Annotated in this window: 42 protein-coding genes and 4 pseudogenes (1 of these 46 running past the window's edge); 28 read left to right on the forward strand and 18 right to left on the reverse strand. The window is 75.7% G+C overall.

What is annotated here, in order from left to right:
* Positions 1-610, forward strand: a pseudogene (locus IF37_RS39510) (hypothetical protein); the annotation flags it as partial.
* A gap of 12 nt (positions 611-622) precedes the next feature.
* On the opposite strand, the gene IF37_RS0119175 reads toward IF37_RS39510, so the two are convergent.
* The 3 genes from IF37_RS0119175 to IF37_RS0119185 form a co-directional block, all read right to left on the reverse strand.
* Positions 623-1,669, reverse strand: coding sequence for an aromatic acid exporter family protein (locus IF37_RS0119175; protein WP_106981805.1), 1,047 nt, complete (start codon positions 1,667-1,669; stop codon positions 623-625).
* A 245-nt stretch (positions 1,670-1,914) separates the two neighbouring features.
* A complete protein-coding gene (locus IF37_RS0119180) occupies positions 1,915-3,000 on the reverse strand; it encodes an AI-2E family transporter (protein ID WP_253915803.1) in 1,086 nt (361 codons plus the stop codon).
* A 302-nt stretch (positions 3,001-3,302) separates the two neighbouring features.
* Complete coding sequence (locus IF37_RS0119185; protein ID WP_030743896.1) at positions 3,303-3,737, reverse strand: DUF2267 domain-containing protein; 435 nt, start codon at positions 3,735-3,737, stop codon at positions 3,303-3,305.
* A gap of 174 nt (positions 3,738-3,911) precedes the next feature.
* On the opposite strand from IF37_RS0119185, the gene IF37_RS39515 reads away from it, so the two are divergent.
* Positions 3,912-4,175 (forward strand): hypothetical protein, encoded by a 264-nt coding sequence (locus IF37_RS39515; RefSeq protein ID WP_052845242.1) that lies wholly within the window; start codon positions 3,912-3,914, stop codon positions 4,173-4,175.
* A 90-nt stretch (positions 4,176-4,265) separates the two neighbouring features.
* Here IF37_RS39515 and IF37_RS0119195 read toward each other — a convergent pair whose 3' ends face one another.
* The gene (locus tag IF37_RS0119195; RefSeq protein WP_030743901.1) at positions 4,266-4,757 is read right to left on the reverse strand and encodes a DUF1360 domain-containing protein; all 492 of its coding nucleotides are present in this window, start codon (positions 4,755-4,757) and stop codon (positions 4,266-4,268) included.
* 290 nt (positions 4,758-5,047) lie between these two features.
* Between IF37_RS0119195 and IF37_RS0119200 the strand changes: the two genes are divergently transcribed.
* The 12 genes from IF37_RS0119200 to hypE all read left to right on the forward strand — a co-directional run bounded on the left by IF37_RS0119200 (position 5,048) and on the right by hypE (position 19,518).
* Positions 5,048-6,304: an FAD-dependent oxidoreductase gene (locus IF37_RS0119200; RefSeq protein WP_030743904.1), complete on the forward strand. Its 1,257-nt coding sequence runs from the start codon at positions 5,048-5,050 to the stop codon at positions 6,302-6,304.
* A gap of 217 nt (positions 6,305-6,521) precedes the next feature.
* Complete coding sequence (locus IF37_RS0119205) at positions 6,522-8,690, forward strand: ATP-binding protein (RefSeq protein WP_030743906.1); 2,169 nt, start codon at positions 6,522-6,524, stop codon at positions 8,688-8,690.
* Between the two features lie 4 nt (positions 8,691-8,694).
* Positions 8,695-10,308 (forward strand): hypothetical protein, encoded by a 1,614-nt coding sequence (locus IF37_RS0119210; protein ID WP_037856758.1) that lies wholly within the window; start codon positions 8,695-8,697, stop codon positions 10,306-10,308.
* A 188-nt stretch (positions 10,309-10,496) separates the two neighbouring features.
* Complete coding sequence (locus IF37_RS0119215; RefSeq protein ID WP_030743910.1) at positions 10,497-11,024, forward strand: hypothetical protein; 528 nt, start codon at positions 10,497-10,499, stop codon at positions 11,022-11,024.
* Between the two features lie 132 nt (positions 11,025-11,156).
* Entirely contained in the window at positions 11,157-11,525 is a 369-nt protein-coding gene (locus IF37_RS0119220; protein ID WP_030743913.1) for a hypothetical protein, read from the forward strand.
* A gap of 66 nt (positions 11,526-11,591) precedes the next feature.
* A complete protein-coding gene (locus tag IF37_RS0119225; RefSeq protein WP_030743916.1) occupies positions 11,592-13,301 on the forward strand; it encodes a hydrogenase maturation protein in 1,710 nt (569 codons plus the stop codon).
* A complete protein-coding gene (locus tag IF37_RS0119230) occupies positions 13,298-13,876 on the forward strand; it encodes a hydrogenase maturation protease (RefSeq protein WP_030743919.1) in 579 nt (192 codons plus the stop codon). The genes IF37_RS0119225 and IF37_RS0119230 overlap by 4 nt, the downstream gene beginning before the upstream one ends.
* Before the next feature lie 60 nt (positions 13,877-13,936).
* The gene (gene hypB / locus IF37_RS0119235) at positions 13,937-14,662 is read left to right on the forward strand and encodes a hydrogenase nickel incorporation protein HypB (RefSeq protein WP_030743922.1); all 726 of its coding nucleotides are present in this window, start codon (positions 13,937-13,939) and stop codon (positions 14,660-14,662) included.
* Positions 14,659-17,013, forward strand: coding sequence for a carbamoyltransferase HypF (hypF, locus tag IF37_RS0119240; protein ID WP_030743925.1), 2,355 nt, complete (start codon positions 14,659-14,661; stop codon positions 17,011-17,013). Before hypB ends, hypF begins: the two co-directional genes overlap by 4 nt.
* Positions 17,014-17,016: 3 nt before the next feature.
* The gene (locus IF37_RS0119245) at positions 17,017-17,307 is read left to right on the forward strand and encodes a HypC/HybG/HupF family hydrogenase formation chaperone (RefSeq protein ID WP_030743928.1); all 291 of its coding nucleotides are present in this window, start codon (positions 17,017-17,019) and stop codon (positions 17,305-17,307) included.
* Positions 17,304-18,446, forward strand: coding sequence for a hydrogenase formation protein HypD (gene hypD / locus IF37_RS0119250; RefSeq protein ID WP_030743930.1), 1,143 nt, complete (start codon positions 17,304-17,306; stop codon positions 18,444-18,446). The genes IF37_RS0119245 and hypD overlap by 4 nt, the downstream gene beginning before the upstream one ends.
* The gene (hypE, locus tag IF37_RS0119255; RefSeq protein ID WP_030743933.1) at positions 18,439-19,518 is read left to right on the forward strand and encodes a hydrogenase expression/formation protein HypE; all 1,080 of its coding nucleotides are present in this window, start codon (positions 18,439-18,441) and stop codon (positions 19,516-19,518) included. Before hypD ends, hypE begins: the two co-directional genes overlap by 8 nt.
* 19 nt (positions 19,519-19,537) lie before the next feature.
* Here hypE and hypA read toward each other — a convergent pair whose 3' ends face one another.
* The 9 genes from hypA to IF37_RS0119305 all read right to left on the reverse strand — a co-directional run bounded on the left by hypA (position 19,538) and on the right by IF37_RS0119305 (position 27,040).
* Complete coding sequence (hypA, locus tag IF37_RS0119260; protein WP_030743935.1) at positions 19,538-19,888, reverse strand: hydrogenase maturation nickel metallochaperone HypA; 351 nt, start codon at positions 19,886-19,888, stop codon at positions 19,538-19,540.
* 7 nt (positions 19,889-19,895) lie between these two features.
* Entirely contained in the window at positions 19,896-20,087 is a 192-nt protein-coding gene (locus IF37_RS39520) for a hypothetical protein (RefSeq protein ID WP_052845249.1), read from the reverse strand.
* Between the two features lie 29 nt (positions 20,088-20,116).
* A complete protein-coding gene (locus IF37_RS0119270) occupies positions 20,117-20,323 on the reverse strand; it encodes a hypothetical protein (protein ID WP_030743938.1) in 207 nt (68 codons plus the stop codon).
* 25 nt (positions 20,324-20,348) lie between these two features.
* On the reverse strand, positions 20,349-20,945 hold the full coding sequence (locus IF37_RS0119275; protein ID WP_030743941.1) for a DUF5947 family protein: 597 nt from the start codon (positions 20,943-20,945) through the stop codon (positions 20,349-20,351).
* Positions 20,942-21,502, reverse strand: coding sequence for a NifU family protein (locus tag IF37_RS0119280; RefSeq protein ID WP_030743944.1), 561 nt, complete (start codon positions 21,500-21,502; stop codon positions 20,942-20,944). The genes IF37_RS0119275 and IF37_RS0119280 overlap by 4 nt, the downstream gene beginning before the upstream one ends.
* Complete coding sequence (locus IF37_RS0119285) at positions 21,495-23,288, reverse strand: nickel-dependent hydrogenase large subunit (protein ID WP_030743946.1); 1,794 nt, start codon at positions 23,286-23,288, stop codon at positions 21,495-21,497. Before IF37_RS0119285 ends, IF37_RS0119280 begins: the two co-directional genes overlap by 8 nt.
* A gap of 57 nt (positions 23,289-23,345) precedes the next feature.
* On the reverse strand, positions 23,346-24,434 hold the full coding sequence (locus tag IF37_RS0119290; RefSeq protein WP_030743948.1) for a hydrogenase expression protein HypE: 1,089 nt from the start codon (positions 24,432-24,434) through the stop codon (positions 23,346-23,348).
* A gap of 126 nt (positions 24,435-24,560) precedes the next feature.
* The gene (locus IF37_RS0119295; protein WP_030743950.1) at positions 24,561-26,057 is read right to left on the reverse strand and encodes a hypothetical protein; all 1,497 of its coding nucleotides are present in this window, start codon (positions 26,055-26,057) and stop codon (positions 24,561-24,563) included.
* Between the two features lie 404 nt (positions 26,058-26,461).
* Complete coding sequence (locus IF37_RS0119305; protein ID WP_030743954.1) at positions 26,462-27,040, reverse strand: hypothetical protein; 579 nt, start codon at positions 27,038-27,040, stop codon at positions 26,462-26,464.
* 218 nt (positions 27,041-27,258) lie between these two features.
* On the opposite strand from IF37_RS0119305, the pseudogene IF37_RS0119310 reads away from it, so the two are divergent.
* Positions 27,259-27,777 (forward strand): annotated as a pseudogene (locus IF37_RS0119310) (hypothetical protein); the annotation flags it as partial.
* A gap of 167 nt (positions 27,778-27,944) precedes the next feature.
* On the opposite strand, the gene IF37_RS0119315 reads toward IF37_RS0119310, so the two are convergent.
* Positions 27,945-28,358, reverse strand: coding sequence for an SRPBCC family protein (locus IF37_RS0119315; protein ID WP_030743959.1), 414 nt, complete (start codon positions 28,356-28,358; stop codon positions 27,945-27,947).
* Positions 28,359-28,499: 141 nt separating this feature from the next.
* On the reverse strand, positions 28,500-29,357 hold the full coding sequence (locus tag IF37_RS0119320) for a serine hydrolase (RefSeq protein ID WP_052845244.1): 858 nt from the start codon (positions 29,355-29,357) through the stop codon (positions 28,500-28,502).
* A gap of 233 nt (positions 29,358-29,590) precedes the next feature.
* Here IF37_RS0119320 and IF37_RS0119325 point away from each other — a divergent pair, with 233 nt between their 5' ends.
* The 4 genes from IF37_RS0119325 (at position 29,591) to IF37_RS0119340 (ending at position 33,457) form a co-directional block, all read left to right on the forward strand.
* Positions 29,591-30,628, forward strand: coding sequence for a permease (locus IF37_RS0119325; RefSeq protein WP_253915805.1), 1,038 nt, complete (start codon positions 29,591-29,593; stop codon positions 30,626-30,628).
* Complete coding sequence (locus IF37_RS0119330) at positions 30,625-31,395, forward strand: TIGR03943 family protein (protein ID WP_030743965.1); 771 nt, start codon at positions 30,625-30,627, stop codon at positions 31,393-31,395. Before IF37_RS0119325 ends, IF37_RS0119330 begins: the two co-directional genes overlap by 4 nt.
* A 216-nt stretch (positions 31,396-31,611) precedes the next feature.
* Positions 31,612-32,217, forward strand: coding sequence for a hypothetical protein (locus IF37_RS0119335; protein ID WP_030743967.1), 606 nt, complete (start codon positions 31,612-31,614; stop codon positions 32,215-32,217).
* A gap of 175 nt (positions 32,218-32,392) precedes the next feature.
* Complete coding sequence (locus IF37_RS0119340; RefSeq protein ID WP_030743969.1) at positions 32,393-33,457, forward strand: YihY/virulence factor BrkB family protein; 1,065 nt, start codon at positions 32,393-32,395, stop codon at positions 33,455-33,457.
* 325 nt (positions 33,458-33,782) lie between these two features.
* Here the strand turns inward: IF37_RS0119340 and IF37_RS46645 are convergent.
* Positions 33,783-34,142 (reverse strand): annotated as a pseudogene (locus IF37_RS46645) (hypothetical protein); the annotation flags it as partial.
* 61 nt (positions 34,143-34,203) lie between these two features.
* On the opposite strand from IF37_RS46645, the gene IF37_RS0119345 reads away from it, so the two are divergent.
* On the forward strand, positions 34,204-35,100 hold the full coding sequence (locus IF37_RS0119345) for an NAD(P)-dependent oxidoreductase (protein WP_030743971.1): 897 nt from the start codon (positions 34,204-34,206) through the stop codon (positions 35,098-35,100).
* 228 nt (positions 35,101-35,328) lie between these two features.
* Positions 35,329-36,081, forward strand: a complete 753-nt coding sequence (locus IF37_RS0119350) for an FG-GAP-like repeat-containing protein (RefSeq protein ID WP_030743973.1) — start codon at positions 35,329-35,331, stop codon at positions 36,079-36,081.
* A gap of 53 nt (positions 36,082-36,134) precedes the next feature.
* Here the strand turns inward: IF37_RS0119350 and IF37_RS45860 are convergent.
* A pseudogene (locus IF37_RS45860) lies at positions 36,135-36,278 on the reverse strand (maleylpyruvate isomerase); the annotation flags it as partial.
* Positions 36,279-36,428: 150 nt separating this feature from the next.
* On the opposite strand from IF37_RS45860, the gene IF37_RS0119360 reads away from it, so the two are divergent.
* Positions 36,429-37,682 carry a glycoside hydrolase family 88 protein gene (locus tag IF37_RS0119360; protein WP_030743976.1) on the forward strand — a complete coding sequence of 418 codons (1,254 nt, stop codon included), beginning with the start codon at positions 36,429-36,431 and terminating at the stop codon, positions 37,680-37,682.
* 181 nt (positions 37,683-37,863) lie between these two features.
* Positions 37,864-38,472: a pyridoxamine 5'-phosphate oxidase family protein gene (locus IF37_RS0119365; RefSeq protein ID WP_367647095.1), complete on the forward strand. Its 609-nt coding sequence runs from the start codon at positions 37,864-37,866 to the stop codon at positions 38,470-38,472.
* 135 nt (positions 38,473-38,607) lie between these two features.
* Here the strand turns inward: IF37_RS0119365 and IF37_RS0119370 are convergent, their stop codons facing one another.
* Entirely contained in the window at positions 38,608-39,561 is a 954-nt protein-coding gene (locus IF37_RS0119370) for a DMT family transporter (RefSeq protein WP_052845246.1), read from the reverse strand.
* A 71-nt stretch (positions 39,562-39,632) separates the two neighbouring features.
* On the opposite strand from IF37_RS0119370, the gene IF37_RS0119375 reads away from it, so the two are divergent.
* The 5 genes from IF37_RS0119375 to IF37_RS0119395 all read left to right on the forward strand — a co-directional run.
* Complete coding sequence (locus IF37_RS0119375) at positions 39,633-40,568, forward strand: LysR family transcriptional regulator (protein WP_030743982.1); 936 nt, start codon at positions 39,633-39,635, stop codon at positions 40,566-40,568.
* A gap of 87 nt (positions 40,569-40,655) precedes the next feature.
* Complete coding sequence (locus IF37_RS0119380; protein ID WP_052845248.1) at positions 40,656-41,060, forward strand: 5-carboxymethyl-2-hydroxymuconate Delta-isomerase; 405 nt, start codon at positions 40,656-40,658, stop codon at positions 41,058-41,060.
* A 453-nt stretch (positions 41,061-41,513) separates the two neighbouring features.
* Entirely contained in the window at positions 41,514-46,919 is a 5,406-nt protein-coding gene (locus tag IF37_RS0119385; protein WP_030743986.1) for a type I polyketide synthase, read from the forward strand.
* Positions 46,919-51,679, forward strand: a complete 4,761-nt coding sequence (locus tag IF37_RS0119390; protein WP_030743988.1) for a type I polyketide synthase — start codon at positions 46,919-46,921, stop codon at positions 51,677-51,679. The genes IF37_RS0119385 and IF37_RS0119390 overlap by 1 nt, the downstream gene beginning before the upstream one ends.
* Before the next feature lie 67 nt (positions 51,680-51,746).
* The coding region annotated (locus IF37_RS0119395; protein ID WP_037856761.1) for a type I polyketide synthase crosses the window boundary (this coding region is incomplete at its 3' end): on the forward strand, positions 51,747-57,671 show 5,925 of its 6,108 nt. The annotated region continues 183 nt past the right edge of the window.

Here is a 57,671-nt window from a genome sequence, read left to right on the forward strand (position 1 = left end):
GCCCGCGCCGGCCCGGTCCCGGTTCCGGTGGCGGCCGACGGCCGGGCTCGTGGCACTGCTGCTCGTCGCGGCGGGCACGGCAGCGGCCGTCCGGTGGGGCCACGGCGGCGGCGACGGCGATCCGCTCGCCGGCCGGCCCCGGGTCACCGACGGCCGGGCCGGCCTCTCCTACGGCGTCCCGGACGGCTGGCGGCACGACACGGCCGAGGACGGGCAGCTGATCGGCGCGTTCTCCTCGCGGATCAGCGAGGTCACCGCCGGGTCCGCCGAGACCGGCGGCACCGTGCTCGCGGGGCGCGCCGGACAGACCGTGCCCCGGGCCGGACTGGGCCGGGCGACGGAGTCCGCGGCCCGGTCCAACGCCGAGTTCTTCTTCCCGGACCGGCCCGCCACCCTGGCGGAGTCGCACGCCACCGTCCTGGACGGCCGGCCGGCGCACACGGCCGTCCTGCGGATCGACGGTGCCGACGGCCCCGCGCGGCTGCGGATGACGGTGGTGACGGTCGACGGCGAGCGCACCTCGTTCCTCCTCGGCATCACCACCGGCACGGCCGGCCCGGCGGCCGCCGGGGACGTCGAGGCGGTCCTCGACGGCGCCACGGTCGACTGACCCGGAGCGCCCTCAGGCCCCCGAGGCGAGCAACTGGTCGGAGAGCCGGTGCGCCTGCGCCAGCAGCGCGCCGTAGGTGGCGACCTCGTCGGGGTCGTCCGTCGTGGAGCGGACCAGGTCGCGGCGGAGCTCGGCGAGGGTGCCGCGCAGCTCCGCCACGGCCTCGCGCAGCTCGTCCTCGCACGCGTCGCCGAACCGGCTGTGGCTGTAGAGCCGCAGCGCGCGGGCGGTCCGGCACAGGAACTCCGCGTACCGCCGGGCGAGCCCGGGGTGCGGCCGGGCCGCCGGGCGGTCCTCGGCGGCGGCCTCCAGCACCGTCCGGGTCACCCCCGCGGTGTGCACGGCCGCGTAGTCCAGGACCACGAGCGCGTCGTCGTACTCCTTGCCGGGCGGCGCGACGACACCGGGACGGCGGCGGCGCAGATTGACGCGCAGGCTCTCCCGGCTCCACTCCACCGCCGAGCGGGCCTGCTCCACCAGCCGGCGCAGCCGCAGGGCGCGGTCGTGCCAGGCGGCGGCCTCCTCGGCGTCCCAGCGGTCCGAGGTCAGCCCGTCCGCCACGGCCCGCAGGATGTCGTGCGCCTCCTCGGTCGCGTCCCGCAGCACGGACCGGGTGTCGCGCAGATACAGCGGCGGCCGGACCAGCGCGTTGACCCCGATGCCGACCACCGCCCCGAACAGGGCCTCGGTGAGCCGGGCGGTGGAGGTGGCGACGCTGACCGGCCCGCCCGTCAGGACGAACAGGGCGCCCGTGGCCGCGTAGATGCCCTGGCTGCCCAGGCGCCGCCACTGGCCCAGCAGTATCGCCAGCGGCAGCACGATCGCCATCGCGGCCTCCGGACTGTCCAGCAGCAGCCCGACCGCGGTGGCCACGACCGTGCCGGCCGCGATCGCGCCGAGCTGCTGGAGGCCGCGCGTGATGGACCGGTAGACGGTCGACTCGACCAGCACCACCGCGACCCACGGCGCGACGAACGCCACCGGCGCCCGCAGCCACCAGCCCGCCACCGCCCAGGCCAGCCACGCGGCCAGCGCCGCCTTGCCCGCCTGCACGGCCATGTCCCGCTCCCGGCCGGGCCCCGTCCAGGCCCGCCGCGCCGCGCGCCCCGCGGCCGACAGGTCATGCCGTACCTTCTGCGCCTTCTGCCAGGTCAGTCGTATCCCACGCACGCCGACCCGGGTGCCACCTCCGGCGCCGGCCCATGCCCGCCTCCTTCGGTCAGTCAGGGCTCATGGAGCCGGGGCGCGGTGCCGCCGCGCCGCGCCGAGCGGTACGACGCCGGGGCGGGCGCGCGTCCGGCCGCTCACGGCGGCACCGCGCGGAGCGCTTTCAGCACCCCCCACACCACCGACACCAGGGGCACCGCCACGACGGCGCCGATCACCCCCGCGACGATGCTGCCCGCGATCACCGACACGGCCACGACCAGCGGGTGCAGCCGCACCGCCCAGCTCATCACCAGCGGGTGCAGCACATGCCCCTCCAACTGGCCGATCACCACGATCAGCACCAGCACCCCCGCCGCCGTCAGCGGCCCGCGCCCGGCGAGCGCGACGATGGTGGCGACCCCGAGCGCCACCGGTGAACCCACCAGCGGCACGAACGCCGCGAAGAACTCCAGCAGCGTCAGCGGCAGCGCGAGCGGCACCCGCAGCGCGAACAGGCCCACGCCCACGAGTGCGGCGTTGGCGGCGGCCACGATGATGATGCCGCGCGTGTACCCGGCGAAGGTCCGCCAGGCCGCCCGGCCCGCCCGGTCCCACGCGGACCGGGCACCGCTCGGCAGCAGCTGGTCCCGCGCCCAGCCCCACAGCCGCTCGCCCGAGTGCAGGAAGAAGACGGAGGCGAACAGCGCCAGCGCGCCGCCGGTGACCAGCTCCACCACCCGGCCCAGCTCGTCGACCGCGCTGCTGAGCAACGCCGCCCGGTGCGCCGAGAGGTAGTGCGTCACCTGCCCCTGCAAGCCGGAGAGGGCGCCCGGGCCGAGCCGGAACGGGGGCCGGCGCAGCCACTCCTCGATCCGGTGCACACCGCCGCGGAACTCGTCCCCCAGCCGGGCCGACTCACCCGCCACCGAGGTGCCCACCAGCGCGAGCAGGGCCAGCAGCGACAGCAGGCTGCCCACCAGCGCCACGGCCACGCTGAGCGGCCTCGGCAGAAACCGGGCGAGCAGATCGGTCAGCGGACGCAGCACGGACGTCACGACCAGTGCGAGGAACAGCGCGACGGCGATGAGCTGGAAGCTGCCGAGGACGCTGAACACGCCGTAGACGACGGCACCGACGAGGAGCAGCCGCCAGGAGTAGGCCGCGGCCACCCGCAGCCAGGGCACCGTCCGCTCGGCCGGCGGCGCGGGCGGTTCCGGGCGGGGCGGGACCGGAAGCCGCACGGCGTGCGCCGGGCGACTGCCCAGCACCGTGCTTCCCGACCGGCGCGGGCCGGGCCGGGAGCCCGTCCGCCGGCGCGCATCGCCCTCCACCGCTCCCGCCTCCTTCCCGGCCGGCCCGGGTGACGGCCGGTCACCTCCACAGCACGGTAAGCACACGGCGCCGTGGCGGCGCGTCCAACGCGCCCGCGCGCGGCCCCGGCGGAGCAGCGGGACGGCCTGCCGGTCCGGCGAAGCCGCGCGGTACCGGGACCGGCCGTGGCGACGGCACGGGACCCGGGGCCCGTGCGAGCGGCGGGTGCCCGTCAGCCGGGCCGGCCGGTGTCCGGTTCCGCGCGGCCCACCGGCAGCAGTTCCCGGATGTCCGCGGGCAGCGCCCCGGCCACCCGGTCGGTCAGCTCCGGGGCGAGGGCGGCGTCCAGCACCTCCAGCACCGCGGCGGCGTCCCGCAGGGCCGTGTCCTCGTCGGTGCCGGCCCGGGCGGCGACCCGCCCCACGAAGGCGGTCAGCCCGAACCGCTCGCCCGCGGTGCCCGGGTCCGTCCCGGCGGACGGCCCGGCCGCCTCCACCATGGCCGCCGCCATGTCCGGCGGGAGCTGCGCGGCCACGTGCCGGGCCAGCCCGGACGGCAGCCGTTCCGCCAGTGTGCTGACGACCGCGTGCGCGGCGCGCTCGGCCGTTTTCCGGTCGGGCAGCCGGGCCAGCGCCTGCACCTTCCCGATCATCTCGTCGTGCCGCATGAGACCGTCCCCTTCCGGACGATGTGCTCACGGCGCGCCCGTCCCGCGGGCGTCGCGCCGGTGGCCGGGTACCCCGCGTCCGCCCGCGGCTCACGACGGCACGGCTCCCGGCCCGGCCGCGTCGGGCCGCCCGTCACGGGGTACGTGTCCGCAGCGGGACATCGGCCGAGCGACGTGCGAGGTGCGCATGGCGGACGCGCGCGGCTGACCCACCGGACCGGGACCGCGCTGCTGCCGCGTCCGATGCAGACCCGCACCCGGCGCGGTTTCCGGATCGCGCAGGTCAAGGTGGAACGGCTGCCCGGCCGCGCCGACGACGCCGCGCGGGTGCTGTTGCAGTTGGAGGGGACCGCGGACCCGCACGCGCCGGCGTCGGAGCTGTTCCGGCACGACCGCGTGCCGGCCGTGGAGCTGACCAGCGCGTCGGACGACGAGTGACGGACGACGACCCCGTACGGCCGAGGGGACCCTACGGCCGAGGGGACGCCCGGTGACGGCGGAGGGCCCCCGACGGCGGCGGCCCTCCGCTCAGCCCTCGACCGTCCGCTGGGTGGACGTCCAGGCGTACTGGAGCCAGTCCGCCACGGTCAGCGCGCCGAGGCCGCCGCACAGCAGCCGGGTGAACCGGGGCGCCGCCGCGTACGAGCACACCAGCGCACCGGCGGCCCAGCCCGCGGTGCAGAACGGGCACGAGACCAGGTCGCCGACGGCCCGCCGGAGCCCGGTGCCGCGGGGTTCGTCCATGACCTCGCTCCCCTCTCCCTCGTCCGCGCGGTGCGTGAACGGGGCCCGGAGGAAGCTCGTGATCTTGTCCTTGGTCAGCAGCCGGGACGTCTTGTACGTCGCCGCGCCCAGCAGCGCCACGTCCCACGGGGGCACCTCCCGCGGCAGCCGTACCCCCCGGCGCCTGGCCACCAGCGCGAAGGTACCGGTGCCCGCCACGAACAGCGAGGCCAGGGCGGCGTATCCGCCCAGGGGCACGTCGCCCCGGTCGTCGTAGCGAACGGCGTCCGTAGTCATGGGTCCTCCCGACCTCCCCGGCGTGGGTCCGGCCCTCTTCCGGGCGCCGGACGAGTTCCCCCGTGCCCGGGGGCGACACACGCCCCGCTACCCCGCCCCACGACTCCCGTCCCGCGACCCCCGCCCCCACGACTCCCGTCCCGCGACCCCGCGGCGGGACGGGCCCGGCCTCGAGCGCGGCGGTCCGGACCTCGCCCGCGCAGGCCACCCGGACCTTGTGCGGGCCGGACCGGAGCGTTACGTTATTCATCGGACGGTGAATTACCGCGCGCCCGAAGGGCAGGACGGCGATGGAGAAGACCACGTGCTGTGTCGTGGGAGGCGGTCCCGCGGGTATGGTGCTCGCCCTGCTGCTGGCGCGTGCCGGCGTCGAGGTGACCGTGCTGGAGAAGCACGGCGACTTCCTGCGCGACTTCCGCGGTGACACGGTCCACCCGTCGACCCTTGCGCTGCTGGACGAACTGGGGCTGGCCGAGCGCTTCGCCCGGCTGCCGCAGCGCCGGGTGCGCACCCTCCGGCTGCCGGTGGGCGCCGGCCGCTCGGCGGTCACGGTGGCGGACCTCTCGGTCCTGCCCGGCCCCTACGACTACGTGGCGATGGTGCCCCAGTGGGACCTGCTGGACCTGCTGGCCGACGAGGCCCGGCGCGAGCCCTCCTTCCGGCTGCGGATGAACACGGAGGCGACCTCCTTCCTGATCGAGTCCGGACGGGTCACCGGGGTGCGCTACCGCACCGCCGACGGCCGCACCGGCGAGTTGCGGGCCCTCCTCACGGTGGCCTGCGACGGCCGGGGCTCGCTGGCCCGCTCCCGGCCGGAACTCGGGCTGCGCCGCTTCGCCTGCCCGATGGACGCCTGGTGGTTCCGTCTGCCGCGGCGCGCGGAGGACCCGTCCGGGCTGGTCGGCGGCGCCGGCGGCGGGCTCCTGAGCGCGATGATCGACCGCGGCGACTACTGGCAGTGCGCCGCGCTCATCCCCAAGGGCACCGACGCCGAGCGCCGCGCGGCCGGGCTGGACCGCTTCCGCGCCGACTTCGCCGCCGCCGCCCCCTGGATCGCCGCCCGCACGCCGGCCCTGCGCTCGTGGGACGACGTCAAGTTGCTGGACGTGCACCTGGACCGGCTGCGCCGCTGGCACCGCCCCGGTCTGCTCTGCATCGGCGACGCGGCGCACGCCATGTCCCCGGTCTTCGGGATCGGGATCAACCTCGCCGTGCAGGACGCCGTGGCCACCGCCCGCCACCTGGCCGGGCCGCTGCGCCGCGGGAGGGTCCGGCTGGGCGACGTACGCCGGGTGCAGCGCCGCCGCCGTCCCACCACGGTCGCCACCCAGGCGCTCCAGCGGACGGCGCATGCCCGGTTCATCGCGCCCGTGCTGCGCGGCCGGCCGCCCCTGGGCGGCGCGGAACGGGCCCGGCGCGTCGCGGGCCTGGTCGCCGGCTCGCCCTGGCTCCGCCGCCTGCCCGCGTACTTCTTCGCGTACGGCGCCCTGCGGGAACGGCCCCCCGGCGAGGCGGTCCGGCACCGGGCACCGGCGGACCGCCCGTGACCGCCGCACGGCGCCCGTGACCGCCGCACGGCGCCCGTGACAGCCGTACACGCGCCCGTGACGGCCGTACTGCGCCCGTGACCGTCGCGCCGGACCCGTCAACTTCCTTTCCGGTGAGCCCCGTTGTCCGAACACAGGGCTTCGTGTTCCACTACTCTCCTTCTTCCGCCACCATGGTCACCCGCTGCGCAGCGGGGGAGAAATCCACGGGGGATGCGTGTGTGATGAGCTGGGATTAGAGAGACTCCTCGACGAGGACGGCTTCTTCGCACGACTGCTCGGACGGTCACCGTCGGGCGCCGGCCGGGAAGCGCTGTACGAGCCCGACCTCCCCGTGGTGCTGCTCACCGGGGGCCCGGGCATGGGCAAGGGGCGGCTGCTGCGCGCGGTTCGGGACCGCTTCGCCGCCAAGGTGCCGGTGATCTACCTGGACTGCGGCTCGTCGGTCTACGCGGACCGGGCCGAACCGGAACCGGGCGCCCGCTCGGCCGCGACCGAGGTCCTGGCCGAGACCGCCCGGCGGCTGTCCACCTGGCAGGGGACGGGCGGCTCCTTCACCTTCCCCCGGCTCTTCGCGGGCCTCGCGGTGATCGCCACCCAGGTCGCCGAGGGCACCCCCGACGCGGTCACGGCGGAGGTCCAGCGGTACGAGGAACTGCTCCAGCGGCAGCGCCTGCGGGGCCTCGGTACGGGCGACTTCTGGCGCGGCGCGCTCCGCGGGGCCATGCGCAACCTGCTGACGACCCTGTCCGTGCGGACCCTCGACCCGTACGCGGCCTCCGTGAGCACCGCGCTGGTGGACGCCCTCTTCGACGGACTGGCGCCCCGGGGCCGCACGGAGCTGGCACGGATCTACGGGGCGTACCCCGGCGCCGCCGGCCAGCCCGACCACGGGCTGCGTGACCTCGCCGCCGACTTCCGGGCCGGCGGCGAGGAGCGCGAACTGGCCGAGAGCTTCCTCTTCCGGGCGCTGCGCGAGGACCTGGAGGCGGCGTACGCGGGGACCGTCGGCTGGCTGCGCCGGGTCGGCCGCCCGGCGGTGCTGCTGGACCGCGCCGAGACGCCCCTCGGGGAGCAGCTGCTGCGCGCCGTGCTCACCGACCGCCGGGGCGGCCGGCGCGACCGCGTGGTGGTCGTGGGCACGGCCCGCCGGGCGGACGGCGGCGCCTTCCTGTACGGCGGCCTGCCGCCCCGGGAGCTGCCGCCCCCGGCGGAGTTCCGGCCCGCCGACGGGGTGCCGCCCACGTGGTCCCGGCGTGCCGGCTCCGGGACGGAGCGGGCGCCGCTGGCCGACGGGGTGCTCCTGCTGCGGATGCCGCTGCTCACCGCCGACCAGGTGCGGCTGGAGACCGAGCGCCGACAGCGGCGCGCCGAGCCGGAAGGGGGCACGAGCCGCCGCCGCGTCGACGCCGCCGTGGCCCGGCTGAGCGGCGGACGGCCGCACATGGTGATCCGGCTGGCCGCCGCGTCCGCCGGCTTCCGGATGCCGGCGGACGCCAACGACCGGGACATCCTGGACGCCCCGCTGCGCCTCCCGGACGACGGCGCCGCCGAGCGGCCCGTGGCGGACGTCCTGCTCCGGGAGCTGATCCTGGAGCAGTTGCCGGTACGGCTGCCGGCCGAACACCACGACCAGTGGCTCGATCTGCTCACCCACCTGTCCGTGGCGCACGACAAGGACTGCGCGGACGTCCTGCTCCGCCACCACCAGGCGGGCCGGGTCCACCGGCTGACGGCCCATCATGTCGCGGAGCTGCTCGCCGACACCGGCTGGCCCGGCTGCGAACGGCACTTCATCGGCGACTTCGGCCTGCGCCAGCTGCTGGTGCACCGGCTGTACGGGCTGTCCGCCGACGGCGCCGCCTGGTACGCCGATCACCACCTGCTGCGCGACCACTACACCGCGCGCGCGGCGGACGGGGCGGCGCCCGGCGGCACGGCGTTCCGCTCGGTCACGGCGCACCGGCTCAACCACCACCTGGTCTCCGGCGGCGCCGACGACGTGGCCCGCCACCTGGCCGGCACGCTGCCCGGCCGTCCCCAGGAGTGGTGCGCGGAACTGCTGGAGATCGCCCAGGCGCCGTATCCGGGCGGTGCGGACACCCGCCGGGAGCGCGCCCAGGGCCTGGTGGCCGTCGACGGACCGGCGCTGCGCCGCACGGTCGACCAGCTGCTGCACGCGGTCTGGCTGTGCGAGGAACGGACCAGGCCGACCGGCCGGGAGACGGCCCGCACGCTGGCCAAGCTGCTGGACCTCCTGTCGATCATGGAGTTCGAGGGCGCCGGGCAGCTCGGCAGGACGGCCACCGACTGGAGCGCACTGGCGGAGCACGACCAGCCGTTGCTGCGCTGCGCCTGCACCGACCAGCTCGCGCGGAGGAGATGACGGGATGCCCAGGTGGAAGAAGTTCCTCTACGCGCTGCTGGCCACGGCGGTCGTGGTGACGGGGAGCTGGTTCGGCTGGTCCGTCCTGCACCGCCCGGACACCTGCGCCGAGGGCGTCGAGCGGATCGGCGGCGAGTGCGTCGGCGTCGACGGGACGGGCTACGACTTCGGTACGAAGGGAATCGAGGACGTGGTCCGCGCCATCGCGCGGGAGAACGAGCGGATCGAGAAGCTGCCCCATGTGACGGTGGCGATGATGATGCCGCTCCAGACGGACCGGCCGGCGCTGCGGGGGCAGATCCGCAGCGACCTCACGGGCGCGTACCTGGGACAGCTGAAGGCCAACGAGGGGGAGGGGGAGCCGCCGAAGATACGGCTGGTGCTGGCCAACCCGGGGCGGGACTACGGGCACCAGTCGGCGGTCGTGGACACCCTGCTGCGGATGGCCGACTCCTCCGAGGACCGGCTGCGCGCCGTCACCGGTTTCAACCTCAGCCTCGACGCCACGGAGGAGGCCGTCAGACGCCTGACGGAACACGAGGTGCCGGTGCTGGGCTCCCGGATCACCGGGGACCGGATCGCGAACGTGGACGGGCCGGACGGGATGGCGAAACCGGCCTTCCCCGGCCTGGCCCGGATCATACCCACCAACTACGAGGTGGCCCAGGCACTGGCCGGCTTCAACGGCGAACGGGGCCGGGAGGACCGCAGGACGGTGCTGGTCCACGACACCCGCCGGGACAGCTACGACGAGTCGCTGGCGAAGGCCTTCGACCGGATCGAGGAGAGCGGGCCGGCCGGTCCCGCCGCGATGCCCTTCACCTCCCCGGCGATCGACGAGGTGGGCTCCACCGGCAACCAGTTCACCCAGATCGCCAACAACATCTGCGACACCGAGGCCGACACCGTCTACTTCGCCGGCCGCGCCCTGCACCTGCGGCTCTTCGCGCTCAAGCTCGCCGAGGTGGGCTGCGGACACCGGCACTACACCATCATCAGCGGCTCCGACGCCGCCTCGCTGCGGCAGAACATGTCGGAGAAGGACTGGCGGCGGCTGCGCGGCACGGACGGCGAGGCGAAGGTGACGGTGCAGTACGCCGCCCCCGCGCACCCGGACGCCTGGAGCACCGAACTGGCCGCCTGGAGGAAGCGGTGGGAACGGACCCACGGCCGCGAGCCCGCCGGGCACGAGGAGCCCCAGTACCTCGCCGAACCCGACCGGTCCCTGGCGGAACTGAAGAGGCTGATCGCCGACACGGGCCGCACCGGGCTCGCCTCCCCGCCGAACCTGGAGGACTCCCGGACGATGCTCGTGTACGACGGCATGCTCACCATCGGCACGGCACTGCACCAGGTGCAGAGCGGCGGCGCCGACCAGGTGCCCGGCCTGGAGGACGTCGGCAGGGAGTGGTCACGGCTCCAGTCCCGGCACCGGGTGCGGGGCACGAGCGGCCTGATCTGCCTGACCAGCGGCGGAAACCCGTACGACAAGCCGGTCGCGGTCGTCGAGCTGGATCCCGGCCGTGCGGCCGGGGGAAGGGTGAAGTTCGTCGGCCTCGGCTGGCCCACCGGCCGGGCCCAGCCGAAGAACTGCGTCATCCCCAGCCGCACTCCCTGACCGGCACCCGGCGACGCGGAGGGGCGGGCCGTACCGTCCCGTGCCGACCGGCCGCATGGGTCAGGTCACATATGACCTGGTTCGCACTCCCTCCCGGGCGCCCCGGCGGCCGGGCTACCGTGGCGTGGCCCCCCGCACCCCTTCGCCCCCGCACCCCCGTACCCCTTCGCCCCTCGGACGGCCCGGCTGTGCTCACTGATCTGTCCCCCCTGATAGCCGCGACGGCACGCTGGCTGACGGTCGCCTACCCGGCCGGCGGCGGCGCGCTGGCCGCCGCGCTGTGCGACGCACAGGCACGGCAGGCGGTCACCGTCGCCGCCCGGCTGCGCTACCCCACCGAGATCGACGCGGGCCTGGTCACCCTGGCCGGACCCGGAGGCGCGGCCCGCCTCGACTGGATGACCGGCGCCGAACCGGCCGACGGCCACCCGCCCGAGGAGTGGGCGTGGCGCACCTGGGTGGACGAGGTCGTCGCGAGCTGGGCCGCCGCGCTGCTCACCGACCCCCGCCTGGCCGTCCTCGCCGTCGCCGCGCTCACCGGCGGCGAGCACCCCGCGGCCCCGCCGGCCGAGTACCGCCGGCTGCTCGACCCCGACGCGGGCGACCGCCGCGCCGCGGCCCTGCTCCGCCACCCCGACCTGCTGGCCCCCGTGGCCGCACTCCACCGGGACCAGCTCCTGGACCGCCTCGCCCCCGGACGGTCCCTCGCGGCCTGAGCCGGACCGGGAGACGACCACCCGGAGCCGGACCGGCCGCGGTGTCGTACACCGCCCGCGCGGGTACCGCGGAGCGCACGCGGCGGGCCCCGCCCGGGGAGGAGGGCGCCCGCCCCGGGGAAAGGCCCGGTCATGACCTTCAAGAATCCCGTGGACCGCGGCGGCGCGCGCCGCGGCCGGTTCGAGCAGTTCGCCGAGTACGCCTCGAACTTCACCAGCTCGCCGGTGTTCTTCCTGTTCTGCCTGCTGCTCGTCGGCTTCTTCGCCGCCGCCCACGTCGTCCGCCTGCCCCTGGAGCTGCTGCTGCTCGCGGGCGAGTCCATGACGGCGGTCACCCTGCTGCTCCTGGCCCTGCTGAAGAACGCCGAGATGCGCGCCGAGCACGCCGTCCAGCGCAAGCTCGACGCCATCGCCGCCGCCCTGCTGGAGGCGCACCGGGAGAACCGCAGCGAAGCCTTCGAGGAGTTGCGCAAAGCGATCCGGATGGAGGAAGAGACCTGAGACGGACCGGTGAAACGCCGTGGCGGTTCTTCACGGCACCCCCGCGGGCGACGACCATGCCGTGGCATGGACATCCTGCTCGTCGCCAGCGCGTTCAACAGCCTCTCCCAGCGGCTGTACGCCGAACTGTCGGACCTCGGACACCGGGTCGACGTGGTCCTCGCCGCACACGGCCCCGACCCGGTCCGCTCCGCCGTGGCCGAGCTGCGCCCGGACCTGATCGTCGCGCCGATGCTCAGGACCGCCCTGCCCGAGGACGTGTGGCGGGAGCACACCTGTCTGATCGTCCACCCCGGCCCCCCGGGCGACCGCGGTCCGTCCTCGCTGGACTGGGCGGTCTCCGGCCGGGCGGCGCGGTGGGGCGTGACCGTCCTGGAGGCCGAGGCGGTGATGGACGCGGGCCCGATCTGGGCGGCCGAGCCGTTCCCGGTCCCGCCCGTCGGCAAGAGCGACCTCTACCGCAACGAGACCTCCGACGCCGCCGTCACCGCCGTGCTGACGGCCGTACGGCGCTACGCCGAAGGCTCCTGCAAACCGCTGCCGCAGACCGACGACTCGGTCACGGTCGTCCGGCGCGACCCCTACCGGCAGCAGCGGCGCCGCATCGACTGGGAGCGGGACGACACCGAGACGGTCCTCGGCAAGCTGCGCGCCGCCGACTCCCAGCCCGGCGTCCTGGACGAGCTCCTCGGCCGCGAGGTGTTCCTGCACGGCGGACACCCCGAGGACCGGCTCCGCGGCCGTCCCGGCGAGCTGCTGGCCCAGCGGGCGGGCGCCGTCTGCCGGGCCACCCGGGACGGCGCGGTGTGGATCCCCGAACTGCGCCCCCGCAGGAACTCCGGCGACCCCGCGCCCTTCCGCCGCCCGGCCGCCTCGGTGCTCGCCGCGTACCGGCCCGGCCCGGACCTCCCGGAGGACCCCGCCCCGCTGGAACTCCCGCCCGGCCGGCGCACCTGGACCGACATCCGCTACCGGCAGCACGGCGCCGTCGGCCACCTCGGCTTCTCCTTCCCGGGCGGCGCGATGGACACCGACCAGTGCCGCCGGCTGCTCGCCGCCTACCGGGAGGCGCTCACCCGCCCCACCCGCGTCCTCGTCCTCGGCGGCCCCCGCGACTTCTTCTCCAACGGCATCCACCTGGGCGTCGTCGAGGCGGCCCCCGACCCCGCCCGGGAGTCCTGGGCCAACCTCAACGCCATGGACGACCTCGTGGAGGCCGTACTGCGCACCACGGACCGGCTGGTGGTGGCCGCGCTCGCCGGCAACGCCGCGGCCGGCGGCGCCATGCTGGCCCTCGCCGCCGACGAGGTCTGGTGCCGCACCGGCGTCGTCCTCAACCCGCACTACCGGCGCATGGGCCTGTACGGCTCCGAGTTCTGGACGTACACCCTGCCGCGCCGCGCCGGCCCCGGCGAGGCCCGCCGGCTGACGACCGAGGCGCTGCCGGTCAGCGCCGCGACCGCCGCCCGGCTCGGCCTGGTGGACCGGCTGGTGCCGGCCGCGCCCGGGCGGTTCCCGGCCGAGGTGGAGCGGCTGGCGGCCGGGCTCGCCGCCGCCGGGGACCTGGACCGGCGGATCGCCGCGAAGGAGGCCGCCCGCGCCGCCGACGAGCGGGACCGCCCCCTCGCCGCCCACCGGGAGGACGAACTGGCCCGCATGCACGCCGTCTTCTTCGACCCCGCCGCCCCCTACCACGCCCTGCGCTCGGCCTTCGTCCGCAAGACGCCGGGCGGCTCGCCCCGGCCTCTCGCCCCGGCCGCCGGGGACCCGCGGTGACGCCGCGCCTGCTGGTGGCCGGCGTCGGCAACATCTTCCTCGCCGACGACGCCTTCGGCCCCGAGGTGATCCGCGCCCTTGAGCACCGCCCCCTGCCCCCGGAGGTCCGGGTGCGCGACTACGGCATCCGCGGCCTGGACCTCGCCTACGACCTGCTCTCCGGCCCCGCCACCGCCGTCCTGGTCGACGCGGCCCCGCGCGGGCACCGCCCCGGCACCCTCACCCTGATCGAGGCCGAACCCCCCGACGGCACCGTCCCGCCCGAGGCCCACGGCATGGACCCGGCCAAGGTGCTGGCCCTGGCCACGCACCTGGGCGACGAACCGCTGCCCAGGGTGCTCGTCCTCGCCTGCGAACCCGGTGTCCTGCCCGGTGACGACGACCTGCTGCCCGGACTGAGCGCCCCGGTGCGGGACGCCGTCGGCCGGGCCGTGGACGCGCTCCACACCATCGTCCCCGCCCTCCTCGCCGACCCCGCCGGGCCCCTGCCCCCGTTGGGCCGCCCGGTGGAATCCCGGACCCCGCGACCGGCTGCGCTGCCCGCCGTCGCACCCGGCGGAGCCGAAGATCGGTGAGTCCCCGGACCGCACCGGATGCGGCCCGGACCCCGTCACCGCATCCGAGGAGCAGCGCCCATGTGCCGGTCCGACGTCAGACAGGCCGTCCTGGCGAAGAACGACGACCTCGCCGCGCACCTGCGCGACGACCTCGCCCGGCAGGGCGTGACCGTGGTCAACCTGCTGTCCAGCCCGGGCAGCGGCAAGACCGAACTGCTCGGCCGCGTGCTGGCCCGCGCGGTGGAGCGGCGGGTCCCGGTGGCCGCGCTCACCGCGGACCTGGCCACCGAGAACGACGCCACCCGGCTGGCCCGCTCCGGCGCCCCGGTCCGGCAGCTGCTCACCGACGGGCTGTGCCACCTGGAGGCCCGCCAGGTCCGCGCCGAACTGGCCGACTGGCTGCCGCCGGACACCTCCGTGCTCTTCGTGGAGAACGTCGGCAACCTGGTCTGCCCGGCCGCCTACGACCTCGGCGAGACGCTGCGGATCGTGCTGATGGCGGTCACCGAGGGCGAGGACAAGCCGCTCAAGTACCCGACCGCGTTCGGCTCCGCCCATCTCGTCGTCATCACCAAGACCGACCTCGCCGGCCCGGCCGGCTTCGACGAGAGCCTCTTCCACGAGAACGTGCACCGGGTCAACCCGGGCGTGGAGATCGTACGGTCCTGCGCCCGCACCGGGGCCGGCGTCGACACCGTGCTGGAGCGCGCCCTCGCCGCCCGCGACGGCGCACCGCCGCACCGGCCGCCCCTCGCCCCGCACCCCCACGGCCACCACCACACCCCCGCCGCACCCGTCGCATGACCGCACCCGCCACCGGACCGGTGCGCCGCCGGCTCACCGTGCGCGGCACCGTCCAGGGCGTCGGCTTCCGGCCGCACGTGCACCGCCTGGCCGCCTCTCTCGCCCTGGCCGGATTCGTCGGCAACACCGGCGACGGCGTGCTGATCGAGGTCGAGGGCCCGGCGGAGGCGGTGGACCGCTTCTGCGCCCTGCTCGCCGGGGAGCCGCCGCCCCTCGCCACCGTGACCGGCATCCACCGCGAGGAACTGCCCGGAACCGGCGAGCGGGGCCCCTTCGCCATCCGCTCCACCGAGCGGGCCGCCGGCCGCACCCAGCTCCCGCCCGACACCGCGACCTGCGCCGACTGCCTGCGCGAGCTGGCCGACCCCGGCGACCGCCGGCACCGCCACCCCTTCGTCACCTGCACCCACTGCGGCCCCCGCCTCACCATCGCCACCGGTATGCCCTACGACCGGGCGGCCACCACGATGGCCGGCTTCCCGATGTGCCCCGCCTGCGCCCGCGAGTACGGCGACCCCGCCGACCGGCGCTTCCACGCCCAGCCCGTCGCCTGCCCCGACTGCGGCCCGCGCCTCGCGCTCACCCCGGCCGCCGGCCTCGGCGTCCGCCCGGCCCGGGACGCCGAGGCGCTGGCCACGGCACGCGCGCTGCTCGCCGCCGGACGGATCGTCGCCGTCAAGGGCGTCGGCGGCTACCACCTGGCCTGCGACGCCACCGACCCCCGCGCCGTCACCGCCCTGCGCCGCCGCAAGGAGCGCGGCGGCAAGGCGTTCGCGGTGATGTGCGCGGACCTGCCGACGGCCGAACGGATCGCGGTGCTCTCCGCCGCCGAGCGGGCCGCGCTCACCAGCGCCCGCCGCCCCATCGTCCTGCTGCGCCGCCGCACGCCCCCGGACGGCCTCCGCCTCGCCGGGCAGGTCTGCCCGGGCAGCCCGCACGTCGGCGTGATGCTGCCCTACACCCCCGTGCACACCCTGCTGTTCGGGCTGCCCGGCGATCCCCCCGGCCCCCGGGCACTGGTCATGACCAGCGGCAACCGTTCCGGCGAGCCCATCGTCACCGACGACGCCGAGGCGCTGACCCGGCTGGCCGGCCTCGCCGACGCCTGGCTCGGCCATGACCGGCCGATCGCCGTCCCCTGCGACGACTCGCTCCTCCGGGTCCGTCCCGACGGCACCGGACAGGTGCTGCGCCGCTCCCGCGGCTACGTCCCCCGCCCACTGCGCCTCCCGCTGCCCGTCGGGCCCACGCTCGCGGTCGGCGGCGACCTGAAGAACACGGTCTGCCTGGGCGAGGGCGAACACGCCTGGTTCGGACCGCACACCGGGGACATGGGCGAGCTGACCGCCCTGGAGGCCGCCGAACGGGCCGAGCGGCACCTCGCCCGCCTCACCTCCGTCTCCCCGCGCCGGGTGGCGGCCGACCGGCACCCCGGCTACCACTCGGCCCGGCGGGCCCGCGCCCGGGCCGTCCGACTCGGCCTGCGCACACCGGTGTTCGTCCAGCACCACCACGCCCACATCGCCTCCGCGATGGCCGAGGCCGGACTGGACGGCGGCACGCCCGTGATCGGCGTCGCCTTCGACGGCACCGGATACGGCGACGACGGCACGGTCTGGGGCGGCGAGGTCCTGCTCGCCGACTACACCCGCTACCGGCGCTTCGCGCACCTGGCCCCCGCCCCGCTGCCCGGCGGCGACGCCGGGGTCGCCAACCCGTGCCGGCTGGCGCTGGCCCGGCTGTGGGCGGCGGGGCTGCCGTGGCGGGACGACCTGCCGAGCGTCGCCGCCTGCCCGGACACCGAACGCGCGGTGCTGCGGCGGCAACTGGAACGGCAGGTCGCCTGCGTGCCGACGTCCAGCGTGGGACGGCTCTTCGACGCGGTGTCGTCCCTGGCGGGCCTGTGCCACCGCGCGGAGTACGAGGCGCAGGCCGCGCTGGAACTGGAGGCGGCGGCCGTTCGGGCACGGGACGCGGACACCGGCGCCTACCCCTTCGGTCTCGGCGGTGCGGACGGTCTCGTCTGCGACCCCGCGCCGATGCTCGCGGCGCTGCTGGACGACCGGGCCCGGGGCACCCCCGCCCCGGTCCTCGCGGCCCGCTTCCACCGCGGTCTCGCGCGGGCCGTCGCGGCGATCTGCCACCGCGCCCGCACCGCGACCGGCCTGACCACGGTCGCCCTCACCGGAGGCGTCTTCGCCAACGCCCTGCTGGAGGAGGAGTGCGCCACCCTGCTCGCCGGCGCGGGACTGACGGTCCTGCGGCACGGCGAGGTCCCCCCGAACGACGGCGGTCTGGCGCTCGGCCAGCTGATGGTCGCGGGAACAGCAGTCAACCACGAGACGGAGTGACCCATGTGTCTGGCAGTGCCCGGCAAGGTCGTGTCCATCGACCACCGCGCCGACCCGCTCACCGGGCTGATCGACTTCGGCGGAGTACAGAAGCAGGCGTGCCTGGAGTACCTGCCCGACGTCCGGGTCGGTGAGTACGTCATCGTCCACGTCGGGTTCGCGCTCCAGCGCCTGGACGAGGAGTCCGCCCGGGCGTCCCTGGAGCTGTTCGAACAACTGGGACTGCTGGAGGAGGAGTTCGGCGACGCCTGGGAGCAGGCGTCCCGGCAGGAGAGCGGGAGTGAGGCCCGGTGAAGTACATCGACGAGTTCCACGACCCGGAGCTGGCACGCCGGTTGCTGGACGAGATCCGCGCCACGGTCACCCGGCCCTGGGCGCTGATGGAGGTCTGCGGCGGCCAGACGCACTCCATCATCCGGCACGGCATCGACCAACTCCTCCCCGAAGAGGTGGAGCTGATCCACGGACCCGGCTGTCCGGTGTGCGTCACACCCCTCGACGTCATCGACAAGGCCCTGGAGATCGCCGGCCGCCCCGACGTGATCTTCTGTTCCTTCGGGGACATGCTCCGTGTGCCCGGCACCGACCGGGACCTGTTCCGGGTCAAGGGCGAGGGCGGCGACGTCCGCGTGGTGTACTCGCCGCTCGACGCGCTCGACCTCGCCCGCCGTCACCCGGACCGCCAGGTCGTGTTCTTCGCGATCGGCTTCGAGACCACCGCCCCCGCCAACGCCATGGCCGTGCACCAGGCCCGCCGGCTCGGCCTGGACAACTTCAGCCTGCTGGTGTCCCACGTACGGGTCCCCCCGGCGATCGAGGCCATCATGACGGCCCCGGCCTGCCGGGTGCGCGGCTTCCTCGCCGCCGGGCACGTGTGCAGCGTGATGGGCACCGCCGAGTACCCGCGGCTGGCCGAGAAGCACCGCGTGCCGGTCGTGGTGACCGGCTTCGAGCCGCTGGACATCCTCGAGGGCATCCGCCGCGCCGTCCACCAGCTGGAGCGCGGCGAGCACCGGGTGGAGAACGCCTACCCCCGGGCCGTGCGCGAGCGGGGCAACCCGGCCGCCCTGCGGATGATCGAGGAGGTGTTCGAGGTCACCGACCGCAACTGGCGCGGCATCGGCCCCATCCCGGACAGCGGCTGGCGGCTGACCGAGGCCTTCCGCGCCTACGACGCCGAGCACCGCTTCGACGTCACCGGCATCCGCACCGAGGAGCCCGCCGTGTGCCGGGCCGGCGACGTCCTCCAGGGGCTGATCAAACCCACCGAGTGCGAGGCGTTCGGCACGAGCTGCACCCCGCGCACCCCGCTCGGCGCGACCATGGTCTCCAACGAGGGCGCCTGCGCCGCCTACTACCTCTACCGCCGGCTGAACAGCCCGGCCCCCCAGGGATCGCGCGTCCCGCAGGAGGAGATGAACCCCGTTGGCTGACCTCGCCCCCACCCGAGCGGCACCCGTCGACCCGGCGAACTGGACCTGCCCCGCCCCCCTGCGCCACCAGCCGGTCGTCGTCATGGGCCACGGCGGGGGCGGTGCCCTCTCCGCCGAACTGATCGAGCAGGTCTTCGCACCCGCCTACGGCAACCCCACCCTGGCCGCCCTCACCGACTCGGCCGTCCTCGGCCTCGGCGGTGCCCGGCTGGCCTTCTCCACCGACTCCTACGTCGTCCGGCCGCTGTTCTTCCCCGGCGGCGGCCTCGGCGACCTGGCCGTCAACGGCACCGTCAACGACCTGGCGATGAGCGGCGCCCGCCCGGCCTACCTGTCCACCGCCTTCATCCTCGAGGAGGGCGTCGAACTGTCCGTCGTGGAGCGCGTCGCGCGCGCCGTCGGCGCGGCGGCCGAGGCGGCGGGCGTCACCGTCGCCACCGGCGACACCAAGGTCGTGGAGTCCGGGCACGGCGACGGGGTCTACGTCACCACCGCCGGCGTCGGCCTCGTCCCCGACGGTGTCGACATCCGCCCGCAGCGCGCCCGGCCGGGCGACGCCGTGATCGTCAGCGGACCCATCGGCCTGCACGGAGTGGCGATCATGAGCGTGCGCGAGGGGCTGGAGTTCGGGGTGGAGATCGCCTCCGACACCGCCCCCCTGGCCGACCTCGTCGCCGCCATGCTGGCCGTCACCCCGGACATCCACGTCCTGCGCGACCCCACCCGCGGCGGCCTCGGCGCCTCCCTCAACGAGATCGCCCGCGCCTCCGGCACCGGCGTCCGGCTGCGCGAGCGCGCCATCCCCGTCCCGGACGAGGTCGCGAACGCCTGCGGCTTCCTCGGCCTGGACCCGCTCTACGTCGCCAACGAAGGGCGGCTCGTCGCCTTCGTACCGCCCGAGCACGCCGAGGCCGTGCTGGCGGCGATGCGCGCCCACCCGCGGGGCGCCGGAGCGGCCCGCATCGGCGAGTGCGTGGCCGACCACCCCGGCATGGTGGTCGTCGCCACCGGACTCGGCGGCACCAGGGTGGTGGACCTGCCACTGGGCGAGCAGCTGCCGCGCATCTGCTGACGCCCCCCGGCCCCGGCCGTCAGGCCGGGGCCGGTTCGACGCCCGTGATCTCCAGCTCCCGTCCGCTGCGCAGCTCCGACGACGGCCGGTCGCAGCGCGGGCACCAGAAGAACGGGGGCATGCCGAGCGCGAACTCCTCGGCGCACTCCCCGCACCAGGCCAGCGCGGCCACCCGCTCGACCACCAGCCGGGCCTTTGCGAGGGCCGTGCCGTCCCGGGCCACCTCGAAGGCGAAGTGCAGCGCGTCCGGCACCACACCCGCCAGCTCCCCGACCCGGACGGTCACCGACGCGACACCGCCGGCGCCGTCCGCCCGGGCGATCTCCCCGGCCCGCTCCACGATCGCGGTCGCGATCGACAGCTCGTGCACGCCGGCCTCACGGGTACCGGCGGTGAGCGCGCAGCCCGCCGGTCATCCGGTAGATCCGCACCTCGCGCACGATGCCCGGCAGCTCCTTGACGATCAGCGCCGCGATCAGGCCGCCGACCAGCGCGGCCTGCGCCACGAGGAGCTGGCGCCCCGACACCCCCGTCCGGGCGGTGCCGCTTCTCCTCAAGCCGATGTTCATGACGGTCACTTCCTGCTCTCTTCCTGCTCTCATCCCGGCGAGATGTTCGGCATGTCCTCCACCAGGGCGTCATGCCGTTTCCAGTGGATACCGGTGGAGCGGCGCGCGTCGGAGCTGCCGTCCTCGTGGTGTCCGGTCTGCTGCTGGTAGGGACCCGCGTTGCCCTGGTGCAGTCCGCGCACGTGGGTCGGGGTGTCGGGCTTCGCCTGGGCGCGGCCCACTCGGATGCTGCCCATGTCCGCTCTCCTTCCGGGTCCCGTCTCAGGACCGTTCGGTCAGCTCCCTGAAGAACTGTTCTACGGCCGGCCAGACCCGCCCGCCACCGGACAGCCCACGCCACTCGCGGCGGACCAGGGCGATCATCCGGTAGCAGTCGTCGACCGGCACGATCCAGTGCTCGTCGAGGCCCCGCACGGTGTTCACCAGCAGCGCCTCCACATCGGGTGCCACGGAGGCGAGCCGGGGAACCGCGTCGGCCAGCCGCCGCCAGGCCGCCGCGTCCACCTCCCACCGCATGGCCCCGGCCGGACTCGGCCCCTCGGCGGTGACCGTGCCGTCCGACCGCGGCACGAAGAACACCAGCCCCACCGGTACCCCCAGCACCGCCGTGTCGACCGGCGGCAGCCGCAGCCGGCGCCGGGGCACCAGCCGGTAGCGGCCCTCGCCCGCCCCGTCGTCGGCGAACAGCACCGAGCAGGGACGGCACACGCACCGCACCTCGTCGGCCCCGGTGTCGTACAGATGGGGGTGGTCCTCGGGGACGCGGGCCGCGCACAGCTCGCAGACCTCGGCATCGGCCCGCGCCGCGCGGCCGGCGGCGGAGCGGATCACCCGGGCGAGCGCCCCGTCCACGCTCACCGCGTCTCCTGCGGCACGGCCCGCCGCCTGATCGTGGTCAGCGGCACGAACGCGGGAGCCGGCCGGCGCTCCGCGGTCACCACCTCGACCGACTCCAGCTCCGGGGCCAGCGCGAGCACGGCCGCCCGCACGGCCCCGGACACGTCGGCCGATCCGCCGCCGCACCCGGCCCCGCAGCCACCGCCTCCGCCGCCGCTCAGCCGCACCCGCGCCACCCGGCCCTCGACACCGGCCCACTCCAGGTCACCGCCGCCCTCGCGCACCGCCGGCGCCAGCCTCTCCACCGCACGGGCGGCCCGGCGCTCGGGCGGCTCGGGATGGATGTCGTGCAGCACCAGCAGATGCCCGAGCAACTCGTCCCCGGCCAGCCGCTCCCGCAGCGCCTCCCCGGCGTCGTCCAGCACCCGCGCCAGGGCCTCGCCATAGACCTCGGTCAGCAGCCGCACCGCCTCCAGCGCCGGTCCGGGCGTGGCCTCCAGCGCTGCCAGCACCTCGTCGAGCCGGGCGAGGCGCGCCTCCACCGCCGGGTCCGCCAGCCGTCCGGCCGCGTCAGCCATGACCGGCTCCGTACGTCGGCGAGTGCACCGTGCTCAGGGTCTTGCCCTTGCCCATGTACATGTGGACCCCGCACGGCAGACACGGGTCGAAGCTGCGCACGGTGCGCATGATGTCGACGCCCTTGAAGTCGTCGGGCCCGTTCTCCTCGAAGATCGGCTGCCCCTGCACGGCGTCCTCGTACGGGCCCGGGGTGCCGTAGATGTCCCGGGGGCTGGCGTTCCACGGGGTCGGCGGGTAGGGATGGTAGTTGGCGATCTTCTTGTCCCGGATCACCAGGTGGTGCGAGAGGACCCCGCGCACCGCCTCGTGGAAGCCGCAGCCGATCGACTCGTCCGGCACCTCGAAGTTCTCGTACACCTTCGTGTCGCCGCTCTGGAGCATCCGCATCGACTCCTCCAGGAACTGGAGGGCCATGGCGGCGGCGTAGGCGATGAAGTACGGCCGGGCGCGGTCCCGTTCGAGGGTGTTGCTCCACTTCGGGATGCGCCACTCCAGGGTGGTCTCCGGCAGCTTCTCGCCCCGGGGCAGGGTGATCCGGATGCCGCCGCCCGTCGTCTGCACGTACGGCGTGTCGACCAGACCGCTCAGCGCGGTCGACCACAGCCGGGCGAGCGGCCCGCCGCCCGTGTCGAGGGCCAGGTGCTCCCCGGTCGCCGGGTGTTGCCAGCGGGGGCTCATCACCCAGCTGTAGTTGCCCGCGAAGTCCCGCTTCTGCGGCACCGGCACCGTGGTCTGGTTCCACGGGTGCCGCATGTCGACGGGGTTGCCCAGCGGGTCGCGGGTGACGAACGGGTCCTCGTTCACCCAGTCCTCGTAGAACGAGCTGCCCAGCATGATGCGCAGGCCGAGGTTGATGTCGACGAGGTTGTTGGTGACGAGCTGCCCGTCCACGATGACGCCCGGGGTGACGTACATCGCCCGGCCCCACTCGTTCATCGTCGCGTACCGGTAGTCGACCACGTCCGGGTTCTGGAAGGCGCCCCAGCAGCCCAGCAGGACGCGGCGCCTGCCGACCTCCTCGTAGCCGGGCAGCGCCTCGTAGAAGAAGTCGAAGACGTCGTCGTTCATCGCCACCGCCTTCTTGATGAAGTCGATGACCCGCATCAGCCGGCTGAGGTAGTCGGTGAAGGTGTTCGGCTGCGGCATCGTGCCGACCCCGCCCGGGTACAGCGTGGAGGGGTGCACGTGCCGCCCCTCCATCAGGCAGAACATCTCCCGGGTGATCCGGCTGACCTTCAGCGCCTCCTTGTAGACCTCGCCCTCGAAGGGGTTGAAGGCCCTCATGATGTCGGCGACGGTCCGGTAGCCGTGGACGTCCCCGCGGGGCGCGTCGGTGCGCTCGGCGCGGGCCAGCACACCGGGGTTGGTGGCCTTGACCATCGCCTCGCAGAAGTCCACGAAGACCAGGTTGTCCTGGAAGAGCGTGTGGTCGAAGATGTACTCCGCCGCCTCGCCCAGGTTGGTGATGTGCTCGGCCAGCTTCGGCGGCTTGACGCCGTAGGCCATCTGCTGGGCGTAGTTGGAGCAGGTGGTGTGGTTGTCGCCGCAGATGCCGCAGATCCGCGAGGTGATGAACCCGGCGTCACGCGGGTCCTTGCCCTTCATGAACACCGAGTAGCCGCGGAACAGCGACGAGGTGCTGTGGCACTCCACGACTTCCCGGTTGGCGAAGTCGATCTTCGTGTAGATCCCCAGGTTGCCGATGATCCGGGTGATCGGATCCCAGGACATGTCGACGATCTGGGCCGGTTTGCGCTCGGCCGGCCGGGAGGCGGTGGTGGTCATCTGCGGTGGTGCCCCTCGCTGTGGGTGTCAACGGGTGTGTGGGTGGGGGAGTCGGCGTCAGGCACGCCAGTGGGGGTCGTAACCACTGGTCAGCTTCTGCTTGTTGTGGCGCCACTTGGGCTCGTGGTTCACCATGTCGTTGGTCAGGCCGCGCAGCCGCCGGACGACCGCCCCGTACGGCCGGATCACCAGCGACGACAGTGTGCCGCCCGGGGGTTCGTCCATGAACGGCATGAAGGCGTCGGGGAAGCTCGGCATCGTGCAGCCGATGCAGATGCCGCCGACGTTCGGGCAGCCGCCGATGCCGCCCATCCAGCCGCGCTTGGGCACGTTGCAGTTGACGACCGGGCCCCAGCAGCCGACCTTCACCTGGCACTTGGGGGAGTTGTAGTCCACCGCGAAGTCGGCCTGCTCGTAGTACGCGGCCCGGTCGCAGCCCTCGTGCACGGTCTTCCCGAACAGCCACTGCGGACGCAGCATGTGGTCCAGCGGAGGCGGGGGAGCGGTGCCGGCGGCGTGCTGGAGCGTCCAGACCAGCGTCTCCATGAAGTTCTCCGGCTGGATCGGACAGCCGGGCACGTTGACCACCGGCAGTCCCGAGCGCGCCGTGAAATCCCAGCCCAGGTAATCCGCGAGCCCCATGCAGCCGGTCGGGTTGCCGGCCATCGCGTGGATGCCGCCGAACGTGGCGCAGGTCCCGGCCGCCACCACCGCCCAGGCCTTCGGGGCCAGTTGGTCGATCCACTCGTTCAGCGTCTGCGGCTGACCGGTCTCCGGGTCGTTGCCGAACGACGTCCAGTAGCCGTCGCCCTCGATGATGTTCTGGTTCGGGATCGAGCCCTCGATGACGAGGATGAACGGCTCCAGCTCGCCGCGTGCCGCCGCCCGGTACGGGGCGAGGAAGTCCTCGCCGCCCAGGCTCGGCGACAGCACCTTGTTGACGAGGTTCACCTTCGGCAGGCCCGGGATGAGCCCGAGCACCACGTCCTCGATGGACGGCTGGCCCGCCGCGGTCAGCGACACGGTGTCGCCGTCGCAGCTCATGCCCTCCGAGATCCAGAGGATGGTGATCTCGTCGAAGCCGTCGCGCGCCTCGGCCCGGCCGGGCTCGCCGCGTACGTCGGTGGTACCGCTCTGTGTGGTCATGTCCGGGGCCTCCGTTGCAGCCGGTCGCGGTCTCGGGGAACGGTCTGGGCCGCGGCCGAGGGGGCCGCGAGGGTCGGTGCGGGTCTCCGGCCGGGGGCGGCCGCCCGGTCGCGGTGCGCCGCCGTGTCAGGCGTGCGCATCGGACCGCTCCCCCTCCGGCCGGTCGGCCGGACGCGCGGGCCGCGGGGCCCCCGGCCGCGGCGGGCCGGGCGGGCCGGGCGCGTCCGCGCCGCCGAGCGGCTCCACCTCGTCGGTCCGGAAGTAGTGGAACCGGCCGTACCAGCCGTGCAGTTCGGCGGCGGGATCGTCGTCCACGGTGACGGCCAGGTGGACATCACCGCCCACGTCGTGGAAGACCGCGGCGACCCGCGCGCTCCGCCCGTCCAGGAACATGTCCTGGGCGTCGGCGCCCCGGCCGCGCGGACACAGCCGCACCCGGCTGCCGGCGCCCACCGGCACCCCGGCCACGGACACGGTGTCGGTGGCCGGGGAGAGACCGTCGTCGCCGCCCTCCTGCCACCAGGCGGGCCGGTCCGGCTCCGGCGGCCGGGAGGGGGCCAGGGAGCGGATGGTGCCGTGCAGCCGCTCGAAGACCTCCCGGGGCATGGTCTCCACCCGGTCGAGGATCCGCGCGGCCCGTGCGTCGGTGGCCCGGGCCTCGGCCTTCTCCTCGTCGGTCAGCAGCATCGTGCGCAGGGTGAGGATCTCGTCGATCTCCGCCGCGTCGTGCAGGTCGCCCGGGCTCTCCGGCGCCACCTGGGGATGGTCCGGGAGGATGATCGGCGCGGAGAGCAGCAGCGGGCCCGTCGCCCCGTCGCCGTCGCCGGACTCCGGCGGGGCCCCGCCGAGCACGGGGAAGGTGAAGGCGTTGCGGCAGCCGCGCGCCTGCCCGGCCAGAGAGGCCGGCGGATCGGCCGGTGACACGAACTCGGCGCCGTCCGCGGCCAGCAGGGTGTGCGCGGCGAGCAGCGCCTGCCCCAGCACCGCGCCCCGCGGCTCCCCGGGGTCCGCCGCCTCGCCGGTGTTCTCGGTGCGCACGCACAGCCGGTACAGCCCCGGGGCCAGCGGCTCGGCCAGCACCGTCGTGCGCGCCCGCACCTCCCGGCGCCGCCGCACGATCCGTCCCGCCCCAGCCGGCAGCGGCTCGTACTCCGCCCCGGCGGGCGCCCCCACGTCGGCGGTCCGCCCGCCCCGCAGCAGCTCCGCCAGGTCCAGCACCAGCTCGGTCTCCCGGGGCACCGCCTCCTCGAACGACAGCCGGGTCACCCCGTCGGCCGTCCGCAGCGACTCGACCGGGCGGTACCCCGCGTCCCCGCCGGCCGCCTCCACCTGCTTGCGCTGGAGGTGCAGGTACCGCACCCGCACCCGTACGACCGGGTCCGCGCTCCGCACCCGCAGCAGGCACTCGGTCCGCTGGTACCAGGAGTCGGCGGAACCGGAGATGCCCGGCGTGACCGGTCCGCCCCGCTCCACCCAGTTGCGGGGCAGCAGCACGCCGAACTGCCAGCGGACCCGGTTCTTCACCGAGGACCGGCGGTACGGGTAGAGCAGATACCCCTCGTACAGCACGGCGTCCGCCACGGCACCGAGCCGCGCCCAGTCCTCGGCGACCTGGTCGACCATGCCCTGCTCCTCGCCACTCGTGCGTCCGCGGTTCCCTCCCCACGGTCACACCGGTCACGGCCGCCCGCCCCTCCGGCGCACCGTCATTGGGCCGGACAGGGGAGGCCGCGCGGCAGGGCCCCGGTCAGTGGCGGCCCCGGGCCCGTCCGCTCCGTACGACGGGAACCCGGCCGGCGGCCGGTGCGCACGCCACGGTCACCCCGTGACCGGTCGGCGGACCGGGGCGTGCGGGTGGTGCCGTACCCTTCGGCGACGGCGACGGCGACGGCGACGGCGCTCGGCCGGTCGCCGGGCCGCCCGGCGACCACCGGACGTCACCCACCTGGTCGAGCGTGCCGGAGCGTGGTCCGGGCCCGTGCCGCGAATCGGCGTGGGGAGCCGGTGCGCGCTTGGCGGGGCCGGGGTCAGTGCGGCGGCAGGTACCGGGTGACGAGCGACCGCGCCCGGTCCGCGCCGATGCCCAGGGCCCGGCCCAGCGCCTCCCACCGGTGGCCGTCGTCCTCGTCGATCATGCACGCCGCCTCCCGGCCGGCGCGCCGGCCCAGCCGGTCCAGCGCGGTGACGGCGCGCAGGGCGGCGGCCGGCGCGTCCTCCGCCAGCGCCAGCAGCTTCTCCTCCAGGGCGGCCAGCAGCTGGGCCAGGTCCTCCGGCAGCGGCACCGTCCGCCGCTCGACCGTACGGACGTGCTCGGTCCAGTCCCGGTGCGGCCCCGAGACGTCCAGGTCCTCCAGGCCGTCCCCGGCCGGCCCGCCCCACGGCACGGGCACGCTCGGCCCGCGCCAGCCGCAGCTGCACGAGGCGCGCGCCCCGGCCGCCCTGGGCCTGCCCCCGCCGCCGTCGTACGCCCACCACTCGCTGGTCCGGTACGTCCCCGGACCGCCGCCGGTGTCCAGGTACGCGGGCTTCGGCTCGCTGCCGTCGTCCAGGACGGCCCCCACGATGCCCTCGTGGGACTCCCCGAATTCCTCGGTCCTCCAGCCCACGGCCGCCTCCCACCCCTCGCCGGCTACGTCCCGCCCATCATCGGCGACCGGACACCCGCCTGGACCACGGACGGGGAAAAGGGTCCGAAAGCGGGCCGGAACCCGGTCCCGGACCATCCGGCGAGGGCCGCCCGTCCGGGTGCCTGTCCGCCCGGCGCCCGCACCCGTACACTGCCAATCCTCCTATATTCGGGCGGAGTTGACCGGGGGGAGCCGTCATGTCCGAAGGTCCGTACGGTCCGCGCCAGGGGTTCGGCGGACCGCCGCCGCCGGGGCCGCCACCCCGCCCGGTGAACCCGCCGCCCGCACCGCCCGACGCCCGGCGGGCCGTCGCGGTCGCCCTGCTCAACCTGAGCGGTCTCGGACTCGGGTACGCCCTGCTGCGCCGCCGGCTGCCGATGGCCGTCTGCTGGGCGGCGACCGGCGCCCTCCTCCTCGTCGCGCTCCCCGCGGACGCCGACGGCGTTCCCGCGGCCGCGGTCGCCGGCTACGCCGTGCCGCCGGCGGCGGCAGCCGTCCACGGCGGGCTCGCCGGACTGCGCACCCCGCTCGTCCGGCCGGGCGGCGCGCCCCTCGCGCTGCTGCTCGGCGTGCTCCTGCTCGCCGTACCGGCCGGCGGCGCCCTCTGGTACGAGGACGCCCACGACGAGGCCGTGGAACAGGCGCTGCTCGGCCGCCTGGCCCGCGCCGACGACCTGGTGGCCGACAGCGGCCGGCAGCCGTTCGGCGCCGCCCGGCCGGGCTACCGGACGGCCCTGGAGGTCTGACCTCCCAGGTCTCGGCGACCGGGCCGGGCGGCAGCCCGGTGCGGCCCAGCCGGTCGGCGAGGACCCGCCCGCCGAACACGTGCCGTTTGACCGGCGTGGTCAGCCGCAGCGGGTACCAGCGCGGGGCGCCCGGCACGTCAGCCGGCCGTGTGGTCCACCCGCAGGCGGACCTGTTCCTCCAGCCGCCGCAGACTGCCGTCCAGGGCGTCGCACGCCGCCCGCTCGCCCGGGTCGTGGCCCTCGTCGAAGAAGGACAGGTGCACGGTCACCTCGCTGGCGCCGCTGCCGATGCCCGCCACCTGGAGCCAACCGGCGTAGACGCCCTGGCCGCGGGTGCCCCACTCCAGGCGCATCTGGTCCGGTGCGGACCGCAGCAGGGCGGGCATGTCCTGGCCGGAGCGGTCCTCGTGCACGGTCACGGCGGGCGGGTCCTCGACGTCCACGTGCAGGGCGTCCGGGAGCCAGGCGTCGAGCTGGGCGGCGTTGGCCGCCTGGTCGAAGACGTGCTCGGGCTGCGCGGGCATCGTGCGGGAACGTTCGTACTCGGCCATCGTGGCACCGTCCCTCGGGTCGGGAGTCGTACCCCGACCGCGTGCCCCGTCCCGGGCACCCGAAAAGCGGCGGGAAGGGGCGATTCCACCGGGCGCCGGCCTCGTCACCGAGGGATGGGCGCACCGGCTCGTCGGGAGCCCTCAGCCCATCGCCGCGCGTGCCGTCCGCTCCACCAGGGACACCCCGTCGCCCATCGCCGCGCGTGCCGTCCGCTCCACCAGGGACACCCCGTCGCCCATCGACGCGCTCCCGTCCGACAGGACCGCGACCAGGTACCGGTGCCCCCGCACGGTGACCTGGCCGACGCTGTTCACATCCCACAGCCCCGTGGTGGTCCGCTCCAGCCAGCCGTTCTTCAGCGCCCGGGAGCCCGCGCCCCCGATCGCGGAGACGCCCCAGCTCTGCTCGGGCACGACCCGCGTCATCAGGGTGCGGACGTAGGCGCGGGAGGCCGCGTCGAGCCCGCCGGAGCCGGCGTGCGCCGTGCCGCCGGAGCCGAACACCGCCCGCAGCAGCCTGACCTGGTCGCTCGCGGTCGTCCGGGTCAGCCCCCACTTGCCGCCGGGGCCGCCCGTCGTCGAGGTCAGGCCCAGCCGCTCGTTGGCCGCGGCCAGCCCCGGGGCCCGGCCGATCCGCCGCCACAGCGTGTCGGCCGCCGCATTGTCGCTGCTCCGGATCATCGGCTCGGCGAGGTCCCGTTCCCGCCCGGTGAGCTGCCGCCCCTCGTCCTGCGCCCGCAGCAGCAGCGCGGCGAGGATGTCGACCTTGACGATGCTGGCGGTGTCGTACACCCGGTCGTCGCCGCGCACCACGGTGCGGCCGGTGCCGTCCAGGTCGAGCACGGCCGCCGTGGCGTGCGCCGGGGTCCCGCCGGCCGGCGCCCCGGAGGCGGCCGCCGCCGGGGCGGGGTGCGACAGGCCGGCGGAGAACAGAGCGGTCGCCGAGGCCACCAGGGCGCCGGCCTTGGTCCATGCGGTGCGGGAGAGGCGGGACGACATGGGTCAAGAACCTAGACAAGACACGCGCCGGACGGCGTGGCGCCCGTCACCTTCGGCCCCTTTTCGCCCCGAATGTGAGAAGAGCCACCGACGGCGAGCGGCGGCACGGCGGGGGGCCGGGACCCCCGATGGGGCGCATCACGCCGCCCGCGTCGCCGTCACGGCGGCGTGTACGCGCGGCCGGGCCGCCCTCCTCGCCTATCGTCGGCCGGACACCGACATCCGGAGCGATGATGGAAAGAATGGACGAACCGGTCGGTGTGGCGGAGGGCGTGGCCGCCGTTCCCCTCGGCCCGCCCGCGCGCCGCATCCGGCCGTGGGCGCTCGGCGCCGCCCTCGCGCTCACCGCGGGTGCCACGGCCGTGCTCCTGACGGCCGGCGCCCCGTGGCTGGACCGTCCGGCCGTCCAGGCCTGGCGCACCGTCTGCCTGGCCATCACGGTCCAGGCGCTCCCCTTCCTGCTCCTCGGCACCGCCCTGTCCGGCGCCATCAACGCCTTCGTGCCCGCCGACCTGTTCACCCGGGTGCTGCCGAGACGGGCCGCCCTCGCCGTACCGGTCGCCGGGGCCGCCGGCGCGGTGCTGCCGGGCTGCGAGTGCGCCTCCGTGCCCGTCGCGAGCAGTCTGATCCGCCGGGGCGTGCCCCCGGCCGCCGCCTTCGCCTTCCTGCTCTCCGCGCCGGCGATCAACCCGGTGGTGCTCACGGCCACCGCCGTCGCCTTCCCGGGCGACCCCGCGATGGTCGCCGCCCGGCTGACCGCCTCCCTGGTCACGGCGGCCGTGATGGGCTGGCTGTGGCTCTGGCTCGGCAAGGAGGAGTGGCTGCGCCCCCTGCTGCGCCGGCGGCACACCGGCCACCGGCACGGCCACAGCCGCTGGACCGAGTTCCGGCTCGGCTTCCAGCACGACTTCCTGCACGCGGGCGGCTTCCTGGTGCTCGGCGCGATGGCCGCCGCCACCTTCAACGTCGCCGTGCCGGGCTCCGTCCTCGACGCCTTCTCCGGCTCGCCGTGGCTGTCGGTGCTCTTCCTGGCGGGCCTCGCCGTGCTGCTGGCCGTCTGCTCCGAGGCCGACGCGTTCGTCGCGGCCTCCCTCACCGGCTTCTCGCCCACCGCCCGGCTCGCGTTCCTGGTGGTCGGCCCGATGGTCGACCTGAAGCTGATCGCGCTGCAAGCGGGCACCTTCGGCCGGGCCTTCGCCTGGCGCTTCTGCACGGCGACCACCGTCGTGGCGGTCGCCACCGCCGTGCTGACCGGAGGCGCGCTGCTGTGAGACGCCCCGTCCAGACCCTGCTGCTGACCCTGACCGGCACCGGCCTGCTGCACGCGGCCCTCTTCACCGACACCTACCTGCGCTACGTCAAGTCCGGACTGCGCCCGCCGCTGATCGTGTCCGGCGCGGTCCTGCTGCTGCTCGGCCTGGCCGCCGCGATCACTCGCGACGGCCGTCACAGCTCCGGGCCGGCCCCCGGGCACGGCCCCGACGGCGGCGGGCACGGACAGGATGCCGGGCACGGGCACGACCACACCGGCACCCCGCGTATCGCCTGGCTGCTGTTCCTCCCCGCGGCCAGCCTGCTCTTCCACGCCCCGCCCGCGCTCGGCGCCTACACCGCGGCCCGGGCGAACGACAAACCGGTCGCCCCGCAGAAGCGGTTCGCCTCCCTGCCCGCGACCTCGCCCGTGCCGCTGACCCTCACGGAATTCACCCAGCGCGTCCGGCAGGACCGCAGCCGGGCCGTCGCGGGCCGCACCGTACGGCTCACGGGCTTCGTCACCCCGGCCGGCGAGGCCGGCGGCTGGTACCTGACCCGCATCGTCTTCTCCTGCTGCGCGGCCGACTCGCAGACGGTCAAGGTGCGCGTGTACGGCGGGCGGACGCCGCCCGCCGACGCGTGGCTCGCGGTGACCGGCACCTGGCACCCGAGGGGCACCCTGGGCACTCGGACCGCGGAGGCCGCCCTCGACGTCAGGGAGGCCACCCCCATCGCCCAGCCGGTGAACGCCTTCACCGACGACCTGCCGCTGACTCCTTCCTAGGCCCTTCCTCCGGGCCTTCCGCAGGCCGCCATCGGGCCTTGTCCGGGCCTTTCCCCGGGGCTTCTCCGAGCCTTCCCCCGTTCGGACGGACGACCGGCGCCGAGGGGTGCACGATGGTGGGGTGACGCTCGCTCCGGGACCAATCCGGGCCGCCACGGGTCCGTCCCGGTCCCGGGCCGCCGGTGCGTGCCGCCGGTGCGTAAGGAGGCGGTGACGATGACGCGGACACCTCCCACGACGGTCACCCGGGTGCGGCTGTGGCGGTGGCGGCGCAACCCGCTCAAGCGGCGCAGCGATGTCGTCGAGGCCTGGATCGTGCTCGCCGGCTGGGCGCTGGCCCTGCTCGTCGCGGCCGTCGCGGGTCTGGTCGCGGTCCACGCCTCCCAGTCGGCGTTCACCGCGCGCCTGGCCCGTGCGCACCCCGTGTCCGCCGTGCTCACCGACGACACGGCGCGGGCCACCGCGGCCGGCAGCGGCTACGACGACGGACGGGTGTGGGCCGCCGTGCGGTGGACGGACGAGCACGGCGCGGCGCACACCGACCGGGCGAGGGTGGTGCCGGGCGCTCCCGCCGGGAGCCGCGTGACGGTGTGGACGAACCAGGCGGACCGCGTCGTGCCCGCCCCCGTCACCGGTGCGGCGGCCGACCTCCAGTCGGCGCTCGCCGGTGTCCTCGTCGCCCCGGCGGCCGGCGCGGTGGTGTGGGGCGCGGGCCGGCTGGTCCGCAACCGGCTGATCCGACGGCGCATGGCCGAGTGGGACGCGGAATGGAAGCAGATCGGCCCCCGCTGGGGGAACCTCAGCGGAGGGGGCAGGGGCTGACCGACGGCCACGGCCGGGGCGCGTCGCCGCCGGACCCGCCGACGCCGCCCACCCGCCGGGCCGGCCCGACGCCGCGACCGGGGGCCCGGCCGCCGACCGGCCGTGACGCGGCCCGCCCGGCGACTGATCCGCAGGCGGGGGGCGTGAGGACGCCCCGCCGGGATACCCGGCCGACATGGCGAAGTTGCACGTACCCAGGCGACACCACCGGCAGGACGCCGACGAGACCGCGGCGCGGAGAATACCGGAGCCGGAGGAGGCCGGACCCGGCCCCGAGGTCGAACGACAGGCACCGGACAACCCGGTCAAGCTGCCCCGGCACGCGTGGGTCGCGGTGCTCAAGGGCTCACTGCGCGAATTCCGGGACGACGAGCTGACCGACCGGGCCGCCGCGCTCACCTACTACGCGGTCCTGTCCCTGTTCCCGGCTCTGCTGGTGCTGGTCTCCCTGCTGGCCGTGGCCGGCCGGTCGGCCACGGACCGGGTGCTGGCCAACCTGCGCAACCTGGCGCCCGGCCCCGCCCGGGACATCGTCACCCGGTCCGTGGAGCAACTCCAGGGCAGCGCCGGAACCGGCTCGCTCGTGGCCGTGCTCGGCCTCGTACTGGCCGTGTGGTCGGCGTCCGGCTACGTCGCGGCATTCATCCGCGCCGCCAACGCCGTGTACGACATGCCGGAGGGCCGCCCGGTGTGGAAGATCCTCCCGGTGCGCGTCGGCGTCACCGTCGTACTGATGGTCTTCGCCGTGGCCGGCGCACTGATCGTGGTCTTCACCGGAGGACTGGCCCGGCGCGCGGGGCGGGCGCTCGGCATGGGCGACACGGCGCTGACCGCGTGGTCGATCGCCAAGTGGCCGGTGCTGGTCCTGCTCGTCGTCGTCATGATCGCGATCCTGTACTGGGCGACCCCGAACGCCAAGGTCAAGGGCTTCGTGTGGCTGACGCCCGGCAGTTTCCTCGCCCTGCTGATCTGGATGGCGGCCTCCGCCGGCTTCGCCTTCTACGTCGCCAACTTCGCCTCCTACAACAAGACCTACGGCACGATGGCCGGCGTCATCGTCTTCCTGATCTGGCTGTGGATCACCAACCTGGCCATCCTGCTGGGCCTGGAGTTCGACGCGGAGACCGTACGGCAGCGGGCCATCGCGGGCGGCCATCCGCCCCGGGCCGAGCCCTACACCGAGCCCCGCGACACCAGGAAGTGGGACGAGGAGGACGTGCGGCGCCTGGACGAGAGCTGACGCGGGCGTCCTTGGGACGCCGACGCCGTCCCGCCGGGGACGCGCCGGCGCGCTCCGAGCCGTTGGCGCTGCCGGGTGTCCGTGGGCCAGGCTGACGGCATGACACCGCGCCCCGTCTTCACGGGCGATCCCACGGCCCGCGGCGACCACGGGGTCTGACCGGACACCGACCCACAGCCCGGACAGTCCGTCCAGGGCCTCGCGCCACCGCCGCCGGGAGGCCGTCCCGCCGAGGAAGACGTCGTCGACGCCGGCCCCGGAGTCCGCGCGCCGTCGCCGCGACCCCCTCCCGCCGGGCCGCCTCCGGCGCCCGGAAGTCCTCCCCGACCCGCACCGAGCCGTCCGCGCCGGACTCGATCCCGCCGTCCGCGCCTCGCAACCGCGCCGGGAGCGCGTCGGCGAACCCGTCGATACCGAACTTTGGCCAGGCGTCCGGGAGTACGGCCCGGAGACAGCGCGCGAGCCCGGACCCGCCCGCGCCGGAACCGCCGTCGTGAGCGATCACCCGAGTCGTCACCGGGTCACCGTACGGAGGTTCCGGCGGGACGGCCGGTGAAATCGAGGCCGCCCGTCGAGTGCCCCGGTCCCGGCGGCGCGCCGGGTGGGCGGGTCGGCGTGCCGGTACGTCCGGCGGGTGGAAGATCGGTGCGGCGGCCGGCTCCGTATCCTCGGCGAGAAGGCGCACCCGCCGGTCCGCGGGACGCCTCCGGACCGCACAGCACCGCTACCTTCAGGAAGTTGACGTCATGACCGACACACCCACCGTGAGCGTCCTGGGCACCGGCATCATGGGCGCCGCGATGGCCCGCAACCTGGTGCGGGCCGGACACACCGTCCGCGTCTGGAACCGCACCCGTGCCAAGGCCGAACCGCTCGCCGCCGACGGCGCGCAGGTCGCCGGCACGCCCGCCGAGGCCGTCGACGGCGCCGACGTCGTCCTGACCATGCTCTACGACGGCCCGGCCGCCCTGGACGTGATGCGCGAGGCCGCCCCGGCGCTGCGCTCGGGCGCCGCCTGGGCCCAGTCGACCACGGCCGGTGTCGAAGCCATCGGCGACCTGGCCGCTTTCGCCCGCGAGCACGACCTCGTCTTCTTCGACGCGCCGGTGCTGGGCACCCGCCAGCCGGCCGAGGCCGGCCAACTGCTCGTCCTCGCCGCGGGGCCGGCCGAACACCGCGCCGCCGTGACCCCGGTGTTCGACGCGGTCGGCGCCCGTACGGTGTGGACCGGCGAGGACGGCGCGGCCGGCTCCGCGACCCGTCTGAAGCTGGTCGCCAACAGCTGGGTCATCGCGGCCACCGCCGCGGTCGGCGAGGTGCTGGCCCTGGCGCAGGCGCTCGACGTCGACCCGCGGAACTTCTTCGACGCCATCGGCGGCGGCCCGCTCGACATGGGGTACCTGCACGCCAAGTCGGCGCTCATCCTCGAGGACCGGCTGACCCCGCCCCAGTTCACGGTGGCCACGGCCGTGAAGGACGCCCGGCTCATCGTCCGTGCGGGCGAGGAACACGGGGTGCGGCTGGACGTGGCCGCCGCCGGCGCGGAGCGGCTGGAGCGCGCCGCCGCGCTGGGCCACGCCGACGAGGACATGGCCGCCGCCTACTTCGCCAGTTTCGGCCCCGCCGGCGGCCCCTCCGCCTGACCGGGGTCCCGCGTGGTCCGGTGCCGCCCCACCGGGCGGCGGCCGGGCCGCGGGGCGCCTGCCGCGCCGGTTCCTCCGGGACGGTCCGGAGCGGGTCCGACCGCGCCGGCCGTTCTTCACCGCCACCGTCACCGCCACCGCCACCGTCACCGTCACGGTCACGGTCACGGTCACGGTCACGGTCACCGTCACCGCGCCCGGGCCGCCCGGTGGCTATGATCGCTGCCCATGGCTGAGCGTGGACACGACGATCCTCCCCGGTCGCGGCACCTCATCCGCGCGACCCTGCCTGTGGCCGGCCTGCTGCTCTTCGCCGGCTGCGAGGACTCCCTGGGGGAGCCCCCGCCGCCCCCGGCCGCGCCGTCCGCCGTCACCGCGTGCCTGACCGGGTCCGGCGACCTGGTCGCCGACGTCAACGACGACGGCCACCCGGACCGGATCACCGACCCGTCCCACCGCGGCGCCCTCCTGACCATCACCTTCGGCAGCGGCTCGGCCCGTGGCGCGGCCGTCCCGGCGCGTGGACTCGCCGACCGCACGGGGGGCCGGCAGGAGTACGTGAGCGCCGCCGTGGCGGACTTCGACCGTGACGGCTGGAGCGATCTGGTCGTCGTCGCGGGGGAGGGGCAGCGCGGCGACGACCCGGTCCCGCCCCGCGTGGCCGAGCTGCGGCTGGGGCCCTTCTCGGACACCGGCCGCAGCCGGCGGGTCGTCCCGCTGGACCTGGGAGCCACACGGGACATCGCCGTGGCCGACTACGACCACGACCGGTATCCCGACCTGGTGGCGTACACGTACTCCGGTGACGGCTCGTACGAGACCCAGGCCCGCCTCGGCGACCCGCACACCGGACTCGCGGCGGACACCCGTACGTACACCACGGACGCCGGCAGCACCGGCTACCACCCCCCGGCCACCCTGCCGCACGCGGGCCTCACGCCCTTCTACCCGGCCTGCGGAAGCGGGGGAACGGCCGGTTGAGACACCGGGACGGCCCCGGCCGCGGCCCCGGCCACCGGCCGTCCACCCCGCGCTCACCCGAGGACGAACGGCAGCCTCCCGGCCGGCGGGCCCGATGCGGCCCGTTCGGCGCCGGTCGGGGGACGCCGTCCCGTACCGATCCGCAGCGCGTACCGGTCGGACCACGAGGCGGGGAAGGCCGCCCCGGCGATCGCCTCCGGCAGCGCCCGTCCGGACCGGTTCCGCCCTCCGGTGCCGGTCCGGCCATTCATGTTCATGAACCTTGCACACGTGGGTGTACATGCCCGAGCGCGGTGTGCGAAGCTCCGGGCAACTTCTTCTGGGTGCGGCGGAGTTGGAGGACGAGCATGAGCGTTTCCCGGCGTGCGCTGTTGGCCACGGCGGCCGGTACGGCGGCCGTGGCCGCGTCCGCGGTGCCGGCCGAGGGCGCGTCCGCGGCGCCTCCCGCCGGAGCCGTCGACCGGCGGGAGGCGGGAGCGGCCCTGAAGACCCTCCGGGCGGCGGCGGACTACGCCGTGGAGAAGGTCCGCGCCGTGGCACCCGGCGTCACCGGCTTCCCGGTCGGGACCAGGTTCGAGAAGTGGACGTACTCGCGGACCGGGGAGTGGGTCGGCGGCTTCTGGCCCGGAACGCTGTGGATGGCGTGGCTCCACAGCGGGGACGACTCCTTCCGCGCGCGGGCGATCGAGTCGGCCCGCGCCCTCGCGCCCCGCCAGTACGACACGAGCACGCACGACCTCGGTTTCCTCTTCTACCCCTCGTGGGTCACCGCCTGGCGCCTGACCGGCGACGACGAGTGGCGGACGGGGGCGATCCGGGCGGCGGACTCCCTGATCCGGCGGTACAACCCGCGCGGGAGGTACATCCGGGCGTGGGGCGCGCTCACGGACACCGCCAACGCGGGCCGGGTCATCATGGACACGATGATGAACCTCGATCTGCTGGCGTTCGCGAGCCGGCAGACCGGCGACGACACGTATCTGGACATCGCCGTGGAGCACGCGCGGACCACCGGGCGCGTCTTCCCCCGCCCGGACGGCTCCACCCCGCACGTGTTCGACTTCGACCCGGACACCGGCGCCCCCCTCGGCCCCGGCACGGTGCAGGGCTACAGCCCCGCCTCCTGCTGGTCCCGTGGACAGGCGTGGGGCATCTACGGGTTCACCACCATGTACCGCAGGACCGGCGAGGCGCGGTTCCGGGACACCGCGCGGAAACTCGCCGACTACGCCATCGGGGCCCTGACCCCGGACCACGTCCCCGTCTGGGACTACCGCGCGCCGCAGCAGCCGCACGACATCAAGGACGCCTCCGCCGGGGCCGTGATGGCGTGCGGTCTGCTCGACCTGCACGCGGCGACCGGCAGGCACGTCTACCGGGACGTGGCGCTGCGTGTGCTCACCGCGCTCTCGGAGACCTGTCTGACGAGGAATTCGGCCCGCGCCGAGGCGGTCGTCGCCCGCTGCACCCGCAACCGCCCGGCCGAGGACGGGATCGAGATCTCGCTGCCCTACGCCGACTACTACCTGCTCGAAGGCATCCTGCGCGTACTGCGTCCCGAGGAGGCCGACCGGGCGATCGATCTGTCGCGGCGGGGGTGACGGCGCGGGAAAAGCGATGCCACGGCAGGGGGGGAGGTCGAGGCCGGGGTGATGTCGGGGTGTGTCCGTAATCGGACCTGGCCGCCGCTGACGGGAACTAAGCTGTTCTTCACTGCTCTTCCCCGATGCCGAGCTGCTTTTCCCCGAAATGGAGGGGCGTCGCATGAGCCGATACGCCCAGGTGGCCTTCACCCGCAACGTCCGCAGTGTCCAGGAAGAACGCGGAAGCGCCTCCGCCATGGAGCGGATGCTGCCCGGAGAGACCGGGCGTGCCGACCGCATGGGCCCCGTCGAGGCGGAATTCATCGGGGACCGCGACGGCTTCTATCTCGCCACCGTGGGCGAAACGGGATGGCCGTACATCCAGTTCCGCGGCGGCCCGCCGGGATTCGTGCACGTCCTGGACGACGCCACCCTGGCCTTCCTCGATGTGCGCGGAAATCGCCAGTACATCACGGCCGGAAATCTTCGCGGCAATGACCGGGTGTCGCTGTTCTTCATGGATTACGCACACCGCACCCGGCTGAAAGTATTCGGTCGGGCCGAAATGAGGGACGCTGCCGAGTTCTCGGACCTGCCGGGCCGGTCGGGGGAGACCCGCACGGAGGGGCGCGAGGAGTGGCTGATGGTGGTGAAGGTGGAGGGCCTCGCCTGGAACTGCAACCGCCACATCACCCCCCGTTTCACCGAGGCCGAACTGGCGGGCGCGCTGGAGCGGGTGTACGACCGCATCGTGCGGCTGGAGGAGGAGAACCGCGATCTGCGGTCGCGGCTCGGCTTACGGGACTGAACCGGATCCCGCCCCGCCTGGCCGCTCGGCGGCCCGGGCGGGGCGGGTTCTCGCTCCTCCTCCGCCCGCTCCCCGGTGGCCGGTGAGGCGGTAAGGCGGTGCGGCGGTGCGGCGGTGCGCCCGTGCGCCGTGCGGTCAGCCGCGTACGGAGGCCGGCCCGGTGTGCTCGCGCGTGCCCGCACCGTCGCCGGCGCGTCCGGCGGTGGCCGGGGGCTCCGCTCCCGTGGCGCGACGGCGGTTGATCAGGACCACCCCGGCCACGACGACGGCGCCGCCGAGCAGTTCGACCGGGTGCGGCACCTCGCCGAGCCAGACGAAGGACACGAACAGGGCGACGGGCGGGACCAGGTACAGCGCGCCGGTGGACACGGCGAGCGGGAGGCGGGCGACGGCGTAGCCCCAGATGACGAAGCCCAGCGCGGAGGGCAGCAGTCCCAGGAAGACGACGGCCCACAGGGCGTCGGCCGGAGCGTGGACCGTGGCGCGGATCGTCGCCGGCACCAGCGGCAGTGCGAACACCGTACCGGCGATCATGGCGTACGTCGCGACCTCCAGGCCGGTGTACCGCCGCAGCAGCGGTTTCGAGGCGAAGTGGTAGACGCCCTGGACGACCGCTGCGGCCAGGACCACCAGTGAGGCGGCGGTGAACCCGGACACCCCGTCGCTCAGGGTGACGACGGCGGTGCCCGTGAGGGCGATGACGCTGCCGGTGATGACGTTCCGGGTCAGGCGCTCGGCCAGGAAGACGCTGCCGAGCAGGACGCTGAAGACGGGGGCGACGGCGATCAGCAGACTGGCGGTGCCCGCCTCCACATGGATCTCACCCCAGTTCAGCAGGACCTGGTAGGCGGTCATGCCGGCGAGCCCGCACAGGGCGATCTGGGGGAGGTCGCCCCTCCTCGGCACGCGGACCCGGGCGAACGGCGCGACGGCGACCAGGGCGACGGCCGCGATGGCCAGGCGGAGAAACGAGAGAGCCGCCAGGCCGAGCCCGGCGACACCCACCCGGATCGCCGGGAACGCGGACGCCCACAGCACGACCGTGCCGGCCAGGGCCAGAAAGCGAGGGGAGGCGAACCTTGAACGCATCCCTCTACGATGCCGACACGGAAACAAGAAGGTCCAGTTAGCTTTCTTTATGTAAAGCGTAAGATGGAATGATGCTTGACGTACGCCGGCTCCGGATCCTGCACCACCTCGCGACCTACGGCACCGTGGCGGCGGCGGCCGAAGCCCTGCATCTGACCGCGCCGGCGGTCTCCCAGCAACTGGCCGTGCTGGAGCGCGAGGCCGGCATGCCCGTCGTGGAGAAGCACGGGCGCACCCTGCGTCTGACCACCGCGGGCGAACTGCTGGTGGCGCACGCGGAGGTCGTCCTCGGCGACCTCGCCGCCGCGGAGTCCGACCTCGCCGCGCTGCGCGGGGGCCGCCGGGGCCAGGTCCGGGTCGCCGCGTTCGCCTCGGCCGCCCGCACGCTGCTGCCGGCCGTGTACCGGGCGCTCGCCGAGGAGGACGGCGAATGGTCGCGGCTGCTCACCCTCGACCTCACCGTGCTCGAACCCGACCAGGCGCTGGACGCGCTGCGCAAGCGGGAGGTCGACATGGCCGTCGTGCACGGCTACACCGTCCTGCCGCGCGACTTCCCCTCCGGCAGCGAACAGGAAGTCCTCATGCAGGACCCCGTCGTGGCCCTGCTCCGTCCGGACCACGCGGCACGACTGGGGCTGGCTCCCGGGGAGGCGGTGGACCTCGCCGACCTCGCCGACGAGTCCTGGCTGACGCCCGGGCCGGACACCTCCTGCTACGAGATGATCCAGCGCACCTGCGGCGCCGCCGGCTTCGTCCCGGAGGTCCGTGTCCGCAGCAGCGACTTCGCCGTGCTGACGTCCCTGGTGGCGGCGGGTGCGGGGGTCGCGCTGGCCCCCCTGCTCGCCGTCCCGGACGACACCCGTGGCGTCGGGTTGCACCCGCTGGCCGTGCCGGTCAGCAGGACCGTCTTCGCGGTGAGCCGTTCGGGCACCGCCCGCAGGCCCGACATCCACCTCCTGTGCTCCCTGCTGGCCCGGGCGGCGGCAGGTCACCCCGCCGCGCTGTGACCCCGGCCGAGGGTCCCCGACGCCCTCGCGACTGCCATGGGCGAAAATAGTTGCCTTGAGTAACTAGCATTGTGTGAAAGGTCCCGCATGCCGCACCTCACCCTCGACTACTCCTCCCACCTGGCCGGTGTCCTCGACGCGAGCGCCCTCGTGCGGGAGCTGCACCCGCTGGTCCTGGCGGAGTCCGGCTCCGCGGGCGTCTGCAAGACGCTCGTCCGGACGGCGGAGACCTACGTCGGAGACATGTCGAGCGGCCGGTCCGGGTTCGTGCACCTGGAGGTGGGCCTCCTGTCCGGCCGGCCCGAGGCGCAGAAGGCCCGGCTGTCCGAGAGCGCCCTGGCGCTGCTCGGCAGACATCTGCGGGCGGCCGGTGTGCCGGACGTGGTGTGCTCGGTCGAGGTGCGGGAACTGGCCGGCACCTACCGGTTGTCGTCCGTGCACACGGCGACGGGCACGGGCGGTGAGGGGCTGATCGCGGCGCGGACGCGCTGATCAGGTGCGCCGTGCGGGCTCGCCGTGCCGTGCGGCCGGATGCGCCAGGTGTGTGGTCGGCGCGCGCGTCCGGTGTGTCGTGGGCGCGCGGCGTCCGTGTGTCGTGGGCGTGCGGTGCCCGGCGCTCCGTCCCCCCCGGACGGAGTGTGCCGTATGTGTGCGGGCAGGGGACCGGCCGTGACGGGGTGTGGCCCGGACCGTGTGCCGCGGGGTGCCGGCCGTGGTGTGCGCGGCCTGCCGCCGGCGCCGAGCGGGGGTGTGAGGCCGTCGGCGGAGGAGCGCCGTACCGCGTGACCCCTTAGCCGCCGCGGGGCCCCTGGGGGCCGTAGGGGTGTCTTGTGTCATCGCCGCCTGCCTAGCCTCCGACAGCGGAGGGGAAGCGGACCGGAAACCGTCCGGAGGCGATCCGCACGGCCCAGGCCCTCACTTCGATCCCGATCGGATGGCGCGCTGGTGAACAACGAAGAGCAACTGCTCGACTACCTCAGGCGGACGACCGCGGACCTGCGGGAGGCCCGGAGGCGGCTGCGCGAGAACGAGCAACACGCGCACGGCCCGGTCGCCGTCGTCGGCATCGGATGCCGCTACCCGGGCGGCGTCACCACCCCCGAGGAACTGTGGGACCTGGTCGCGACGGGAACCGACGCGGTCACGGAGTTCCCCGCCGACCGCGGCTGGGACGTCGACGCCCTGTACGACCCCGACCCGGCGCGGCCCGGCCGGACGTACGCCCGCACCGGCGGATTCCTGCACGACGCCGCCGACTTCGACTACGACTTCTTCGGCATCAGTCCCCGCGAGGCCCTCGCCATGGACCCGCAGCAGCGGCTGCTGCTGGAGACCTCCCACGAGGCGTTCGAACGGGCCGGCATCGTCCCGGCCACCCTGCGCGGCAGCCGCACCGGCGTGTTCGCCGGCGTCATGTACAACGACTACGCCACCCGCCTCGCCTCCGTGCCCGACGACCTCGACGGCTACCTCGCCAACGGGAGCGCCGCCAGCATCGCCTCCGGCCGCGTCGCCTACACCTTCGGCCTCGAAGGCCCGGTCGTCACCGTCGACACCGCCTGCTCCTCCTCCCTGGTCGCCCTGCACTGGGCGGTCCGGGCGCTCCAGTCGGGCGAGTGCTCCCTCGCCCTGGCCGGCGGCGTCACCGTGATGTCCACCCCGGAGACGTTCATCGACTTCAGCCGGCAGCGGGGCCTCGCGCCGGACGGCCGCTGCAAGGCGTTCGCCGCCGCGGCCGACGGCACCGGCTGGGGCGAGGGCGCCGGCATGCTGCTGCTGGAACGGCTCTCCGACGCCCGGCGCAACGGCCATCCGGTGCTCGCCGTCATCCGGGGCAGCGCGGTCAACTCCGACGGCGCCAGCAGCCGGCTCACCGCGCCCAACGGCCCGTCGCAGCAGCGCGTCATCCGGCAGGCGCTGGCCGGTGCCGGGCTCACCCCCGCCGACGTCGACGTGGTCGAGGCGCACGGCACCGGCACCTCCCTCGGCGACCCCATCGAGGCCCAGGCCCTGCTCGCCACCTACGGCCAGGACCGCGCCGAACCGCTGCTGCTGGGCTCGGTCAAGTCCAACCTCGGGCACACCCAGGCCGCCGCGGGCGTCGCCGGTGTCATCAAGACGGTGCTGGCGATGCGGCACGGCGAGGTACCGCCCACCCTCCACGTCGACGCCCCCACCGACCAGGTGGACTGGAGCGCGGGAGCCGTCGAACTGGTCCTGGAACGGCGCCCCTGGCCCGACACCGGCCGGCCCCGCCGCGCCGCCGTCTCCTCCTTCGGCATCAGCGGCACCAACGCGCACGTCATCCTGGAACAGCCGCCCGCCGACCCGGCCCCGGCCGAGGACGACCCGCCCGCGCGGGACGGCGGCTGGGTGCCCTGGATCGTCACCGGCCGCACTCCCGCGGCCCTCACCGCGCAGACCGGGCGCCTGCGCGACCACCTCGACGCGCACCCCGGCGCCCGCGCGGCCGACCTCGGCCTGTCCCTGGCCACCACCCGCGCCCGCTTCGAACACCACGCCGTCGCCGTCGGCCGGGACACCGGCGAACTGCTCACCGCCCTGGCCGCCGCCACCCCGCTCACCCGGACCGGCGGCCGGACCGCCTTCCTGTTCACCGGCCAGGGCGCCCAGCGGCCGGGCATGGGCCGGGCCCTGCGCCGGGCCTTCCCCGTGTACGCGGAGACCTTCGACGCGGTGTGCGCCCTCGCCGACCCGGACCTGGAGCGGCCGCTCGCCGACGTCATCGACGGCGACGCCGCCCTGCTCACCCGCACCGACTACGCGCAGACCGCCCTCTTCGCCACCGAAGTGGCCCTGTACCGGCTGCTGGAGTCCTGGGGACTCGCCCCCGACTACCTCGCCGGACACTCCGTCGGCGAGATCGCCGCCGCCCACGTCGCCGGGGTGCTGTCGCTGCCGGACGCCGTCCGGCTCGTCGTGGCGCGCGGCACCCTGATGGCGGCGCTGCCCGCGGGCGGCGCCATGGCCGCGCTGCGCGCCACCGAGGACGAGGTCGCCCCCCACCTGGACGACCGGGTCGGCCTCGCCGCCGTCAACGGGCCCCGCTCCGTCGTCGTGTCCGGCGCCGAGGACGCCGTCGACGCGCTCGCGGCCCGGTTCGGCAAGAGCAAGCGGCTGACGGTCTCGCACGCCTTCCACTCGCCGCTGATGGAGCCGATGCTCGCCCGGTTCGCCGAGGCCGCCGCCCGGTGCTCCTTCGAGGAGCCGCGCATCCCGGTCGTCTCCACGCTCACCGGCGCCCTCGCCGACCCCGCGCTGCTGACCACCCCCGGCTACTGGGTCGACCACGTCCGCCGCCCCGTCCGCTTCGCCCCCGCCCTGACCACCCTGCACGAGCTGGGCGTCCGGGCCTTCCTCGAAGTCGGCCCGGACGCGGCCCTGACCGCCCTGGCCGCGGACTGCCTGCCCGCCGACAGCGTGGCGGTCGCCGGGCTGCGCCGCGACGGCGACGAGGAATGCGACCTGGTCACGGCCGTGGCCCGGCTGCACGCGGCCGGCACCCCCGTGGACTGGGCGGCGTTCTTCGCCCCGCACCACGCCCGGCGCACGGGCCTGCCCACCTACGCCTTCCAGCGCGAGCGCCTCTGGCTGGAGGCCGGCGCCACCGGCGGCGGCGACGCCGACGGCCTCGGACAGAGCGCCACCGGCCATCCGCTGCTGACCGCCGCGACCGAGCTGCCCGACACCCGGGGAGCGGTCCTCACCGGCCGGCTCTCCCTCGCCTCCCACCCCTGGCTCGCCGACCACGCCGTACACGGCACCGTGCTGCTGCCCGGCACCGCCTTCGTCGAGATGGCCCTCCAGGCCGCCGAACGCACCGGCTGCGACACCGTCGGCGAACTCACCCTGCACGCCCCGCTGATCCTGCCCGAGCAGGGCGCCCTGGCCGTACAGGCCGCCGTCGGCGCCGAACGGGACGGGCAGCGGGAACTGACCGTCTGGTCCCGCCGCGCCGACACCCCCGACGCCCCCTGGACCCGCAACGCCGCGGGCTTCCTCACCACCGCGGCCGACGCGACCACCGCGGCCGACGCGACCGGTCCGGCCGGACTGACCGACTGGCCGCCCCGGGACGCCGAACCCGTCGACCTGGACGGCCTCTACCCCGGCCTCGCCCGCACCGGCTACGGCTACGGCGCCGTCTTCCAGGGCCTGCGCGCCATGTGGCGCCGCGGGGACGAACTGTTCGCCGAGGCCGCCCTGCCCGACAGCGCCCGCGCCACCGCCGCCGCCTACGGCGTGCACCCGGCGCTGCTGGACGCCGTCCTGCACGTCAACCTGCTCGACCTGCCCGGCGGCCAGGCGGTGCTGCCGTTCGCCTGGGGCGGCGTCACCCTGCACGCGGCGGGCACCGACACCCTGCGCCTGCGCCTGGCGCCGGCCGGCCCGGACGCCGTCGCCCTCACCCTCGCCGACGCCTCAGGCGCGCTCGTCGCGACCGTGCGCAGCCTGGTGGCCCGCCCCGTCTCGGCCGAACAGCTCGCCGGGGACGGCGACGACCCGTCGTACCGGATCGACCTCGTCCCGGCGCCCGCCGCGGCGGCCGGCGCACCGCCCGCGCTCGCCGTGTGCGGCGCCGCCACCGGCCTCGACGCGCCCCACCACCCGGACCTGGCCGCCCTCACCGCCGCCGGCCCGGTGCCCGACCTGGTCGTGCTCTCCGTACCGGCCGCCCCCGACCCGGTACCGGACCTGCCCGCGCTGGTCCGGGAGCGGCTGCACGCCACCCTGGACACGCTGCGCGCCTGGCTCGCCGACGAACGCCACGCCGACCGCCGGCTCGCCGTGCTGCTGCGCGCCGGCGACCTCGGCCACGCCCCGCTGTACGGGCTCGTCCGCGCCGCCCAGGCCGAGCACCCCGGCCGGTTCCTGCTGGTCGACGGCGACGGCAGCGCCGACCCGGGCCCCGCCCTCGGCACCGCGCTCGCCGCCGGCGAACCGGAGATCGCGATCCGCGACGGCGAGGTACGGGTGCCGCGGCTGGCCCGCGCCAAGCCCGGCGGCCCGGTCGCCCTCGACCCCGACGGCACCGTCCTGATCACCGGCGGCACCGGCGGCCTCGGCGCGCTGATCGCCCGTCACCTGGTCACCGAGCACGGCGTACGGCGCCTGCTGCTGGCCGGGCGGCGCGGCGCGGACGCCCCCGGGGCCGCCCCGCTGCGCGACGAACTCACCGCGCTGGGCGCCGAGGTCACCCTCGCCCGGTGCGACGCCGCCGACCGCGCCGACCTGGCCGCGCTGCTCGCCGCCCACGACGTACGGGCCGTGGTGCACGCCGCCGGCGTCGTCGACAACGGCGTCCTGGCCGGCCTCGACGCGGACCGGATCGACCGGGTGCTGCGGCCCAAGACGGACGCCGCCTGGAACCTGCACGAACTCACCCGCGACACGGACCTGTCGGCGTTCGTCCTGCTGTCCTCCGCCGCCGGCCTGCTGGTCGGCGGCGGCCAGGCCAACTACGCCGCCGCCAACACCTTCCTCGACGGCCTCGCCGCCCACCGCCGCTCCCTCGGCCTGCCCGCGGTCTCCCTCGCCTACGGCCTGTGGTCCGGCACCGGCGGCATGAGCGCCGGCATCGACGCCGCCGACCTGGAACGGCTGCGCCGGCTCGGCCTGCCGCCGCTCACCCCCGCCCAGGGACTGCGCGCCTTCGACGCCGGCCTCGGCGGCGAGGATCCCGTCGTGGTGCCCGTACGCCTGGACGCCGCCGCGCTGCGCGCCCGGCCCGACGGCGTACCGGCGCTGCTGCGCGGCCTGGTGCGGCCCGCCCGGCGGCGCACCGAGCCCGCCGCGGGCGCCTCCGCCGGCTCCTGGCGCGACCGGCTGGCGCCGCTGGCCGACCCCGCACGGGACCGCGCCCTGCTGGAACTGGTCCGCACCCACGTCGCCGCCGTCCTCGGACACCCCTCACCCGAGTCGGTGGACCCCGCTCGCGCCTTCCAGGAGATGGGCTTCGACTCGCTCGCCGCCGTCGAACTGCGCAACCTCCTCGCCGCCGCCACCGGCCTCACCCTGCCGGCGACGCTCGTCTTCGACCAGCCCACGCCGACGGCCCTCGCCGCCCACCTCAAGGCCGCGCTGGTGCCCGGACCGGCCGACCGCACCCGGACCGCGCTCGCCGAGCTGGACCGCCTCGAAGCCGCGCTGCTGGAACTGCCCGACGCGGGCGGCGGCCACGCCCGTGTCACCGCACGCCTCGAAGCGCTGCTGCGCAGCTGGCAGGAGATCCACGAACCCCCCGCCGCGCCCGGGTCGCCGGAGGACTTCGGCGAAGCCAGCGACGAAGAACTCTTCGCCAGGATCGACAACGAACTGGGAGCCCTGTGATGGAAGACTCGGCCACGGCCGACAAGCTCCGCGACTACCTCAAGCGGGCCACGACCGAGCTGGAGCGCAGCCGCCGCCGCGTGCGGGAGCTGGAGGAGCGGCACCGCGAGCCCGTCGCCATCATCGGCATGGGCTGCCGCTACCCGGGCGGGGTGCGCACCCCCGAGGACCTGTGGCGCGTCGTCGACGAGGGCATCGACGTCGTCAGCGAGTTCCCCACCGACCGCGGCTGGGACGTCGAGGCGATCTACGACCCCGAACCCGGAGCCCCGGGCAAGAGCTACGTCCGGCACGGCGGCTTCCTGCACGACGCCGCCGAGTGCGACCCGGCCTTCTTCGGCATCAGCCCCAAGGACGCGCCCGGCACCGACCCGCAGCAGCGGCTGCTGCTGGAGGTCACCTGGGAGGCCTTCGAACGGGCCGGCATCGACCCCACCGCGGTGAAGGGCACCCCGACCGGCGTCTTCGTCGGCCTGATGCACCACGACTACGTCGGCGGCACGATCTCCGGCAGCATCGTCTCCGGCCGCATCGCCTACACCCTGGGCCTGGAGGGCCCCGCGGTCACCATGGACACCGCCTGCTCCTCCTCCCTGGTGGCGCTGCACTCGGCGATCCAGTCGCTGCGCAAGGGGGAGTGCTCCCTGGCGCTGGCCGGCGGTGCCGCCGTCATGGCCAGCCCCGAGATGTTCATCGAGTTCAGCGAGCGCCGCGCGCTCTCCGCCAACGGCCGCTGCCACTCCTTCTCCGACGACGCCTCGGGCGTCGCCTGGGCCGAGGGCGCCGGCATGCTGCTGGTGGAACGGCTCTCCGACGCCCTGCGCAACGGCCGCGAGATCCTCGCCGTCGTCCGCGGCTCGGCCGTCAACCAGGACGGCGCCTCCAACGGCCTGACCGCGCCCAGCGGACCGGCCCAGGTCCGCGTCATCCGGCAGGCCCTGGCCGACGCGCGGCTCGCCCCGCACCACATCGACGCCGTCGAGGCGCACGGCACCGGCACCACCCTCGGCGACCCCATCGAGGCCCAGTCCGTCATCACCGCCTACGGGCAGGACCGGCCCGAGGGCCGCCCCCTGTGGCTCGGCTCCATGAAGTCCAACATGGGCCATGCGCAGGCCGCCGCCGGCGTCGGCTCCGTCATCAAGACGGTCATGGCGATGCGCCACGGCACCCTGCCCCGCACCCTCCACGTCGACCGGCCCTCCACCGCCGTGGACTGGAGCGCGGGCGACGTCCGGCTGCTCACCGAGGGCCGCGCCTGGGACACCCCCGACGGCCGCCCGCGCCGCGCCGGCGTGTCCTCCTTCGGCATCTCCGGCACCAACGCCCACACCATCCTGGAGGAGGCACCGCCCGCCGGGACCGGGCAGGCCGCCCCGGAACGGGCCGCGCTGCCCGTCATACCGTGGGTGCTGTCCGGCAAGGGCGCCGACGCCGTCCGGCGGCAGGCCGAGCGGCTGCTCGAGGTCGCCGGCGGCCTCGACCCGTACGACGTCGGACACTCCCTGGCCACCACGCGGGCGGTGTTCACCCACCGGGCCGCCGTCACCGGCCGCGACCGCGACGAACTGCTGGCCGGGCTGCGCGCCGTCGCCGACGGCGGCCGGCCGGCCGTGGCCGCCCCCGAACCCGGCCGCCTCGCCCTGCTGTTCTCCGGACAGGGCTCCCAGCGGCCCGGCATGGGCCGCACCCTGCACGCCGCGTTCCCGGTGTTCGCCGCGGCCCTCGACGAGATCTGCGCCGCGTTCGACGGCCACCTGGAGCGCCCGCTGCGCGAGGTGATGTTCGAGGACGCCGACCCGGCCACCGCCGAGCTGAACCGGACCGCCTACACGCAGGCCGCCCTGTTCGCCTTCGAGACCGCCCTGTACCGGCTGCTGGAGCACTGGGGCGTCCGCCCGGGCCTGCTCGCCGGACACTCCGTCGGCGAGGTCGTCGCCGCCCACGCCGCCGGCGTCCTGGACCTGAAGGACGCGGTCGCCCTGGTCGCCGCCCGCGGCCGGCTCATGCAGGAGCTGCCCGCCGGCGGCGCCATGGTCTCGCTGCTGGCCGCCGAGTCCGAGGTGGTGCCGCTGCTCACCGACGGCGTCGACATCGCGGCCGTCAACGGACCGCGCGCGGTGGTGGTCTCCGGCGACGAGGAGGCCGTGCTCGCCGTCGCCGCGCGGGTGGAGAAGTCCACCCGGCTGAAGGTCTCGCACGCCTTCCACTCCCGCCGCATGGAACCCATGCTCGAAGCGTTCCGCGAGGTGCTGGCGGGGCTCGCCTTCCACGAGCCGGCGCTGCCGGTCGTCTCCAACGTCACCGGCCGCCTCGCCGAGAACCTCACCTCGCCCGACTACTGGGTGCGGCACGTCCGCGAAGCCGTCCGCTTCCACGACGGCGTCACCACCCTGGCCGCCGAGGGCGCCACCCGCTTCCTGGAGGTCGGCCCCGACTCGGTCCTCACCGGCACGGTCCAGGACACGGTGCCGCACGCCATCGGGACCCAGCGCCGCGACCGCCCCGAGGACGCCGCCCTCCTCGACGCCGTCTGCCGCCTGCACCTGACCGGCACCGGCCCCGACTGGACGGCGCTGTTCGCCGGGGGCCGCAGGGTCGACCTGCCCACCTACCCGTTCCGCCGCGACCGGCACTGGGAGGACGCCCCCATCCTCCAGGCCGAGCGCACGGCGGCGGCCCGCGCGGGCGGCACCGCCGACGACCCCTTCTGGGAACTGGTCCGCGACCAGGACGTCACCGCCGTCGCCGCCACCCTGGGCGTCGCCGACGAGGGCGCCGTCGCCGCCGTCGTACCGGCCCTGGCCGCCTGGCACGAGGAGCGGCGGGACAACGCCGCGGCCGACGGCTGGCGGCACCGCGTCACCTGGGAGCCGCTGGCCCCCGCCGCCACCCCGGCCCGCGGCGGCCACTGGCTGGCCGTCGTCCCCGCCGCCGAAGACGCCTGGTCGACCGCCGTCCTGACCGGTCTCGCCGCACGCGGACTGAGCGTCGACACCCTAGCCGTACCCGCCGCCGCCGACCGCGCGGCCCTCGCCGGGCTGCTCGACGGACGGACCGCCGACGGCGTGCTGTCCCTGCTCGCGCCCGCCACCGCGCCCGCCACCGCGCCCGCCGCCACCGCCGCCCTCGTCCAGGCCCTCGGGGACGCCGGGATCACCGCGCCGCTGTGGTGCGTCACCCGCGACGCCGTCGCCCACGGGACGGCCGCCGCCGTCACCGGCCTCGCCCAGGCCCCGGTGTGGGGCCTCGGCCGGGTCGCCGCCCTGGAACACCCAGAGCGCTGGGGCGGACTCGTCGACCTGCCCGCCGAGCCGGGCCCGGGGTCCGTCGCCCGGCTGGCCGCGCTGCTCGGCGACGCCGGCGGCGAGGACCAGATCGTCATCCGCGAGTCCGGCGCCTACGGCCGCCGGCTGGAGCCCGCCCCGGCCCGCGCCGGCGCCCCCTGGAAGCCCTCGGGCACCGTGCTGGTCACCGGCGCCACCGGCGCGGTCGGCACCGCCGTCGCCCGCTGGCTCGCCGCCGAGGGCGCCGACCACCTGCTGCTGGCCTCCCGCCGCGGCACGGACGCGCCCGGCGCCGCCGGCCTCGTCCGCGAACTGACCGCCGCCGGCACCGGGGTGACCCTCGCCGCGTGCGACGTCACCGACCGCGCGGCACTGGCCGAACTGCTGGACTCCGCACCGGACGAGCACCCCCTCACCGCCGTGCTGCACCTCGCCGGCGTCCTCGACGACGGAGTCCTCGACGCCCTCACCCCCGAGCGGTTCGCCGGTGTCCTCGCCCCCAAGGCCGACGCCGCGCGCCACCTGCACGAACTCACCGCGGACCGGGACCTGTCGGCGTTCGTGCTGTTCTCCTCGCTGACCGCCACCGTCGGCGGCGCCGGACAGGCCAACTACGCCGCCGCCAACGCCTACCTCGACGCCCTCGCCGAACACCGGCGGGCGGCCGGACTGCCCGCCACCTCGATCGCCTGGGGGCCGTGGGGCGGCGACGGCATGGCCGCCCACGGCACCGTCCGCTCGGCCGCCCGCGCCCTGGGCATGTCCCCGCTCGACCCCGACCGCGCGCTCACCGCGCTGCGCCGCGCCCTGGACGGCGGCGACACCACCGTCACCGTCGCCGACGTCGACTGGTCCGTGTTCGCCCCGGCGTTCACCGCGACCCGGCCCAGCCCCCTGCTCTCCGCGCTGCCCGGCGCGCGGCCCGGCACCGGCACGGCCGCCGAGGCGGGCCCGGCCGACGGCTTCGCCGAGAAGCTGGCCGGCCTCACCGGCGGCGAACGCGACCGCGCCCTCGAGGAACTGGTCTGCGGCCAGGCCGCAGCCGTCCTCGGCTACGGCGGCGCCGACGCGGTCGAACCGACCACCGCCTTCCGCGACCTCGGCTTCGACTCGCTCACCTCCGTCGACCTGCGCAACCGGATCAGCGGCGCCGCCGGGGTGCCCCTGCCGGCCACGCTCATCTTCGACTACGCCACCCCCGCCGCCCTCGCCAAGCACCTGGGCACCGAACTCGCGGGTGCCGACACCACCGTGGACTCGGTCCTCGCCGAACTCGACCGGGTCGCCGCCCGGCTCGGCGGCCTCACCGCCGAGGACATCGAGCAGGGCCGGATCACCGCCCGCCTCCAGTCCCTGCTCGGCGACCTCGACCGGACCCTCGGCCAGGACGCCGCCGCCGTCGCCGGACGGCTGGAGGACGCCTCCGCCGACGACGTCTTCGCCTTCATCGACAACGAGCTCGGCCCGGCGTGAGCCGGCCCTCCCACGACACCCCGGCCCCACCGCGGTCCACCTCTTCGCACAGGAGTGGCGACACCCGATGACCAACGACGAAAAGCTGCTCTCCTACCTCAAGCGGGTCTCCGCCGACCTGGCCCAGACCCGTCAGCGGCTGCGCGAGGCGGAGAACCAGGACCGGGAACCCATCGCCATCGTCGGGATGGGCTGCCGCTTCCCCGGCGGCGTCACCACCCCCGAGGAGTTCTGGCGGCTCGTCCACGACGGCACCGACGCCATCGGTGACTTCCCCGACGACCGCGGCTGGGACGTCGACGCGCTCTACGACCCGGACCCGGACGCCACCGGCAAGAGCTACGTCACCCGGGGCGGGTTCCTCACCGACGCGGCCGGGTTCGAGCCGGACTTCTTCGGCATCAGCCCCCGCGAGGCGGTCGCGATGGACCCCCAGCAGCGGCTGCTGCTGGAGGTGTCGTGGGAGGCCCTGGAGCGGGCCCGGATCGCCCCCGACGCGGTGCACGGCGCCCGGGTCGGGGTGTTCGCCGGCACCAACGGCCAGGACTACAAGGACCTGCTGGCGAAGATGCCGGAGGACGGCGAGGCGGCGCTCGGCACCGGTGTGCTGGCCGCCGTGATCTCCGGCCGCATCTCCTACACCCTCGGTCTGGAGGGCCCGGCCGTCACCATCGACACCGCCTGCTCCTCGGCGCTCGTCGCGGTGCACCTCGCCGTCCAGGCGCTGCGCGACAAGGAGTGCACCCTCGCCCTGGCCGGCGGCGCCACCGTGATGGCCACACCGGGCAACTTCATCGCCTTCAGCCGGCAGCGCGGCCTCGCCCCGGACGGCCGCTGCAAGTCCTTCGCGGACGCCGCCGACGGCACCGGCTGGAGCGAGGGCGCCGGCATGCTGGTGCTGGAACGGCTCTCCGACGCCCGCCGCAACGGCCACGAGGTACTGGCCGTGGTGCGCGGCTCCGCCGTCAACCAGGACGGCGCCTCCAACGGTCTGACCGCCCCCAACGGCCCCTCCCAGCAGCGCGTCATCCGGGCCGCGCTCGCCGCCGCGCGGCTCGGCCCGGCCGACGTCGACCTGCTGGAGGCGCACGGCACCGGCACCACCCTCGGCGACCCCATCGAGGCCCAGGCCCTGCTCGCCACCTACGGGCAGGAGCGGAACGCGGACGCCCCGCTCTGGCTCGGCTCGGTGAAGTCCAACATCGGGCACACCCAGGCCGCGGCCGGCGTCGCCGGCATCATCAAGGCGGTCATGGCGATACGGCACCGGGTCCTGCCCCGGTCGCTGTTCGCCGACACCCCCTCCACCAAGGTCGACTGGGGCCGGGGCGGCGTCCGGCTGCTGACGGAGAACCGCCCCTGGACCGACCCCGGACGCCCGCGCCGGGCCGCCGTCTCCTCCTTCGGCGCCAGCGGCACCAACGCGCACACCATCCTGGAGGAGGCGCCGGCCGAGGAACCGGCGGAGCCCGGACCGCGTACCGCGCCCCCGCTGGTGCCGTGGGTGGTCTCCGGCCGGACCGAGCGCGCCCTGCGCGAGCAGGCCGCCCGGCTGGCCGCCGTCGCCGGCGAGCTGGACCCGGTCGACGTCGCCCACTCCCTGGCCGCCACCCGCACCGCCCACCCGTACCGGGCCGTGCTCCTCGGCGACGGCCGCGACACGCTCCTGACGGCCCTGCGCCGGCTCGCCGAGGACGGCCGGGGCGCCGCCGCCTCGGGCCGGGTCCGCAAGGGACAGACCGCCTTCCTCTTCACAGGGCAGGGCGCCCAGCGCGCCGGCATGGGCCGGGACCTGCACGCGCGCTTCCCCGTCTTCGCCCGCGCCTTCGACGAGATCTGCGCGCACGTCGGCGACGACGCGCTGCGCGACCTCGTCCTCGGCGACGACCCCGAGCCGCTGCACCGCACCGCCCGCACCCAGACCGCGCTGTTCGCCTTCGAGGTCGCGCTGTACCGGCTGGTGGAGTCCTGGGGACTCACCCCCGACTACCTCGCCGGACACTCCGTCGGCGAGATCGCCGCCGCCCACGTGGCGGGCGTGCTGGACCTGGCGGACGCCGCCACGCTGGTCGCCGCGCGCGGCCGGCTGATGCAGGCGCTGCCCGAGGGCGGCGCGATGATCGCCGTACGCGCCACCGAGGACGAGGTCCGCCCCCTGCTCACCGAGGGGATCGGCATCGCCGCCGTCAACGGCCCCGGCTCCGTGGTGATCTCCGGCGACGCCGACGAGGCCGAGGCGGTCGCCGCCCGCTTCGCCAAGAGCCGGCGGCTGAAGGTCTCGCACGCCTTCCACTCGCCGCTCATGGAGCCGATGCTGGCCGAGTTCCGGTCCGTCGCGGAGTCCCTGACCTACCACCGGGCCACCGTGCCGGTCGTCTCCAACGTCACCGGCGCCCTCGCCACCCAGGACATCGCCGGCCCCGACTACTGGGTGCGGCACGTGCGCGAGGCGGTCCGCTTCCACGACGGCGTCCGCGCCCTCGCCGCGGCCGGCGTCACCCGCTTCCTCGAACTCGGCCCGGACGCCGTGCTCACGGCTCTGGCCCGCGAGTGCCTGACCGCCGACGGCACCGCCGCCGACGCCGTCCTCGCCGCCGCCACCCGCCGGGCGCGCGACGAGACCGAGACCCTGCTCACCGCCGTCGCCCGGCTCCACACCGCCGGGGCCGCCGTGGACTGGACGGCGCTGTTCACCGGCGCCCGCACCGTCGACCTGCCCACCACCGCCTTCCAGCGGAGCCGGTTCTGGCCCGAGACCGGCGCGACCGCGGGCGACGTCGGCTCCGCCGGGCTGGACAACGCCGACCACCCGCTGCTCGGCGCCGCCACGGTGCTGGCCGACTCCGACGGCGCCGTGCTCACCGGCCGGCTGTCCGTGCGCACCCACACCTGGCTCGCCGACCACGTCGTCGGCGGCCGGGTCGTCGTCCCCGGCACCGCCATGGTCGAGCTCGCCGTCCGCGCCGGCGACCAGGTCGGCTGCGGGCACCTGGACGAACTCACCCTGGAGATACCGCTGGTGCTGCCCCCGGACGACGGGGTGCGGGTCCAGGTCGCCGTCGGGGCGCCCGACCCGTCCGGCGCCCGCACCGTGCACGTGTACGCCCGCGCCGAGACCCTGCCCGCCGACGAACCGTGGACCCTGCACGCCTCCGGCCTCCTCACCGCCGCCACCGGCACCCCCGGCACCCGCCTGGACGACTGGCCCCCACAGGACGCCGAACCCCTCGACACGGACGGCCTGTACGCACGGCACGCCGCCGCCGGCCTTGAGTACGGGCCGGTCTTCCAGGCCCTGACGGCCGCCTGGCGGCGCGGCGAGGAGGTGTTCGCCGAGGTACGGCTGCCGGAACGGCCCGCCGCCGACGCCGCCCGCTTCGGCCTGCACCCGGCCGCCTTCGACGCCGCCCTGCACTCCCTCGCCCTGCTCGGCGACGGCTCCGCCGACGACACCGCCCGGCTGCCCTTCCTGTTCGCGGGCGTCACCCTGCACGCCGTCGGCGCCTCCGTGCTGCGGGCCCGGCTGGTGCCGACCGGACCGGACGCCTTCGCCGTCGACCTGGCCGACGCCACCGGCGCCCCCGTCGCCACCGTCACCTCGCTCGCCTCCCGCCCGCTGACCAACCTGCGCGCCGCCCGGGACACCACCGCCGACGCCCTGTTCACCCTCGACTGGCAGCAGCTGCCCCCGCGGGCCGACGCCCCGGCCGCCCCCGACACCCCCCACCGCGTGCTGCACAGCGCGCCCGGCGCCGACGCCACCGCCGTACGCGCGGCCCTGCACACCGCGCTCGCCGCCCTCCAGGACGACGACCCGCGCCCGCTGGCCGTCGTCACCCGGAACGCGGTGAGCGTCGCCGGGGAGGACGTGCCCGACCTGGCCGGCGCCGCCGTCTGGGGCCTGGTGCGGTCCGCCCAGTCGGAGAACCCCGACCGGTTCGTCCTGCTCGACCTCGAACCCGGCACGGACGCCGACGCGGCGCTCCCGACCGCCCTCGCCTCCGGCGAACCGCAGCTCGCGGTGCGCGCCGGCACCGCCCACGCCGCCCGGCTGGTGCGCGCCGGGACACCCGGCGAGGCCGCGGAGCCGGTCCTCGACCCCGGCGGCACCGTCCTGCTGACCGGCGCCACCGGCGGCCTCGGCCGGGTGCTGGCCCGCCACCTGGTCACCGCGCACGGCGTACGGCACCTCGCGCTGCTCAGCCGCTCCGGCACCGCCGACGACCTGATCGCCGAACTCGCCGCCCTCGGCGCCACCGCGACCGCCCACGCCTGCGACGTCGCCGACCGCGACGCCCTCGCCGCCGTCCTCGCCCGCGTCGACGCCGACCGCCCGCTCACCGCGGTCGTGCACGCCGCCGGTGTCCTGGACGACGGCGTGGTCACCTCCCTCACCCCCGAGCGGATCGACACGGTCCTCGCGCCCAAGGCACTCGGCGCCCTCCACCTGCACGAACTGATCCCCGGGCACGCGGCGTTCGTGCTGTTCTCCTCCGTCGCCGGCACCGTCGGCGCCCCCGGGCAGGGCAACTACGCCGCCGCCAACGCCCTGCTGGACGCCCTCGCCGCCCACCGCCACGCCCAGGGCGCCCCCGCCCTGTCACTGGCCTGGGGCCCGTGGGCGCCGGCCGGCGGCATGACCGGCACGCTCGACGAGGCCGACCGCGCCCGGATGGCACGCGGCGGCATGACCGCCCTGTCGGCCGAGGAGGGCACCGCCCTGTTCGACCGGGCGCTCGCCGCCGGCCGTCCCGCCCTCGCCCCGGTGCGGATCGCGCTGCCCGCGCTGCGCGCCCAGGGCAGCGGCCTCGCCCCCGTCTTCCGCGCGCTGGCGGGCCGTCCGGCGCGCCGGGCGGCCGCCGCCGGGGGCACCGCCACCGGCTTCGCCGAGCGGATGGCCGCCCTGGACGACGCCGAGCGCGCCGAGGCACTGCTGCACACGGTCCGCGCCCAGGTCGCCGCCGTGCTCGGGCACGCCGGCCCGGACAGCGTGGAGACCGACCGGGCCTTCAAGGACCTCGGCTTCGACTCGCTCGCCGCCATCGAGCTGCGCAACTCCCTCTCCGCCGAGCTGGACCAGCGGCTGAGCCCCACCCTCGTCTTCGACCACCCCTCACCCGAGGCGCTCGCCGCCCACCTCGCCACCCTGGTCGCCGGCGCCCGGACCCCGGCCCGCCGGACCCGGCCCACCGGGCGGGCCCGCGCCGACGAGCCGCTCGCCATCGTCGGTCTGGCCTGCCGCTACCCCGGTGACGTCCGCACCCCCGAGGACCTGTGGCGCCTCGTCGCCGACGGCACCGACGCCATCACCCCGTTCCCCACGGGCCGCGGCTGGGACGTGGACCGCATCGTCGACCCCACCCGGCAGCGCCCCGACACCTCCTACGTCGCCGAAGGCGGGTTCCTGCACGACGCGGGCGCCTTCGACGCCGGCTTCTTCGGCATCAGCCCCAAGGAAGCCCTCGTCATGGACCCGCAGCAGCGGCTGCTGCTGGAGACCTCCTGGGAGGCGCTGGAGAGCGCCGGCATCGACCCGCACACCCTCAAGGGCAGCCGCACCGGCGTGTTCGCCGGCGTCCAGTACCACGACTACTTCGGCAGCTTCGGCTCCGGCAGCATCATCTCCGGCCGCGTCGCCTACACACTCGGGCTGGAGGGCCCGTCCCTCTCCGTCGACACCGCCTGCTCCTCGTCCCTGGTGGCGCTGCACCTGGCCGCCCAGTCGCTGCGGCAGGGGGAATCCGGTCTGGCCCTGGTCGGCGGCGTCGCCGTGATGGCCACCCCGGAGACCTTCATCGAGTTCAGCCGGCAGGGCGCGCTCGCGCCCGACGCCCGCACCCGTGCCTTCGCCGACGCGGCGGACGGGACCGTGTGGGGCGAGGGCGTCGGCGTCCTCGTGGTGGAACGGCTCTCCGACGCCCGCCGCAACGGCCATGACGTCCTCGCGATCGTCCGCGGCACCGCCGTCAACCAGGACGGCGCCTCCAACGGC

The organism is Streptomyces sp. NRRL S-31 (assembly GCF_000718775.1).
In the GTDB taxonomy this organism is placed as follows: Bacteria; Actinomycetota; Actinomycetes; order Streptomycetales; family Streptomycetaceae; genus Streptomyces.

Coding starts and splice junctions, on each gene's coding strand:
- IF37_RS0119280 (WP_030743944.1), bottom strand. CDS start 21,502: ATGGCTGACGCGGCCGGACGGCTGGCGGACCCGGCGGTGGAGGCGCGC.
- IF37_RS0119245 (WP_030743928.1), top strand. CDS start 17,017: ATGTGTCTGGCAGTGCCCGGCAAGGTCGTGTCCATCGACCACCGCGCC.
- IF37_RS0119390 (WP_030743988.1), top strand. CDS start 46,919: ATGGAAGACTCGGCCACGGCCGACAAGCTCCGCGACTACCTCAAGCGG.
- IF37_RS0119285 (WP_030743946.1), bottom strand. CDS start 23,288: ATGACCACCACCGCCTCCCGGCCGGCCGAGCGCAAACCGGCCCAGATC.
- IF37_RS0119380 (WP_052845248.1), top strand. CDS start 40,656: ATGCCGCACCTCACCCTCGACTACTCCTCCCACCTGGCCGGTGTCCTC.
- IF37_RS0119320 (WP_052845244.1), bottom strand. CDS start 29,357: ATGTCGTCCCGCCTCTCCCGCACCGCATGGACCAAGGCCGGCGCCCTG.
- IF37_RS0119345 (WP_030743971.1), top strand. CDS start 34,204: ATGACCGACACACCCACCGTGAGCGTCCTGGGCACCGGCATCATGGGC.
- IF37_RS0119185 (WP_030743896.1), bottom strand. CDS start 3,737: ATGCGGCACGACGAGATGATCGGGAAGGTGCAGGCGCTGGCCCGGCTG.
- IF37_RS0119315 (WP_030743959.1), bottom strand. CDS start 28,358: ATGGCCGAGTACGAACGTTCCCGCACGATGCCCGCGCAGCCCGAGCAC.
- IF37_RS0119295 (WP_030743950.1), bottom strand. CDS start 26,057: ATGGTCGACCAGGTCGCCGAGGACTGGGCGCGGCTCGGTGCCGTGGCG.
- IF37_RS0119375 (WP_030743982.1), top strand. CDS start 39,633: ATGCTTGACGTACGCCGGCTCCGGATCCTGCACCACCTCGCGACCTAC.
- IF37_RS0119200 (WP_030743904.1), top strand. CDS start 5,048: ATGGAGAAGACCACGTGCTGTGTCGTGGGAGGCGGTCCCGCGGGTATG.
- IF37_RS0119335 (WP_030743967.1), top strand. CDS start 31,612: ATGACGCGGACACCTCCCACGACGGTCACCCGGGTGCGGCTGTGGCGG.
- IF37_RS0119290 (WP_030743948.1), bottom strand. CDS start 24,434: ATGACCACACAGAGCGGTACCACCGACGTACGCGGCGAGCCCGGCCGG.
- hypF (WP_030743925.1), top strand. CDS start 14,659: ATGACCGCACCCGCCACCGGACCGGTGCGCCGCCGGCTCACCGTGCGC.
- IF37_RS0119210 (WP_037856758.1), top strand. CDS start 8,695: ATGCCCAGGTGGAAGAAGTTCCTCTACGCGCTGCTGGCCACGGCGGTC.
- IF37_RS0119220 (WP_030743913.1), top strand. CDS start 11,157: ATGACCTTCAAGAATCCCGTGGACCGCGGCGGCGCGCGCCGCGGCCGG.
- IF37_RS0119195 (WP_030743901.1), bottom strand. CDS start 4,757: ATGACTACGGACGCCGTTCGCTACGACGACCGGGGCGACGTGCCCCTG.
- IF37_RS0119360 (WP_030743976.1), top strand. CDS start 36,429: ATGAGCGTTTCCCGGCGTGCGCTGTTGGCCACGGCGGCCGGTACGGCG.
- hypB (WP_030743922.1), top strand. CDS start 13,937: ATGTGCCGGTCCGACGTCAGACAGGCCGTCCTGGCGAAGAACGACGAC.
- IF37_RS0119175 (WP_106981805.1), bottom strand. CDS start 1,669: ATGGCCGTGCAGGCGGGCAAGGCGGCGCTGGCCGCGTGGCTGGCCTGG.
- IF37_RS0119350 (WP_030743973.1), top strand. CDS start 35,329: ATGGCTGAGCGTGGACACGACGATCCTCCCCGGTCGCGGCACCTCATC.
- IF37_RS0119270 (WP_030743938.1), bottom strand. CDS start 20,323: ATGGGCAGCATCCGAGTGGGCCGCGCCCAGGCGAAGCCCGACACCCCG.
- IF37_RS0119325 (WP_253915805.1), top strand. CDS start 29,591: ATGGAAAGAATGGACGAACCGGTCGGTGTGGCGGAGGGCGTGGCCGCC.
- IF37_RS39520 (WP_052845249.1), bottom strand. CDS start 20,087: ATGAACATCGGCTTGAGGAGAAGCGGCACCGCCCGGACGGGGGTGTCG.
- IF37_RS0119225 (WP_030743916.1), top strand. CDS start 11,592: ATGGACATCCTGCTCGTCGCCAGCGCGTTCAACAGCCTCTCCCAGCGG.
- IF37_RS0119340 (WP_030743969.1), top strand. CDS start 32,393: ATGGCGAAGTTGCACGTACCCAGGCGACACCACCGGCAGGACGCCGAC.
- IF37_RS0119370 (WP_052845246.1), bottom strand. CDS start 39,561: ATGCGTTCAAGGTTCGCCTCCCCTCGCTTTCTGGCCCTGGCCGGCACG.